Source organism: Streptomyces morookaense (genome assembly GCF_013030945.1).
In the GTDB taxonomy this organism is placed as follows: Bacteria; Actinomycetota; Actinomycetes; order Streptomycetales; family Streptomycetaceae; genus Streptomyces; species Streptomyces morookaensis.
Window position 1 is genome coordinate 1 of record NZ_JABBXF010000012.1, and the last position, 57457, is coordinate 57457.

Below are 57457 nucleotides of genomic sequence, written 5' to 3' on the forward strand. Positions count from 1 at the left end.
ACGGGGCCCGCCGTCGCGGTCAGGGCCGTCGCGGGGCGGTGCCGGGACGGGGCCGCGGAGGCGGCCAGGGCCGCGCGGCCGACCGCGCGGGCGGCCAGACAGCGGTCGCCGACGGTGGCGGCGGCCGCCTCGTCCGCCCAGCGCTCCAGTTGGAAGGCGAGCGGCGCGCGCAGTGCGCGGAGGGCCGGGTGCAGGCATCCGGCGAGCTCCGCGCAGAGCAGCAGCAGGTGGTGGCGCCCGGCGAGGTGGGCGCGTTCGTGGGCCAGCAGCACCGCGCGCTCGTCGGCGTCCAGGCTGCGCAGCATCCCCGCGGTGACGACGACCCGGCCGGGCCGCCCGGGCAGGGCGTAGGCGTCCGCTGCGTCGTCGGGCAGCACCGTCAGGTCGCCCGCGCTGGAGCGGCCCGCCGCCTCCGCCCCGGCGCGCAGCAGCTGCCGGGCGTGGCGCAGGAGGGTGCGGGCGGTGTCCGCGGTCACCGCGAGGGCGGCCGCGGTCGCGGCCAGCCCGAGCGGGACGGCGAAGGCGGGGTCGTGCGGCAGCAGGGCCACCCTGACGTGGCCGAGCGCGGCCACGAACGGCAGGTGCAGCAACGCGGCGACGGTCAGCAGGGCCAGGGCCGCGGCGCCGAACGCCCCGAGAGCGGCCGCGGAGGCGGCCAGCAGCAGGGCCGCGGCGCGCGGCGGCAGCAGCGCCGCCAGCCTGCGGGCGGCGGGCACCGCGAGGAAGGGCGCGAGCAGCGGCGCCCACACGGCCCAGATCATCCCGGCTCCCCGGAGCCCCCGGCCCGGCGCAGCAGGTCGCGCAGGAGCGCCTCGTCGTCGGTGGAGAGCCGGGAGACGAAGCGGGCCAGCACGCCGGGCCGGTCCGCTCCCTTGTCGAGTTCGCTGTGCATGCGGTGGGCGGCGAGGGCCGCGTGGTCCTCGACGGCCGGGCTGTACGCGTAGGCGCGGCCGCTGCGGATACGCCGCACGGTTCCCTTGTCGTGGAGCCGGGCCAGGATCGTCGCCACCGTCGTGCGGGCCAGCGGGCCGCCGAGCGCCTGCTGGACCTCGGGCGGGGTCAGCGGGCCGTCGGCCGCCCAGAGTGCGGAGAGCACTGCGGCCTCGAGTTCGCCCGCCGGGCGGCGTATGGACTCGGTCACGGGAACCGCTCCCTCCCTGGAATCGTCTACAGTCACGTAGACCGTCTACGGGATTGTAGACAGTCGGGGCCCGTCCGGCCCTGTCCTCGATTATGGGAGGCCTCGCGCTCGTGCCCGCACCCCCCGTGGCCACCTTGGCCGTCAATGTCCTGGATGCGTCCTCGCTGCTGGCGGCCTTCGGGGCGCTCGGCATCGCCGTGGTCCTGTTCGCGGAGACGGGTCTGCTCGTCGGCTTCTTCCTGCCCGGCGACTCGCTGCTGTTCACCGCCGGCCTGCTGTGCCGGCCGGGAATCCACTCCGGTCCGCACCTGAACCTGCTGCAAGTGCTGGCCGCGGCCGTCGTCGGGGCGCTGGCCGGCGCCCAGTGCGGTTTCGTGCTCGGCCGGCGCGGCGGCAGGGCGCTGCTCTCCCGCTCCCGCAACAAGCGTCTGCACGAGGGCGTGGAGCGGGCCGAGGAACTGCTGGGCAGGTACGGACACGCCCGCGCGATCGTGCTGGCCCGGTTCGTGCCCGTGGTGCGCACCGTACTCAATCCGCTGGCCGGGGCACTCGGCATCCCTTCCCGTACGTTTGCGGTGTGGCAGATGGCCGGCGGTGCGGTCTGGACGGTCGGACTCGTCCTGGGCGGTTACGCGCTGGGCTCGGCCATCCCGAACGTGGACCGCTACCTGCTCCCCGTCGTCGGCCTCGTGGTGCTGCTGTCACTGCTGCCGGTCGGCATCGAGCTGCTGCGCGGCCGGCGCCGGGCAGCAGCCGCGGCGGCGTCGGCCGCCCCGGGGAGCACGGACGGACAGTAACGACAGAAATGACGGGAATGACTGCAACAACCATCGGCTTGGCGGCGGGCACTGCGCCTGCCTTCGACGGCTCGGGCATCGACGGCAGCCTCTACACGGACGTCACCGAAGAGGCCCGGCACGCTCCCGCGCTCCTGAACGACGTCATCTCCGCCTGGACCTCCTACGGCCTGGCCCTGTTCGCCGTGCTGATGCTCGTGGCCTGGTGGCGCGCGCGGCGGCAGGACGCTCCGGTGATGGCCCGGGCGCTGGCGGTGCCCGTGGTGGTGGTCGCCGTGTTCGGGGTGGACATGGTGCTGAAGTCGCTGGTGCAGGAGGACCGGCCGTGCCGGTCGCTGCCGGGCAGCTTCACGCTGGAGTCCTGCCCCGCACCGGGTGACTGGTCGTTCCCCAGCAACCACTCGGTGATCGCCTTCTCCGCGGCTGCGGCCCTGTGGATGATCGACCGCAGGCTCGGCGCGGTCGGGCTGCTCGCGGCGGTGGCGATGGGCTTCTCCCGGGTGTGGGTGGGTGCCCACTACCCGCACGACGTCCTCGCCGGTGCGCTGGTCGGCATCGTGCTGGCACCGATCCTGACGCTGCTGGCGACGCGTGCCGCGCCCTGGGTCGCGCGGGCGCGCAGCGGTCCGCTGCGGCCCTTGCTGACCGCCACGGCGTGAGACGTCTCCCGGCCACGGCAGCTCCGGCTGCCGTGGCCTTCGCATGCGCGGCCCTGGGGCTGGCCGTCCTGACGGTGTGGGTGACCGCCGCGCACGGCGCCCCGCCGGCCGTGGACACCGCCTTGCACCGTGCGGCGCTCACCCACCGGAGCGGCGCCGTGAGCACCGTGGCGAAGGCCCTCACCGCGACCGGCACGGGCGTCGTGCCCTGCCTGGTGGCGGCGGTTGCCGGTGGGATCGCGTGCCGGCCGCAATCCACTGCGCGACGCCGGGTGCTCATGATGTGCGCCGCGTCGGCCGTGCTGCTGCTCGGTCAACTGGTCCGCATCGGCATGCGGGACGCGGTCTCCCGGCCTCGGCCGCCCGCCGCCGACTGGGCCGCCGAGGCCTCCGGCGCGGCCTTCCCCTCCGGTCACGCCGCGACGAGCGCGCTCGCCGCGGGGCTGCTGGCCTGGGCGGTGCTGCGGGCGCTGCCGGGGAATGCGGGCCGGGCCGGCGCCGCGTGCTGCGTGCTGTGGACGGCCGGGGTGGGGGCCACGCGCGTGTACCTGGGTGTCCACTGGCCCACCGACGTGGCCGCCGGCTGGCTGTTCGCCGGCTGCTGGCTCGTACCGGCGCTGTGGTTCCTCACGCGCACGGTCGACCGGTGACGCACCTCCCGTGCCGGTGCAGTGCGTTCAGCACTGCAGCGGATAGGGCACCCGGTCGCCGACCGGGCCGGTGTTGCGGCACAGGTGGTAGCCCTGGTCGTGCAGGTCGCCGATGATGCCGGGCAGGGCGTCGGGGAAGTTGCTGAAGAGGTGGCCGAGGATGACGCCGTTGTGCTTCTCCTCGGGGGTGGCGTTGCGCACGTTGGTCCGGATGGCGTCCACGCTCGTGAAGCTGCCGCCCGGCTTCTCCCAGTCGTGGGTGTCGATGGTCCAGTTGCAGAGCCGGTAGCCCATGTCGGCGGCGATGTCCTGCTCACGCTCCCCGGCGTCCCCGTAGGGCGGGCGGAGCATGTTGCTGGGCAGACCGCCGGCGATCTCGTCCTTCAGGGCCTGCTCCGAGAGCGAGCTCAGCTTCGCGTGCGAGAAGGAGTGGTTGGCCACCCAGTGGCCCTGCTGCCGCAGGGTGGCGACGATCTGCGGGTACTTGGCGGCGAACTGGTTGATCAGGAAGAAGGCGGCACGGATGCCCTGCGACTGCAGCTGCGCCCCGACGCGCACGGCACGGTCCGGGTCGTTGTAGGGCCAGTCGTCCAGGGTGAGCAGGATCCGGTTGGAGGTGTTGCCGCAGCGTTCGCGGTCGTAGACGACGTCCGGCTCCACGGCGTTCTGGTCCGAGCCGTTGCGGGGGGCGTCGTCGGGACCGCCCGTCCTGCGTATGCCGGCCGCCCGCTGGGCGTTGCGCCCGCTGCAGGCGGCTCCCGGGCCCTTCTTGCTGCATTCCGGCGGCGGATCGTCCAGCGAGGCGGCCGCGAACGCGGAGCAGGTGACCAGCACGGTGACGGCGGCGGCCGACTTCACCGGCGGGCGCCGGCGGCGCCGGTGCCGTCCGCTGCCTCTCCGGAGGGCTGCACGGTATCCGGACATGCGCGACTCCTCACGGGTGACGGACCGCCAGAGGCACGGTCCGCACCGCACCCGGGGCGCCGGGGCACGGACGGGGCGCCGCGCCCGGGCGGACACACCGAGCAGATTGGGTGATCTTCGCCCCCACACTTCCGTCAGCCGGGGCCCCGCGCAACCGCGGGGCCGTCCATCGCTCGGCCGCCCGGGTGGCCTGTTCGGCGTGTCGGGTGACAAGGCGACAAATCGTCAGGCAGCGGTCTCCACGGGCGCGGCGGCGGGGATGTACACGAGGCCGTGGGCCCCGGCCTCGCCCTTGCGGTCGATGTCGAGGGTGGCGAGCACGCGCAGGTCCACCAGGTCGACCACGGTCACGGTCGAGGACAGCACGGCGGAGACGTAGGCGCGGGTGCCGTCCGGGGACGAGGTGGCCGAGAGCGGGAACCGGCCGACGGGGACCTGCCCGACGGGTTCGAGGGTGCCGGGCGCGAAGACGGTGAGCACGCCGTCGGTCTGCGCCCCCAGGACGCCGCCCTTCCCCGGCGCCATGCGCAGCTCGCCCGCGAGGAGCGCGCCGGTCGCCGTGGTGTGGACGGGGAAGACGATGCCCTCGGTGGGAATGATGCGGACGACCTCGGCGGCGGCGGTGTCGACGACCCGGATGCCCGGCTGCACGGCGGGCGGGGCGCCGAAGTCTCCCTTGGGGGCGGCGACGTAGACGTGGGCACCGTCCCGGGAGACGGCCAGTCCCTCGCTTCCTGCCACGGGGATCCGGCCGGCGAAGGCGTCGCGCTCCAGGTCCACGACGGAGACGAACGGCGCCTCCTTGTTCGTCGCGTACCCCCGGCGCCCGTCCGGGGTGACCGCGAACCAGTGCGGGCCGTCGGCCATGACCGGGATCCGGCCGATCCGCTGCCGGGTGCGGGTGTCGAAGACCAGCACGCCGCCGGGGGCGTCCGCGGTCGCCTCGACGCTGACGTAGAGCCGGCAGCGGGCGCGGTCGAGGGCGAGGCCGTGCGGTGCGTGGTCGGGGGCGGTGTCCAGGACGTCCACGACCGTGCGGGTGGCGACGTCGATGACGCTGACCTGCCGGGCCCGGCCCTCATGGGCGCCGTAGTAGCCGGAGACGTACGTACTGGCGCAGTAGAGCAGGCGCCGGTCCGGGTCGAAGCACAACTCGTGGGGATTGGAGGGCACTTCGACGACGTCCAGCCGCTGATGGGTGACGGCGTCGAAGAAGGTGACGGTCGGTCCGGTCTGGCTGACGACGGCCAGCAGGTCGCGGCCGGATGCGGAAGAGATGCCGCTCTGCGGCGTGTTGGGAGTCATGGACTCATCCTGGGCCGCATCGGGGCGTGACTCCAGTGCAATATGATCAAGCGAGGATTGCGCCGCACGCAAATGACGGGAGTGGGCCGTGATATGAACCGGCGTCACATCGGGGACTCGTCGGGGAACACCCGGGTGACGACCGTGCCGTCCCGGGTCACATGGCCGTGCACCATGCCCTGACTGCTGTACGGGGCCGCCAGCACGCCGCGGGCGTCCAGGGCGATGATCCCGCCCGTGCCGCCCAGTCGGGGCAGCCGTTCCATGACGACCTCGTACGCGGCCGAGGCCACGTCCCTGCCTCCGAACTCCATCAGGTGCACCACGGTCACGGCCGCCGCGCCGCGCAGAAAACCCTCGCCCTTGCCGGTGGCGCTGACGGCGGCCGTGCCGTCGTGCGCATACGTGCCGGCTCCGATGACGGGCGAATCCCCCACGCGGCCGGCCTGCTTGCCGGTCATGCCCCCGGTCGACGTCGCCGCGGCGAGGCCCCGCGCGCCGTCGAGGGCGACGGCGCCCACGGTGCCGGTGATGCCGTGCTCCGCCGCCCCGGCCCTGGCCTTCATCAGCTCGTCCCGGCGGCGCTGCGTCCGGAAGTGGTCCTGGGGCACGGGCGCCAGGCCGTTGCGCTCGGCGAACGCGTCGGCGCCGCGCCCCGCGAGCATCACATGCCCCGTCCGCTCCATCACCAGGCGGGCCGCGGAAACGGGGTTGCGCACATGCCGCACCCCCGCGACCGCCCCGGCGGCCAGGTCGGTGCCGCGCATGACGGAGGCGTCGAGTTCGTGCGCGGCGTCCTCGGTGAACACCGACCCGCAGCCCGCGTTGAACAGTTCGTCGTCCTCCAGCACGCGCACCGCCGCCTCGACGGCGTCCACGCTGCTGCCACCGCCGCTCAGCGCCTCGTAACCGGCCTGCAGGGCAGCGGCCAGTCCGGTGCGGTAGGCCTGTTCGGTCCGGGCGTCGGTGGTCCCGCGGCGCAGGGCGGTGCCCGCGCCTCCGTGCACGGCGAGGACGACATCACGGGCGCGGGGAAGGCGAGTTGACGCAGGGCGCATGCCTCGACCCTGGACACCGCGCGCCGCGGTGTCCATACGGCATTCGCGCCATGTGCGGGATCAGCGGGTGGTGTAACCGCCGTTGACGAAGAGGGTCTGCCCGTTGAGCCACCAGCCGTCGGTGAGCAGGAACTTCACGTACGGCACGATGTCCTCGATCTTGGTCAGTTCGCCGTTCATGGACGAGGACTTGTGGAACGCGACGGAGTCGTCGGTCTCGGCAGGGTAGAAGAACGAGGTGTCCATGGGGCCCGGCGCGATGTTGTTGACCGAGATGTTGCGGCCGAACAGCTCCTTGGACAGGGCGCGTGTGAAGTGCTCGACGGGCGCCTTGCTGCCCGCGTACACGGAGTAGAGGCCGGTGTAGGCGGCGAGCAGCGAGGTGACGATGGTGATGATCTTGCCGCCGTCCTCCAGCCGCTTGGCGGCCTCCTGCATCATGAAGTACGCGGCCTTGGAGTTGACCGCGAACATCCGGTCGTACTCCTCCTCGGTGACCTGCGTCATCGGCTTCTTGACGACCATGCCGGCCGTGTTCACCATGCAGTCGACCTTGTCGAAGGCGCCGACCGCCACCTCGAAGAGCCCTTCGACCTCGGACACCTTGGTCAGATCGGCCTCGTGGACGATGGCTTCGCCGCCCGCCGCCGCGACGGCCTCGGCGGTGCGCTGCGCGCCGTCCTTGGAGGACGGGCTGTTGTAGTGGACGACCACCTTGGCGCCGTCCGCCGCGACTTCCTTCGCGATGAGGCTGCCGAGGTTCCTCGATGCGCCGCCGATCACGACGACCTTGTCCTTGAGCGTGTGCGTGGGCATGTGCTCCTCCTCGAAGAGGGTGACGACGAGGGCAGGCCCACCCTATGAGCACATATCGGGATCCGCATGTTCACATGCGCGATGTCCGCATACGCGCCGGCGGGCGGACCCCACCGCCCGCCGGCCGCCCCCACCCTCCCGGGACGCGGAACACCCCTGGGGCCGTCTGCGGCACCCCCGAGCCGCATACACCTAGCGTAGCCAACCGATTACCTTGGGTGCATTCCACCGAAAGAGTGAGTTACCGAAGCGGAATCCGGCGCCGTGGCCGGATTCCGTCCCCCGCGCCGAACCCGGCTCAACCCACGAGCAGTTGGCGGTGTCCTCCTGTACCGGCACACCCACGTGCCACCGTGATCGGAGAGGCAGGACCGCACCGATGCGCAAACAGACCGCATACAGAGCCCTGGCCGCGGCAGTGGTGTCCGCAGCGCTCACCGCCACCACCCTGACCGCGACGGCCTCGGCCGCACCGGCCGGCCCGCACGACGCCACCCAGGCCGCGATGGACGCCCAGGTCCGGGCCGGCGTACCCGGAGTCCTGGGCGGGGCCCGGGACGGCCGGGACGTCTGGCACGGCTCCTCCGGGGTCGCCGACCTCACCACGCACCGCCCGCGCCTCGCCCACGACCGGTTCCGGATCGGCAGCATCAGCAAGGCGTTCACCTCGACCGTCCTGCTGCAGCTGGAGAGCGAGGGCCGGATCGGTCTCGACGACACCGTCGAGCACTGGCTGCCGGGCGTCGTCCACGGCAACGGCCACGACGGCAGCCGGATCACCGTCCGGCAGGTCCTGAACCACACCAGCGGGATCTACAACTACACCGAGGATCCCGCCATGCTCGCCCGGCTCTCGACGGACTTCCTGCGGCACCGCTACGACACCACCACGCCACGGCAGTTGGTGGACATCGCCATGACCCACGCGCCGTATGCCCCGCCCGGCGAGACGTGGCACTACTCCAACACCAACTACATCCTGGCCGGAATGATCGTCGAAAAGGTGACCGGCCGCTCCTACGCCACCGAGATCCGCGAGCGCATCATCGGCCCCCTGCACCTGAACGCCACCACGCTCCCCGGCACCTCGCCCCGGATGCCCGGCCCGCACGGCCGGGCCTACAGCAAGCTCGAGGACACGAAGCCCGACGCGAAGATCTACGACGTGACCGAGCTGAACCCCTCCTGGGGCGGGGCCGCGGGTGAGATCATCTCCACCACCGACGACCTCAACCGCTTCTACCACGCGCTGTTCGGCGGCAGGCTGCTGCCGGAGCAGCAGCAGAAGGAGCTCATGACCACCGTGCCCACGGACGAGAAGAACACCGGGCACTACGGGCTCGGCGTCGCCTCCGTCACGCTCCCCTGCGGGAAGGACCTCTGGTTCCACGACGGCGGCATCCACGGCTCGCTCTCCGTGGCCGCCTCCACCGCGGACGGCCGGCACACCGCCGCGTTCAACTTCAACGACGACTGGACGGGTGACAGCACCGGCATGGTCCTGGCCGAGTACTGCGGCACGGCGAAGCCGGCCGACGGCGGCGCGGCGCGCAGCACCCTGACCCGGCTCGCCGCACTGCGCTGACCCGCAGCGGCGCCACGGGCCGGCGGGCATCCCCGCCCGCCGGTCCTGTCCATGTGTAATCGGATGAGCGACGGTCCAGACTCTCTGGGCAGAGTGTTGCGGAGGAGCCGGTATGCAGAGAGCACAGCGGGAGCGGGCGGAGTCGGCGGCACGGCAGGAGGCCGCCCAGCTCACCGCGCAGAACGTGCACGGCGTCGCCCTCACATGGGTCGACAACTCGGGCCTGACGCGCGTCAAGGCCGTCCCCGTCTCCCGGCTCGCGCACACCGCCCGGTGGGGCGTGGGCATGTCGCCGGTCTTCGACGTGTACCTCACCGACGACACCTCCGTCATGAGCCCCCACATCGGCGGCCCCGACGGCGACCTGCGGCTCTTCCCCGACCTGGACCGGCTCACCCTGCTGGCCGGACAGCCGGGCTGGGCCTGGGCGCCCGTCGACCGGTACGAGCAGGACGGCCGCCCGTACGCCGCCTGCCAGCGGCAGTTCGCGCGCCGGATGACCGACCGCGCGGCGGAGCGCGGGCTGCGGCTGAGCATGGGCTTCGAGACCGAGTGGGTCGTCACCCGCACCGGTGCCCCGGGCCCCGCACCCGCCTACGCGGGCACCGGGCCCGCCTACGGCATGGCGCGGATGGTGGAGCTCTCGGACTACCTGCGCGACCTGCTCGAAACCCTCGCGGCCCAGAGCGTGGACGTGCTGCAGCTCCATCCCGAGTACTCCCCCGGGCAGTTCGAGGTCTCGGTCGCCCCCGCCGACCCGGTGGGCGCGGCCGATCTCGTGGTGCTCGTCCGCGAGACGATCCGCGCGGTGTCCGCCCGGCACGGGCTGGACGCCGGGTTCGCGCCCGTGGTGGAGGTGGGCAAGGTCGGCAACGGCGCACATCTGCACCTCAGTCTCTGGGAGGACGGCCGGAACCTGTGCCGGGGCGGGGACGGCCCGTACGGCATGACGAAGGTGTGCGAGTCCTTCCTCGCCGGGGTGCTCGCCGAACTGCCCGCCCTCATGCTCCTCGGGGCGCCGTCGCCCGCCAGCCACCTGCGGCTCGAACCGTCCCGCTGGGCAGGGGCGTTCCAGTGCTGGGGACTGGAGAACCGCGAGGCCGCCCTCCGCTTCATCACCGGCGCCCCGGACCACGCCACGGGCGCCAACGCCGAGGTCAAGTGCTTCGACGCCGCCGCCAACCCGTACCTGGTGACCGGCGCCGTGACAGCCGCCGGGCTCGCCGGCATGGACGCGGCGCTGACGCTCCCGCCGCCCGTCGTGGGCGACCCCGTCACCGCCACGGGACAGTTGCGCCTGCCGGCCACACCGGACGAGGCGCTGGAGCACTTCGAACGCTCGTCACTGCTGCGCGAGACCCTGGGCGAACCGCTGTTCCAGGCCATCCTCGCCGTGCGCCGGGCGGAGGCCGAACAGTACGCCGGCGCCGCCCCGCAGGACATCGCCGACGCCGTCCTCCGGCGGTACTGAGATGACCCCACCCCGACTGTCCCTGGTGGACCAGCACTGCCACAGCGTGCTCCGCGACGACCCCACCGCGGACTCCTTCGCCGCGCACCTGACCGAGTCCGACGCGCCTCCCGCGCCCGGCACGAGCCACCTCGACACCCAGCTCGGTTTCGCGGTGCGCCGCTGGTGCCCGCCCCTGCTCGGCCTCGAACCGCACTGCCCGCCCGGCCATTACCTCGACCGCAGGCGGGAGTTGGGTGCCGACGAGGTCAACCGACGGCTGCTGGGAAGCACCGGGATCACCGACTACCTGCTGGACACCGGTCTGGACGGCGGCCTGCTGGACCTGCCCGGGTTCGCGGCCGCCTGCGGCGGCGCCGTCCATGAGATCGTCCGGCTGGAGAGGCTGGCGGAGCACGCCGCCGACACGGCCGGCAGTGCGGAGGCCCTGGCCGACGGTCTGGCCGGCGCCGTCCGGGAGGCGGCCCGTACCGCCGTCGGCTTCAAGTCCATCGCCGCGTACCGCCACGGCCTCGACCTCGACCCCGCGGCCCCGTCCCGCGCCGAGGTCCGCGCAGCGGCCGGCCGCTGGCTCGACGGCCGTCCGCCTGGCGGCCGCCTGACCGACCCCGTCCTGCTGCGGCATCTGCTGTGGTCGGCCGCGGAGACCGGACTGCCGCTCCAGCTGCACACCGGCTTCGGCGACCCCGACCTGCGGCTGCACCGCTGCGACCCGCTGCTGCTCACCGACTTCATCCGGGCCGTGCGCCCCACGGGCTGCTCCGTGGTGCTCCTGCACGGGTACCCGTACCTGCGCAGTGCCGGATACCTCGCCCACGCGTACCCGCACGTGTACGCCGACATCGGGCTGTCCCTGAGCTACACCGGGGCCCGGGCGGGCGCGGTCCTGGCCGAGGCGCTGGAGCTGACGCCCTTCGGCAAGCTGCTGTTCTCCACCGACGCCCACGGCCTGCCCGAACTGTTCGTCGTCGGCACCGAGCTCTTCCGCCGCGGGCTGACCGGCCTGCTGGCCGAGTGGACGGCCGAGGGCGCCTGGTCCGCGGCCGACGCCGAGCGGGTGGCGGCCATGGCCGGCGGCGGCAACGCCCGGCGCCTGTACGGCCTGGACGGCTGACGGACGCGTCCCGGCGTTCGGACGCACCCCGGCGTTCGGGTGAACCTTCCGCCGAACGGCCCTGCCCGGCCGCCGCCCGCCCGTAGCGTCACGGCGGACCGGGCAGCGGAGCGGCAGCCGAGGAGAGCCATGCGACGTCCCATCCGGGCCCTGGAGGCCCTGGCCCTCGCCGGGCTGCTCACCGCCGTCACCCCCGCGGGCGCCCGTGCGGCCGACGGCACGTTCGTCTACCACACCGGGCAGGGCACCGAACGGCACACCCTCGGCGACCCGGTGGACGGCCGCTGCTACCCGGTCGGCGAGGCGACCGGCGTCACCGGCAACGAGACCGGCCACGACGCCTACCTGTACGACACGGAGGGCTGCCGCGGCGCCGCCGCGTACTTCCCGTCCCGCTGGTACGGGTACGAGACCTTTCGCAGCGTCATGTTCGTGTCCCGGTGCGCGGACCGCACGCCGGTCGTGCGCGCCCGCACCGGGTTCTCCTGAAATCGCACTACCCCTTTCGCTACTCTGGTCGGCCGAGCCGCCTACGCGGAAGGGATGGACCCATGAGCACTGGCCGGCCGTGGAGCATCGAGCGCATCCGCGAGGCCCTCGGCAGCCCCGATCTCGCCCGGCGCTTCACCGACGAGATCGGCAGCGCGCCTGCGCACCGGGTGCTGGCCGTGTTCGCGAAGTGGCAGGGCATCGCCGAGCGCACCCTGGCCGCGGTCGAGCGCGGCCGGCAGGCCGCCGCGGCCGAGGCGGCGGGGCGCGAGGTGCCCGGGGAGTGGATCGACATCACCCGGAAGGTGCAGGAGGAAGCTGCGCTGAATCGCTCCCGCGGAGCGGCCTGCGGCTGACACCCTGGGACGGTGTACGCGCTCAAGTACGATGCGACGATAGCTGCCGTCTGGGACGCGCTGCCGCAGCCCGTGAGCGAGCAGCTGAACGACGGTCTCGCGGCGGCCTGCGAGGATCCGCTGACGGCAACCGTCCCGTACGGCGAGGACGACGGGATCATGCGCATGCTCGTCCTGGACGAGGTCTTCGTCGTCATCTATCTGGGGCATCAGACGAAGACGCTGCACATCTACCAGATCGATTATCTCGGCTGACCCTTCTCCAGGAAGAGCGTCAACACCTCGACGGCCCGGTCGAGTTCGTCCTCGGTGGTGTAGTAGTGCGGCGAGAACCGCACCAGCGGGTGCACGCCGCGGTCCTCCGTGTCGAACTGGGCGTGCCCGGGCACCGTGGTGCTCACGTTGATCCCGTGCCGGGTGAGGGCGGTGGCGACGTCCGCGGTGGGGATGCCGTCGACCTTGGCGGTGACGATCGCGCACCGTTCGCTGCCCAGGTCGTGCGTGGTCACGCGGGGCACGGCGGCGAGCCGGCGGCGCAGGTGTTCGCCGAGGGCGGCGGTGCGCCGGCCGATGTCGTCCAGTCCGAGCCGCAGTGCCTGGTGGACGGCGCTGCCCAGTCCGAGGACGTTGGCGCAGCTCATCTCCCAGGTGCCGAACCGCCGGGCGCCGCGGTGCCAGGTGAAGCCCCGGGCGCCGTCCCAGGCGGCGGAGCCGATCTCGGCGACGTGCGGGGCGAGGTGTTCGAGCATCTCCGTGCGCACCCACAGGAATCCGGTGCCGCGCGGGCCGCGGAGGAACTTGCGGCCGGTGGCGGCCAGCATGTCGCAGCCGATCTCGCGGACGTCGACGGGGAACTGGCCCACCGACTGCGTGGCGTCGAGCAGGAACGGCACCCCGGCCCGGCGGGTGATCTCGCCGATGGCGGCGGCCGGGTTGACCAGGCCGCCGCCGGTGGGCACATGGGTGACGCCGACGAGCTTCACCCTGTCGTCCATGAGGGCGGCCAGCGCGGCGGTGTCCAGGGCGCCGGAGGGGTCGTTGGGGACCACCACGACCTCGGCCCCGGTGTGCTGCGCGGTCCGGAGGTAGGCCAGCACGTTGCTGCCGTACTCGGCGCGGCCGGTGAGGATCCGGTCGCCGGGGCCGAAGGAGAGGGCGCAGAAGGCGGCCTGCCAGGCGTGGGTGGCGTTGTCGAAGAGCGCGACCTCATCGGGGCGCCCGCCGAGGAGGGCCGCGATGTCCTCGTACACCGCCTCGACGGCCCGCTGTTCCTGGGCGGCGGCCTGGTATCCGCCGATGCGGGCCTCGAGTTCGAGGTGGGAGACGACGGTCTCCAGCGTCGGGCGGGAGAGCAGGCCGCTGCCCGCGTTGTCGAGGTGTACGCGGTGGGCGCAGCCGGGGGTGTCACGGCGCAGGGCGGCGATGTCCATGGACCGACCATGCCGGGCGCTCCGCGGGGGCGACACATCGACGCGCCGCCGGTTGCGGCACGTGGCGCCCCGTAAGGGGCGCTGGGGGCACATCTGGGGGCACCTCTGGGGGGAGGAACTGCGCGACCAGCCACTGACGGCCCGCAGTCGACGCTCCACCCCGGGTCCGGGGCGAAGCCCCGAGGGGTGGCACTGATACCACCCCCGGAACGGATACTGGCGGGATCGATCGGGAGTCCCCCGGACGGAAGGATCGGTGTTGCAACCGAAACCGTCCCAGGAGGACCGATGTTGAAGATCCGGAAGTCTCGGCGTACCGCTGCCGTCGTGTCGGGCGTGGCCATGGCAGCCGTGACGGCCGCCGTCCTTCCGGCGTCCGCGGCACTCGCCCGCACGCCCGCCGGCCCCGACGCTCCCTCCGTGCCCTCGCGCTATGCGTCCCAGAAGCTGGACTGGCAGTCCTGCGGCCAGGGTCTGGAGTGCGCCTCGATGGCCGTCCCGCGCGACTGGCACCACCCGGACGCGGGCCCGGACATCACCGTCAAGGTCTCCCGGCACCGGGCGGACGACCCGGCCAAGCGGCGCGGCGTGCTGATGATGGCGGCCGGCGGGCCCGGCGGCACGGGTCTGATGCGGCCCGCGGGCTTCGTCAAGGGCGCGCCCGCCCTGGGCGCCGCCTACGACGTGGTGAGCTTCGACCAGCGCGGCGTCGGGGAGAGCACCAAGGCGACCTGCCAGACGGACGAGGAGTTCAAGGACTTCTTCGCCGGCGACTTCCGCGACCGGTCGCCCGAGGACATACAGCGGGTCCTGAACAACTCCCGCAAATTCGTGAACGACTGCGAGCAGCGCAGCGACGGGCTGCTGCCGTATCTGACCACCGAGCAGACGGCCCGCGACATGGACCTCTTCCGCTCCCTGCTCGGCGAAAAGAAGATCTCCTACTACGGGCCCTCCTACGCCACGATGATCGGCGCCTACTACGCGACCCTCTACCCGCAGCACGTCGAACGCGCCGTCCTGGACAGCAACATAGCCTTCCAGGGCACTTGGGAGGAGTTCGACAAGGGCCAGCCCGCGAGCTTCCAGCGCCGCTTCGAGCAGGACTTCCTGCCGTGGCTGGCCAAGTACGACGACGTGTACCACTACGGGCGGACGGCCGCCGAGGCCAAGGCGAAGTGGGAGCAGCGGCGGCAGGCGCTGCACGACCACCCCCTGACGGTGGGATCCCTGACGCTGGGCCCCAACCAGTTCGACAACGGCACGATCCAGGCGATGTACTCGGCCGACGACGGCTTCCCCGCGCTGGCCTCGTCGCTCGCCGCCCTCGACCACTGGGACACCGCGAACGCGGGCGAACAGAAGCTGGTGGCAAAGCTGTTCGGTTCGTACCTCAACCCCGGGTTCCTCGCCGAGTACTTCTCGGTGACCTGCAACGACACCCCGTGGACGAAGAACGAGCGGTACTGGGTCGACCTCAGCGCCAAGGACACGAAGAACCTGCCGCTCATGGGCGCACGTTCGCTCGCCTTCGCCTCGGTGTGCGCGTACTGGCCCACGTCGCACGCGCCCGAGGTGAAGGTCACCGGCAAGGGGCTGCCCACCACGCTGATGCTCAACTCGGTGCACGACCCGGCCACCTACTACGAGGGCGCGGTGCGGGCCCACCGCGCGCTGCGCAACTCCCGTCTGGTGACGGTCACCGGCGGCGGCGACCACGGCCAGTTCCTCGACAAGAACGCCTGTGTGGACGGCATCGTCGACGACTACCTCCTCGACGGCAAGGCCCCGGCGCACGACACCACCTGTGAGACCAAGCCGCTGCCCGTTCCCGCGGGCGCGGCGGCGAAGTAGCCGGGCCCCGGCCCGAGGAGGCGGCCCCCGCACCGTATCCGGTGCGGGGGCCGCCTCGTTGACTTGGGCAGGCGGCGGGAGGGCCGGACATGCGCATCCAGATCATCACGGCGGGCACCACGGGGTCCGTCGCTCCGTACACCGGTCTCGGCCACCGACTGGTGGCCGAGGGGCACGACGTGGAGATCGCCACGCATCCGAAGTTCGCGCCGATGGTGACGTGCTGCGGCAGGCTGCGGATGCGTCCGCTGGAGGCGGACCCGTTCGAGGAACTGATGGGTGCGCACAGCCGGTTCCGGGGCGCGCAGCGCTCGCCGGGCGCGGTGCTCCGGCTCGCCCGGGCGACCGAGCGGGCCGCGCTGGCGCTGGTCGACGGCATTCTCGCGGCGGCGAATCCGAAGGCCGACGTGTTCCTGCTGTCGACGCTGGCCGCGCCGATCGGCCGGGTGGTGGCGCAGTACCACTCGGTGCCGAGCATGGGCGTCTTCCTCCAGCCGGACGTGCCCACGTCCGCGTTCCCGCCGTGCACGGCCGCCTGGCGGCCGCCGGGGTACGGCAACAGGCTGCGCGGGCGCGCCGCCAACGCCCTGCTGGACGCCCTGTATTCCGCCGCCCACCGCAATCTGCACGCCCGGCTCGGGCTGGCGCATCGCAGCGGTCACCGGCTGCGGCAGGAGCGGGAGCGCGGCCGGTGGCCCATCTGGCACGGGTACAGCCCGTCGGTCGTCCCCCGCCCCGCGGACTGGCGGCCCGGGCTGAAGGTCGCCGGCTACTGGTGGCCGCACGAGTGCCCGGGCTGGGAACCGCCGCAGCAGGTCGCGGACTTCCTGGCGGCCGGTCCGCCCCCGGTGTTCATCGGCTTCGGCAGCATGATGCCCGGCGATCCCCGGCGGCTCGGCGCCATCGCGTCGGGGGCGCTGCGCAAGGCCGGGCTGCGGGGCATCGTGCAGTCCGGCTGGGCCGGGCTGTCGGTGCAGGGGGACGACGTCCTCACGGTCGGCGCGCTGCCGCACGGCTGGCTGATGCCGCGCACGGCCGCCGTGGTGCACCACGCGGGTGCCGGGACGACGGCGGCGGGCCTGCGGGCGGGGGTGCCGGCGGTGCCGGTGCCGGTGTTCACGGACCAGCCGTGGTGGGCCGCGCGGCTGACCAGGCTGGGCGTGAGCCCGGGGGCGCTGCCGTACGAGCAGCTGACGGCCGGCCGGCTGGCCGAGGCGCTGCGGCGGGTGACGTCCGAACCCCGGTTCGCCCGGCGGGCGGTGGAGCTGGCCGGCCGGCTGGGCCGGGAGGACGGGGCGGGGGCCGTCGCCCGGGCCGTCGCGGAGACGGCCCGGTGACGGAGCACGGGCTGTCGGGCCCACGGTCGCGCGGCAGCCGGAGTACCGCGAGACGAGGAGACCCGTGAGACCCCATGCCCAGCCGCCCGCCCTCGCCGCAACCGGTGCCGCGCGGCAGTCCGCGGTGGACATGCCGCCGCTGGACGCCTGGCTGTTCCGGCACCAGAGCAGCGGTGCGATCTGTATGACAGCCGGCCTGCTGGCCTGGTTCGAGGGGCCGCCGCCGACGCCGGCCGAGCTGCGGGACCGGGTGCGGCAACGCTGGGCGGTGCACGAACGGTTGTGCCTGACGGGCGTCGACTCCCCCGCGTGGCCGCAGTGGACGCCGGGCCCGGCGTGGGATCCCGCGCATCACGTGGCCGGCCACGACACCTCCCCCGCCGCGCTGAAGACGCTCGCGGCCCAGCTGCTCGCCCATCCCCTGGGCCCGGCCCGGCCGCCCTGGCAGCTGCATCTGCTGCCCGCCGACGGCGGGTTCGCCCTCTTCCTCCTCGCCCATCACGCCCTGCTCGACGGGGTGTCGCTGGTCACGCTGCTGCGCGCCCTGCTCGATGCCCCGGCGGCCGTGCCCCGGCCGCGCTCCGCGGACGGCGCGGCGCCCCTCCTGCCGTCCCGGCTGGACCGGCTGCGGGCGGTGGCGGACGTGCTGCCACGGGCGCGGCCCCTGCCCTTCCACGGTCCGGTGGACGCGCGGCGCGCGGTGTCGTGGAGCCGGGTGCCGGTGTCCGAACTGAGCGCCGCGCGCGATGCGCTGGGCTCCGGGCGGGCCTCGGCCAATGCGGTCTTCCTGGCCGCGGCGGCGGGTGCGCTGCGCACCGCGGGGCTGACCGGGCGGCTGTCCGGGCTGCCGGGTGTGTGTGCGATGGTGCCGGTCGACGTCCGGGACGGCTCCGGGCCGGTGGTGCTGGGCAACCACTACGCGACGGTCCGGGTGCCGCTCCCGGCGGGCGGGGACGCGCGGCGGCGGCTCGCCGCCGTGGACGGTTTCACCCGGCGCGCGGCGCTCAAGCAGCGGGCGCAGGCGCAGGCGCGGCTGGTGGCGTCCCGGCCGCGGCGGCACGGCCGCTTCGACGCCCTGCTCGGCCGTTATGCCGACTCCCCGTACTTCTCCTCGCTGTTGTGCACCAGCGCGGCCAGCTATGCGGGCCGGCTGACGCTGGGGCCCGCGCGGTTCACCGCGCTCGCGGGGCTGCCCCCGCTGAGCCCCGGTCATCCCCTGGCGGTGTCGATGCTGCTGCACGACGAGACCGCGGTCGTGACGGTCGTCACCGATCACGGTCACCGTCACCTGGCGGCGCGGCTGCCCGGTCTCATCCGGGAGGAAATCGATGCACTGCGCGGCTGAGCCGGACGTCCGTTCCCCGAAAACCCGGGCTGCGGGCGGCACATGGGCAGTAACGTCAAGCCACCGGCTCTCGTTCCCCCTGGTGAATCCCCCCACGAACGGAGACCGGCCGTGACGACGCGCACCGCACTCTTGGAAGAGGTCATCCCGCTCACCCTCCACGGTTACGCGTACAGCGGCCGCATCGTCCACCGGCCGGATGCCAGAGTGGCGCCCATCGTCCTGGTGGGCGGGGCCTTCCAGCACCAGAACGGGTGGGGCCGGGTGGAGCGGGCCTTCCTGGAGGCGGCCAGCGTGATCACCGTGGACCTGCCGGGCTGGGGCAGCGCGGACCGGCTGCCCGCGCGGTACGGGTTCGACTTCCTGGCCGAGGCGCTCGACCAGCTGCTGTCGAAGGTGGCGCCGGGCCCGGTGAACGTCCTCGGCACGTCGTACGGCAGTGCGGTGGCCCATCAGTGGGCGTGCGAACACCCGGGCCGGGCCGAGCGGGTGGCGCTCGTGGGCACCATGGCGCATCTGACGGACCATGCGCGGGCGCGGGTGTCGCACCTGCTGCGGCTGGCGGAGCACGGCAGCCGGGCGGAGTTCGTCAACAGTGTGCTGCACACGATGGTGTGCTTCTCGCCGCGTGCCACGGTGCTGCGCCGGCCCACCGTCGTCCGGTGCCTGACCCGTGCGCTGAACGAGCTCACCGCGGACGACGTCGCGAAATACCGTGACAACACGCTGCGGTTGCTGATGCACGCGGAGCTCCCCCGCGGCCGCGCGGTGCGTGCCCCGGTCCTCGTGGCGACCGGCGAGCACGATCCGCTGACCACGCCGGCGCTGAGCCGGGAGGCCGCGACCCGGTGCCCGGACGTCCGGTTCACCACGCTCAAGGACGCGGACCACCTCGTCCATCTCGAACGGCCCACGGAGATCGTGGATCTGCTGATCCGCTTCTTCTCCGGCGAGTCCCTCGCCGGGCTCGACTACTGCCACCCGGTGGAGCACCTGCGGCAGCCGTCGGGCGGGACGCTGCCCTCCCCCCGTCCCTCGCACGGCAGTTGAGCGCCCGGCCCTCCGCGAGGAGGGCCGGGCTCCGCCGGTTTCCCGTGCGCGTCAGTCCTCGTGCGCCGAGGCGGGCAGCCGGCGCAGCTTCAGTGCCGTACGGGTGCGGAAGGCGTAGTCCAGCATCCTGGCGGCATCCGGGAAGCGGCTCGTCCGGTCGTTGAGGACGACACCGACGACCTCGCGGCCGGAGCGCTTCGCCGCGAACACCAGGCAGGGGCCCGCGGAGCCGGTCGAGCCGGTCTTGACGCCGATCACCCCGTCGTAGGAGCCGAGCAGCTTGTTGGTGTTGTACCAGGTGTAGAGGCGGTTGACGTTCTTCGCCTTCTGCTCGCTGCGCATGGACCGCACGACCTCGGCGAAGGTCCGGTTGCCGAGTGCGTGCCGGGAGAGCACGGCCAGGTCGCGCGGGGAGGCGACATTGCCGCCGTGCGAGGAGTTGCCGTCGAAGGAGTCGAACCGGGTGTGGTGCAGGCCGAGTTCGCGTGCCTTCTCGTTCATCCGGGCGATGAACGACTCGGTGCGGTCCGTCTCGGTGTCGCCGGTGCCGAAGGTGTCGGCGAGGGCATAGGCGGCGTCGCAGCCGGAGGGCAGCATCAGGCCGTAGAGCAACTGCCGCACGGTGAGCTTGTCGCCGGTGCGCAGGTCGGCCGTGCTGGCCTGGGTGCGGGCCACGTAGTCGCGGTAGGACTGCTGGATGGTGACCTGCCGGTCCAGCTCCCCGGCGTGGTCGTCGAGGACCACGACCGCGGTCATGATCTTGGTGGTGCTGGCCATCGGCCGCTCGGTGTCGGCCTCCTTGCCCCACAGCTGTCCGGCCTTGCTGTCCAGCAGGTACGCGCCCTTGGCGTTGATCCCGGCCGGGCCGTCCGCGGCTCCGGCGGTCGCCGTCGGGAGGGCGACGGCGACGACCGCCGTCGACGCGGTCAGTGCCGCTCCCCAGCGGCGGACCGCACTTCCCCCACGTCGTTCCATTGAGTCTCCCGAATTCCTCGTGCATTGGCATGAGTTGAGGGACCGCATGGTTGCACCCGGTGCCGGTCGGGGAGAAATTCCGGCCACTAAAGAGTGAAAGAGGCTCATCTGAATGCGGAGAGAATACGGAGATGCCCGCACCTCGCGGTACGGGCATCTGCGGTGCTGCGCTGCGGGGTTCAGCCCTGGCAGACGCCGCGCTCGTAGTCGAAGGTGGCCGTCGCCTTGGCGTACGTCCACTCGGGGTCGAGCAGCTTGGACTGCAGCTGCTTGGCGGCGTCCTGGTTCTCGACGACGTAGCCGAAGTCCTGCAGCCACGACGGGTAGAGGTTCTTGGAGCCGATGTAGAAGGCGGAGCCGTCCACGGAGACCAGCTTGTGGTGCAGGCGATAGGGCTTGCCGTCGGCCCACTTGGGGCTGTCGGCGCTGCGGAACGTCCCGAGCTGGAGAGTGGAGCACATGGCCGCCTTGGCCTTCTCCTGGCTGCCGGTGACGAGGGCGAGGCGGTTGCGCAGGGTGTCGCTGACCTCGCTCAGTGACTTGATCTGCGAGTAGCCGCCGCTGCCGACCGCGCCGCGGTTGGCGGGGTCGCTCACGACGATGCGCACCTTCACACCGGCGGCCATCTTGGCGGCGATGGCGTCGTAGAGGCGGACGTCGTAGCGGGCGATGGGCGGGCAGGTGGCGTTGAGGTCCTGCTGGGAGATCTCGACGTGGTCGGTCGCACTGGCCACCAGGGCGCGCAGGGCGCTCTCCTCGGGGTTGACCGTGTCGTAGTCGCGGTCGGCGTTGGTGCTGTCGTGCACGCCGACGACGCACTTGGTGTCCGTGGCGGTGGGCAGGTCGGGGCTGAACGCCGAGGAGGCGTCCTTGTCCTTGATGCCGATGCCCAGGCCGCCGACGGCGATGACGGGGACGTTGCCGGCCGGCTTGGGGGCAGCGGGGTTGGCGTCCTTCTCCATGGTGGGCATGCAGTCGCCGTTGGAGCCGGTGAACCAGACGCTGGCCACGTTGCTCTTGTTCCGGCACGTCCACGTCCAGAGCGTGTCCAGGTAGCGGCCGGCCGAGGCGGCGCCGGGGCCGCTCAGGGCGAGGTCGACGTCGGACACCGGACTGGCAGTGTCGATGTAGTCGCCCTTCCACCCGTTGATGCCACCGGCGATCACCGACTCCCCGTCGGTGACGAGGAGTTTGGAGTGGTTCCAGGAGAAGCCGGTCTTCGAGGTGGTCATCGACGCGACGTTGAGCGTGAGGCTGTCGTACGCCTTGCCGAGCCGCTTCTTGAGGTCGTCCCGGTAGGACGAGGGCAGCACGTTGAGGTGGTAGACGGGGGCGGCGCCGACCATCACCCGGACCTTGGGCTTGTTCCCGGCCTCGACCGAGGCCTTCAGGCCGGCGGCTATCGCGTCCTGGAACGCGCCGTCGGGGAAGGGCGCGAGGGTGGAGATGTCCACCGTGCGCTTCGCCTTGGAGATGTTCTCCGTCATCCTGGCGAGCAGCCTCTTCGTGCCCGGCCGGTCGGCGCACGACGCATCGCCCCAGCACTCCGGGGTCTGCAGCAGCCAGCCCGCGGGGTCCCCGTCGGGGGCATCCAGCTTGTTGCCGTCGGTGCGCTCCCACACGGTGCCCTCGAGACCGGGCGAGACCTGACGCAGCGTCTGCTCGATGGAGTCGAGATGCGGCGCGGCCGAGCTGTCGGCGAACGCGGGGGCCGCGGGCAGCACGGCGAGGACGACGGCCGTGGCCGTCGCGCTGCGCGCGAGACGGCGGGAACGGCGCGGGGTGTTGCGGGCCAAGATGCTTCCTTTTTGAACGAAGTTGGCGAGAACCGGTCGCTTTGCGGCCATGTAGTGATCATCTTGCCGGAAGGAACCGTTCAGCGGCTAGTGCCTCACCATGCACCAGTTCCGGCCAGCGACATTCCGGCCGCCACCCGTACATCTCACGTATGACATGCCGCTGCCGCACCAGTCCCCAGAGGTACGGCGGACGGTCTCGGAGACGGATGACCCGCCCACACCCCTGGCCATAGCTTCGTGATCGACGGTCACGAAGAGAGGCACTGCATGTACGGCAAGGCATTCGCTCCCGAATACCGCGGCGCTCTGGGGGAGCTCTCGGTCAACTCCTCGCTGGAGGAGGTGCTGGAGAAGGCACTGGAGCAACGCGCCCGGGCCGAACAGGACGGCAGCGCCCTGGAGTCGGCGCACGCCGGGCTCGCCGTGGCCGAGGCGAGCCGGCGGCTCGGCCGGGTGGCCGAGGCCGAGGACGCCTGGCGGAAGAGCTACCGGGCGGCGCGCCGGGCCGGGGACGAGGGCGCCATGGCGTGGGCGGTGTGGAGCGGCGGCACACTGGCCCGGCAGCGGGGCGCGCTCGCCCTCGCCCGGCGCCTGCTGGCCCTGGCCGCCGAACTGGCCGAGCGCGGCGGGGACATCGTGGCCCGCGGCTACTCGCTCGCCGGGCTCGCCGAGACCGGCCGCATCCAGGGCGACTACCGGGCCGTCGGCGAACTGCACGAGAAGCTGCTCGCCGAGGCCCGGCGGCGCGGCGAGGCCCGGCACACCGTGTGGGCGCTGGAGGGCATCGCGCAGATGCACCGCAACACCGGCTCGTACGACACCGCCCTGGCCATGTTCGAGGAGGCGGCCGCGATAGCGGAGCAGTCCGACGACGCCCGCGGACACGCCTGGGCGCTGCGGGGCATAGCCGACGTGGTGTCCCTGCGCGGCGAGACGGAGCGTGCCCTGGAGCTGCTCTCCCGCGCCGAGCGCACCTGCCGGGAGATGCGGCTGGTCAGTGCACTGGCCTACAACCACAAGATGCGCGGCAACGTGCTCTTCCGGGCCGGCCGCCACGAGGAGGCGCGCGACTGCTACAGCGGCGCGCTGGAGGAGTTCCGGGCCATGGGCGAGCCCCGGGGCGAGGCGCTCGCCCGGCTCGGCCTGGTCAAGTCCCTCGCGCGGCTGGGCCGGGACGGTGCGGAGACCGCGGCCGAGCTCGACGAACTCTCGCACACGCTCGGCGGGTTCGGGCTGCAGCACGCACGCGAGATGGTCGACAAGGCGCGCGCCGAGCTGGGACTCGTGACCGCCGGTGCGGGGACGGCGGCCTGAGATGACCTCCGTCTCCACCTCCGTCCCCATATCCGTGCCCACCCTCCCGCACGCCCCTCCCCCGGCCCTGCTCCGCAGCACGGACGCGGTCGGCCCCGCCCTGCGCGCGGCCGTGGCACGGCTGCACCCCTGGCCGCAGCAGATGGCCGCCTACGCGTTCGGCTGGTGCGAGGCGGACGGCACCCCGTCCGCCGGCGGCAGCGGCGGCAAGGGCGTCCGGCAGGCTCTCGCGATGCTGGGCGCCGAGGCGGTGGGCGCGCCCGCGTCCGACGGCATCACGGCGGCGGTCGCGGTCGAGTTGGTGCATGCGTTCTCGCTGGTGCACGACGACATCATGGACGGCGACGAGCGGCGCCGGCACCGCGAGAGCGTATGGAAGGCGTTCGGCACGGGGCCCGCGGTGCTGGCCGGGGACGCGCTGTACGCCCTCGCCGTCGGGACGCTGGCCGGGGCCGGGAGCACGCACGGCGCCGCTGCGGTGCGCGAACTGTCCGGGGCGCTGGGCGAGTTGGTGCACGGCCAGGCCGACGACCTGCTCTTCGAGACCCGCCCGTGGACGGGCCCGGAGGCGGTGCGGACCGCCGAGTACCGGGACATGGCGGTGCGGAAGACCGGGTCGCTGCTGAGCTGCGCCCTGTCCCTCGGCCCCGTGCTGGCGGGGGCCGCGCCGGGCCGGACGGAGGCGCTGGCGGAGGCGGGGCGGCAGTTGGGGACCGCGTTCCAGGCCGTGGACGACCTGCTGGGCATCTGGGGCGATCCGGGGATCACCGGGAAGCCGGTGCACAGCGACCTGCTGCGGGGGAAGAAGACGCTCCCGGTGCTCACGGCACTGGCCTCCGGGACGGAGGCGGGTCACCGGCTCGCCGGGCTACTCGGCGGGGGCCCGCTCCGGGCCGCCGAAGCGGCGGGCGCGGCACGGCTGGTGGAGGAGGCCGGGGGCCGGGAGGCGGTACTGGCCGAGGCGCACCGCGCGGTCGCGGCGGCACGCCGGTGCCTGGAGAGTGCGCCGCTCGCACCGGGTGCGGTCACCGAACTCGGGGAGCTCTCCGCGTTCCTGGTGGAGCGGCGCCTCTGAAGGGTCGGGGCCTGGGTCAGGCCTTCACCACGACGCTGCTGACGACCTTGTCGTGCAGGCACTGGCGGTAGGGCTTGTCCCAGGTGCACCACAGGACGTTGAGCAGACCGCCGAAGGGCAGGAAGCCCAGCACATAGGTGATGAGCACACGCCCGAGGGCAGCACCGAAGGACAGGTTCTGGCCGTCGGAAAGGCGGGCGACGCGCACGCCGCAGATGCGCTTGCCGAAGGTGGCCCCGTACTTGGAGTTCATGTAGGGCTCGTAGAACAGGAGCGCGGCGAGCAGGCCGACGAAGAAGATGATCGCCGTGACGACGCCCACGGAGCGGTTCGACGACGCCATGGCCGCGTTGATCACCCCGAGGACGATCAGGGGCACCATGATGAAGAGCCCGTCGAGCAGACGCGCCCCCAGCCGGGCCCCCTGGTTGGCGAGGGCCTGCTCGGGCGGGCCCTGCTGGGGGTAGCCCATCGGGTAGCCGCCGCCCATCGGCGGCATGCCGGGCGGCGGGGCCTGGGGGTACTGAGGCGGCTGCGGGGGGCCGTAACCGTAGGGGTTCTGCGGAGGCTGCTGGTAATTGCTCACGTGACAGATCCAATAGGAGATCGTATCGATCCTACAAATCGGTTCTACCCGTCAATCTTGATCAACAACGACCGGAAGACCGGCTCCGCGCCCTTCTTATTCGTCCATCTCCCGCCATTCGGGGCGGAGTCCGCCGACGAGGATCGTAAGCAAATAGAGACCACCGCCCGCGAGCAGGGCCGGCCCGAGCCCGGCGGCCGCGACCGCCGCACCGGCGAGCAGCCCCCCGAACGGAATGCCGGCCCAGGCCAGTCCGCCGATCAGCGCCCTCACGCGCCCCAGCATCGGCCGCGGCACCCGCTCGTAGGAGATCGCCCCCAGAATCGGATTGAGGAACCCCGCACCGAACCCCGCCACCGCCAGGAGCGCCGCCGTCGCCCACAACGGCATTCCGGAGAAGAGGATGAGGAACATCGTCGGTCCCGAGAGCACATATCCGGCGAAGAACACCGGGCGACGCCGCAGCCGGTGGGCCACCGCGGCCGCGATCAGGCTTCCGCAGACCGCCGCGGCCCCGAACATGCTGTTGTTGAGCCCGATCGCGGCCGGGCCGTGCCCGGAATCCCGCGCCCAGACGGGCATGAGCACTTGGGAGAAAGCGGCGTTCAGCATATTGGTGCAGCCGACGACCACCGCGATGGTCAGCAGCAGGGGCTCGCCCCGCAGGAAGGCGTAACCCTGGCGCAGCTGCTGCCCGTAGCCGTCGCGCTCGTCCGCGTCCGTCACCTTGCCGCCCATGCCGCGCGGCAGCGTGCAGGCGACGATCAGCGAACCGAGCGCGAAGCAGGCCGCGTTGACGAACAGCGCGCCGAGCGGGCCGGCCAGGGCGACCAGGGCGCCGCCCACGGCCGGGCCGACGGTGGCGGCGAGCTGCTCGATGACCCCGGCGCACCCGGTGGCGCGCTCCAGCGGGATGCCGCCGCGTTCGGCCGCCTCCGGGACCATGACGTCCTTGGCCAGATCGCCGGGCCCGCGCACCGAGCCGATGAGAGCCACCAGGGCCAGCAGCACCCAGAGATGGAGCACGCCCAGGGCGTGGCAGAGCGGTACGAGCAGGGCGGCGGCAGCGCTCAGCGAGTCCGCGGCCCAGGAGACCCGGCGCGGTCCGGCACGGTCGACCAGAGGGCCGACGAGTGTCTTGACCACCACGTACGGCACCAGCTCGCAGCAGGCCACCAGGCCCGTCCGGGTCGCGCTGCCGGTGGTGACCAGGACGAACCAGGGGATGGCGATGGCCGAGACGCGCGTACCGGTGAGGGACACGGTCATGGCGGCGAGGACGCCGGCCGGCGGGCGGAGTCTGCGGAGCCGTCCCCGCGCCGCGGGTGCGGCATGTCGTTCGGCGACCGTCACGACGGGTCCTCGCCGAGTGTCTCGGGTTCGGGGAGGAAGTGCGTGACCAGCAGGACCTGTTCCGCGTCCTCCGGTGCCTCGGTGCGGTAGCGGGATATCACCTCGCGCAGTTCCGCCTTGAGGCGTTCGGTCTCCTCCGGGGTGAGGAAGAGGCGGTGGTCGCTCAGGCCGAGGGTGTGGCGCCAAGGCCGCGGCATGAACGGCATGTTGCTCAGGGCGAGTTGGGTGCGCAGGGCGTGGAGGGTGGCGATGGAGCCGAGGTAGGCGGCGGTGGCCTCGGGTTCCTGGTCCATCAGTTCCTTGTCGCTGAACCAGGTGGCCCGGTGGGCCGCCTTCCACCAGCGCTCGCGGGCGTTGCCGCGCTCCGGGTCCTCCTCCACGAAGCCGGCTGCGCCGAGCTGCCGGAGGTGGTAGCTGGTGACACCGGATCCGACGCCGAGCCGCTCCGCGAGGCGGGTGGCGGTGGAGGGGCCGTGGGTGCGGAGGAGGCTGACGAGCTGGACGCGCAGGGGGTGGGCGAGGGCGCGCAGGCCCTTGGCGTCGAGGACGGCGTCCGTTGCGGGGTCGGGGCGCAAGGAGGCGTCGTGCGGCGGGTGTTCGGTGGTCATGGCCGGGAGCCTAGATCGCGAAGAAGTCTTCGCAAAGAGATTTTCGCGAAGGACTCTCGGCAGTTGAACACGGTCCGGCCGATCAGGCGGTGTTGCGCCCGTGGCGCCGCAGGAGGATGCTCCCTGCGCGAAGGGGGTGCCCGAGGTGACGGCGGTCGAGGCACGGGGTCTGACCAAGCGGTACGGGGACGTCGTGGCGGCCGACGGGATCGACCTCGTCGTACCCGCGGGCGGGGTGCACGGTCTGCTGGGGCCCAACGGTGCGGGAAAGACCACGTTCCTGCGCATGCTCCTCGGTCTGGTCCGCCCGGACGCCGGGACGCTGCGGGTCTGCGAGGGCGTGGCCGGGTTCGTCGAGAGTCCGCGCTTCTACCCGTATCTCAGCGGCGAACGGAACCTCGCGCTCCTGGCCGACCTGGACGGCGGCGACGCGGCGGACCGGATCGACGGCGCCCTCCGGCGGGTCGGACTCGACGAGCGCCGCGGGGAGAAGGCCGGGGGCTATTCGCACGGCATGCGGCAGCGGCTGGGGATCGCCGCGGCGCTGCTGCGCGCGCCACAGCTGCTGGTGCTGGACGAGCCGGCGGACGGGCTCGACCCCGCGGGCATCCGCGCCATGCGCGCGCTCGTCGCCGAACTGGCCGACGAGGGGCGGACGGTGCTGCTCAGCAGCCATCACATGGCCGAGGCCGAGGAGTTGTGCGACACCGTGACCGTCATGCGCTCGGGCCGGGTGGTGTACTCGGGCACCGTCGAGGAGCTGCGCGGCCGGGCTCCCGACCCCGCGCACCGACTGCGCACGAGCGACGACGACGAAGCGCTCACCCTGGCCGGCGGGCTGCCCGGGGTGCGGGTCGGGCCGCACCCCGAGGGCGGGCTGACGGTGCACGCGGAGCAACCGGCCCTGGACGCCTTCGCGGTGGCGCTGGGCCGGGCCGGGGTCGCGGTGCGCGCGCTGCGGCTGGAGGCCACCCCGCTGGAGGCGCTGTTCTTCCGGCTCACCGAGGCCGTGCCCACCGAAGACGTGCCCGCGGAGGACGCATGAGGACCGTGTGTCTGTGGGAGCTGGAGAAGCTCGTCGCCCAGTGGCGGGTGCGCGCGGTGCTCGCGGTGTGCCTGCTCGCTCCGTTCGCCTTCGTGCTGGCCCTGCGGTCGCAGTCGGCGGTTCCCTCGGACACGCTGTTCGGGCGGTGGGTGCACGACTCGGGGTACGCGGTACCGCTGGTGGTGCTCGGCTTCGCCGGGCAGTGGGCGTTTCCGCTGCTGACCTGTCTGGTGGCGGGCGACATCTTCGCCTCCGAGGACCATCACGGCACGTGGCAGACGATCCTGACCCGCTCCCGGTCGCGTGCCGTGCTCTTCGGCGGCAAGGTGCTGGCGTCGGGCATCTTCGCGCTCGTCGCCGTGGCGCTGGCGGGGGCGGCCGCGCTCGCGGCCGGGGTGCTGCTCGTCGGGCACCAGCCCCTGGTCGTGCTGGACGGCTCCTCACTGGCCTCGGGCCGGGCGGCGGAACTGGCGGTGTGGGCATGGCTGACGGCGCTGCCCCCGGTGCTGGGGTTCACGGCTCTGGGGGTGCTGTTCTCGGTGGCAGCCCGGCACAGTGCCGCCGGCATCCTGGGGCCGGTGGTCGTGGGGCTGCTGATGCAGCTGTCCTCGTACGTCAACGGGGTGGACATCGTCCGGCGCGCCCTGCTGACCACGCCGTTCGACGCCTGGCACGGCCTGGCGACGGCACGTCCGTACCACGGGCCGCTGGTGGAGGGGTGTGCGGTGAGCGCCGGTTACGTCCTGGTGTGCCTGGCGGCCGCGTATGTCCTGTTCCGGCGGCGCGACTTCGGCAAGGGGTGACCGGTGGGCAGCAGACGTGCACGGACCGGTGCGGCCGCGGCCGCCGTGGCGGCCCTGGCCCTGACGGCCGCGGGCTGCGGGGGCGGGGGCATCACGGAGGCCCGGCTGGAGGCCGCCGTCGGGCCGGAGTTCCGCAACCTGTACGTGCGGCAGCAGATCGTGCTGCACGGCGAGCACAACGGGGTCACCCCCGACGCATGGGCGCACTGCACGGAGAGCGGATCGGTCAACGACTGGGCGTGCGTGGTGCGGTGGCCCTCCGGGGGCGGCATCATCCGGCCGATCAGCTATGAGGTGGAGGTGAGGTCCAACGGGTGCTTCACCGCCCAGGGGCCGGCGGGCGTGGTGGGGCAGCAGCGGGTTGCCGGTGCGGACGGGGAACGGCATACGAATCCGCTGTATGCGTTCGACGGTTGTTTCGACACCTTCCGTTGACTACCGTCAACTTGCTTGCGGCCCTACCTTTTTCGCCATGACTGAGCGCACCGCTCGTGATGCAGCACTTCGACTGCGGGCCGTTTGTGGCTGGTCGCGCAGTTCCCCGCGCCCCTTGCGGGGCGCGAGAACGAGCCGAACCAGGCATAGAGGCACCACCGTCGCCGCTCTGGCGGTCGCCACCGCCCTCGCCACCACCGCCGCCGCCACCGCCGTCGGTATCGGTGGCGGCTTCGGCAAGGACAAAGTCGGCAGCGAGACCGCCAAGGGCATCCTGCTCCCCTCCAACCAGCGCATCACCCCCTTCGGCGCACGTCATCTCATCGACGACGGGCGGCTGTTGTCGAGCACCGTCAGCCCGGACGGCTCCCGTATCGCCGCCGTCACCTGGAAGAGCTTCACCGGCTTCCTCACCGTCTTCGACGCCCGCACGGGCAAGGTGGTCCAGCGGACGGGCACCGGGCAGGGCAAGGACCAGCGGATCGGCGACGGGTCCGCCGGCACCGACGCGCCCCTCTACTCGCCCGACGGCCGCACCCTGTGGTTCCCGCAGGCCAGTGACGTGGTGCGGTTCACCGTCGGTCGCGACGGCAAGGTCTCGAAGCCGGTGGTCGTCAAGCTCACCGGCCCGCACGGCAGCGCCCTGCCGGGCGGCATGGCCCTCTCCCCCGACGGCTCCCGGCTCTACGCCGCCCTCAACGGGAGCAACACCCTGGGGGTCGTCGACACGAAGACGAACAGGCTGGTGAAGGAGATCAAGGTCGGCAACGCGCCCCGGCAGGTCGTCCTCTCCGGCGGCAAGGCCTTCGTCTCCAACGAGGGCGGACGCCCGGCCGCTCCGGGGGACTTCACCAACCTCTCCGACGGCACCCCGCTCGTCGCCGACCGCACGACGGGCGCCGCGAGCACCGGCAGCGTCTCCGTCGTCGACCTCGCCGCGGAGAAGGAGACGGCGACGGTGAAGGTGGGTCTGCAGCCCACTGCCCTGTATCTGAACGGCAGTTCGCTGCTCGTGGCCGACAGCAACGACGACTCCGTCTCGGTCGTCGACACCGTCAAGCAGCGCGTCACCCAGACGTTCAACACCAATCCGCTGCCCGGCTCCACCGTCGGCAGCCACCCCAACGGGCTGACGATGCCGGATGCGCACCACGTGCTGGTCTCCCTCGGCCGGGACAACGCGCTGGCCCAGTACCGCTGGGACGGGCCCCGCTCGCCCGTCCACTACGAGGGGCTGATCCCCACCGACTGGTACCCGGTCACCGTCCAGTACGACGAGGCCCTGCGCAAGGTCGTCGTCACCAACGCCCGGGGCATCGGCTCGCGCGGCCCCGCCTCCACTGTTCACGACGGCCCCGACACCAAGCCCGCGACCGGGCACAACACCTATGACGACACCGGCTCGCTGACCGCCTTCGCCCCGCCCACCCGGGCGCAGCTCGGCAGGCTCACGCACCAGGTGTTCGTCGACAACGACTGGGAGAAGCTGCTGGCGCGCGGCAGCGGGCCCGACCGCAAGGCCCCGCCCGTCCCGGTGCCGGCGCATCTCGGGGAGCGGTCGACGATCGACCACGTCTTCCTGATCGTCAAGGAGAACCGCACCTACGACCAGGTGCTCGGCGACATGGGCAAGGGTGACGGCGACGCCTCGCTGGCCCAGTTCGGCAGGCGCGTCACGCCCAACCACCATGCACTGGCCGAGCGGTTCGGGCTCTTCGACAACTTCTACGACGAGGGGACGCTGTCGGCCGACGGACACAACTGGCTGATGCAGGCCGACGCCAACGACTACCTGGAGAAGGAGTTCGGCGCCTTCTACCGGAGTTACCCCTCCCAGGGCGAGGATGCGCTCGCGTACCAGCGCAACGGCTTCCTGTGGGACGCCGCGCGGCGGGCGGGGCGCTCGGTGGAGAACTACGGCGAGTACGTCAACCTCCAGCTGCCGGCGACCGGTGCGGTGCCGTCGTGGTCCGACTGGTACAAGGCCTCGCGCATCCTGGAGGGCAAGGAGGGCGGGCAACTGCCGGTGCCGACCGGGAAGTACCCCAGCACGTCCGACATCCCTTCGCTGACGGCGGTCAGCCGGCCGGACTTCCCGACCTTCGACACCGACATTCCCGACCAGTACCGCGTCGACGTGTGGCTGCAGCACTTCCGCCGGGCCGAGAAAAGCGGGACGCTGCCGAACCTGACGCTGATGACGCTGCCGCAGGACCACACCGCGGGCAGCAGCGGCAAGGACCCGTACCCGACCGCCATGGTGGCCGACAACGACCTCGCGGTCGGGCGGCTCGTGGACGCGGTCTCGCACAGCCGGTTCTGGAAGTCCTCCGCGGTGTTCGTCGTCGAGGACGACTCGCAGGACGGCGTGGACCACGTCGACGGGCACCGGGCGCCGGTGTGGATCGCCAGCCCCTATGCCCGGCGCGGGGCCGTGGTGAGCACGTACTATTCGCAGCTCAACGTGGTCCGGACGATCGAACAGATCCTGGGCGTCCCGCCGATGAACCAGCTGGACCGGGCCGCCGAGCCGATGACCGATGCCTTCACCGGTCGTCCCGACACGGCCCCGTTCACCGCGCTGCCCAACGAGGTGCCGCTGGACCACGGGCTCAAGAAGGCGCAGGCGGCCCCGACGGCGGAACCGTCCGGCCTGCCGCACGGCATGGCGGCTCTCGCCCGGCAGTGGGAGCTGTGGAGCGCCCAGCAGTCCACCGGGGGCAACCGGCCGCAGCTCGACCAGGTCAACCCGGCGCAGCTGAACCGGATCGACTGGTACGAGTCCACCGGCTGGCGCCGCCCCTACCCGGGGGACGCGCGCGTCCTCGGGCCCAATGAGGTGCCGGGAAAGGACAAGCCCCCGCAGGAGCTCGACTGACGGCCGCTCTACCGTAGGCGGATGATCACTGACGCATACGCGATCGAGCCGTACCCGCTGGCCCCCGGTGTCCTGTTGCGCCCGCTCGCGGCCGAGGACGCCGGGGACCTCGCCCTGGCCTACGTCCGCAATCGCGACCACCTGTGGCCGTGGGAACCGCGCCGGGACGAGGCGTTCTTCACCGAGGAGGGCCAGGCCGCACGGCTGCGCGACCTGCTGGCGATGCGCCATGCGGGCCGGGTCTCGCCGTGGGTGGTGACCGACCGACAGGACGGCATCGTCGGCGTGGTGAACCTCAACAACATCGTCCAGGGTGCCTGGCACAGCTGCAATCTCGGCTACTGGATCGCCGCCGGCCACGCGGGCCGGGGGCTGGCGACGGCGGCGGTGACGGCGGTGTGCCGGGCGGCGGACGAGCGGCTGGGGCTGCACCGGATCGAGGCGGGCACGGTGACGGCCAATGCGGCCTCGCAGCGCGTGCTGGCCAAGTGCGGGTTCGAACTCATCGGCACCGCACGGAAGTACCTGCACATCGACGGTGAGTGGCGGGACCACGTCCTCTTCCAGCGGATCCTCAACGACCGGCGGCCGACGGCCTGAACGAGGTGCGACGGGGCCCCGGACACCGCGGCGGTGTCCGGGGCCCCGTCGCGCGATCGCCTCGGAATCTATGTCTCGCCGACGCATGGCTGTTACACAACAGTCGGAAAACCGGAGGGTGCGGATCATAGGATCGACTGCATTGTCCGTCGGGCAATTGGTACCTGATTGACGCCAATTGTCCATTTTTGTGCACTACCGCGCTGTGTTGGCGCAGGAGATGGGAGAGACACCTGTGCCGGGGGGAATAGCGCGCCGACGCGTTCTGCAGGTGGCCGGCGGAGGACTCGCCCTCGGGGCGGGCGGCGTGGGCGTCTGGCAGTGGCTGGCGCCCGGGAACGACAGGAAGCGCCGCGCCGGCGGGGTGTCGGCACAGGTCGCCAAGGCCGCGACGACGGAGTCCTTCGTGCACATCATCGCGCACGCCGACGACTCCCTGTACTTCATGAACCCCGAACTGGAGCAGGCCGTCACCAGCGGGGCGCCGACGGTGACCGTCTGCATGACGGGCGGCGAGTCCGACGGCCGCAACGCCCTGTCCCACAGCCCCGGTTACGCCCGCCTCCCGGAGAAGCGCGCCGAGTTCGTCCGCGCCCGCATCAACGGACTGCGCGAGGCCACCGCCCACATGGCCACCGGCGACTGGCTCAGCCCGTGGACCGTGGAGGCCACCACCCTGCTGCCGGGCTTCCAGGCTGAGCTGCACACCCTCAAGGCCGCACCCCAAGTCCAGCTGATCTTCCTGGAGCTGATCGAGGCGCGGTTCATCAAGGCACCGCGCAAGGACAGTCTGCGCGGACTGTGGCTGGGGGCCACCCCGAAGCTGACGACGCTCGTGCCGACCGCGAGCCCGGTCACCCGCCCCTACCTCTACACGCGTCAGCAGGTCGTCGACACGCTCACCGCCGTCTTCGAGCGCTACCAGCCCACGGTGGTGCGCACCCTGGACCCCAACCCCACCCACCGCGCGCAGCAGCCGCACGGCCTGCCGCCCGGCCTCCCGCAGGTCCTCCAGGGCATATCCCACTACGACCACCAGGACCATACGACGTCGGCCCATTTCGCCCAGGCCGCCCTGGCCCAGTACTGGGGACGCCGGCACTCCCGGCCCACGGCCGTGCAGACGTATGTGGGCTACGAGGTCTCCCTGCTGCCCGTCAACCTCGACCGGACGACGATCAGGCACAAGCTCGAGGCCCTCGACATCTACGGCTGGGCGGACGGCAAGGACTGCGGCGACCCGGCCGGCTGCGGCGACCGCAAGGTCGGCAACCGCTCGAAGGACACCCGCTGGTCGGACAACCTGCGCCACCGGGCGACCGGCACCCAGCGCTGGGTGCAGCCGCTCCCCGACGGCCGGCTCGCCGCCTTCGCCCTGCTGGACGGACGGGCGCAGTGCTGGACGGAGTCCCGGGCCGGCAGCGGCGTCTGGTCCCGGCCCGTCCCGGTCGACGGCTCGATGCTGGAGGGCCAGGTGCAGGTGCTGCGCCACTCCGACGGCACGCTGCAGCTGTTCTCGGTCCGCACGGTGCTGCCGGCGCAGGACACCCCGCACCACCGGGAGATCGTCACCGCCCGGCAGACCCGCCCGGTCCCCCGCGGCGGCACCCCGGCGTTCGGCGCGTGGGAGTCCCTCGGTTCCCCCGAGGACGACCCCGAGCGGTCGATGGAGGTCGGCTACCCCGTCGCGGTGGCGGCCAAGGACGGCACGGTCCACGTCTTCGTCAAGGACTACTCGGGCGGCATCAGCACCCGCCGGGGCGCGGGCGGCCGCGACTGGACCGACTGGGAGCAGGTCGACCAGGAGACGGACGACACCCCCGTGAAGATCGAGGACGGTCTCGACGCGGTGCTCGACGCGAAGGGCCGCGTCCATCTCGTCGCCGCCGACATCAAGACGGTTCTGCACTGGATGTCCGACGAGTCCGGGGGGCCGCTGCGGCTCGCCGGGCCCACCCGGCTGCCCGCCGCCACGGGTCCGCTGACCCTGGCCGCGCTGCCGGGCGGGGGTGTGCGGATGGTCTCGCGCGAGCCGGCCACCGCCAGGGTCACCGTCGCCGACCGCCCGGAGAACGGGAGTTGGCGGGTGACCGCGCAGTGCCGCGAGATCGGCGGCTACGGGCGGGTCGCGCTGGAGCAGGCGGGGCGCACGACCGTGCTCGCCGCCCGCGACGACAAGGGGCTGGTCCGGTTGTCGGCCGGCTCCGGTCGGCCGGGCCCCTGGCAGGACGCGGGGGTCGCCCACTTGGGGACGGTCGGGTTCACGCAGGATGCGAAGGGCCGCACCGTTGCCGTTGCCCTTGGCCCGGACGGTTCGCTCAGCAGCGTTCGCGGGCGCGCGCCCGGGGCGGTGGCGTTCGGGGACTGGGTGGACTTCAACGGGAAGACGCTGGGGGACCTTCAGACGTCGTGAACCGACAGCCCCGCGCCCCTCAGGGGCGCGGGGACCACGTCAACGCAGCGCGTCCGCCATCGCCTTGATGACCTCCCCCTGGTGCTGCGCCAGGTAGAAGTGGCCGCCCGGGAAGACCCTCAGGGAGAACGGGCCTTCGGTGTGGCGTTCCCAGGCGGCGGCCTCGTCCACCGTCACCTTCGGGTCGTCGTCGCCGACCAGGCCGAGCACGGGGCACCGCAGCGGCTCCCCCGGCTCGTAGGCGTATGTCTCGGCCGCGCGGTAGTCGGCGCGGATGGACGGGAGGATCATGCGCAGCACCTCCTCGTCGCCCAGCAGTTGGGTGTCGGTGCCGCTGAGGCTCTTGACCTCGGCGATGAGGCCGTCGTCGTCGCGCAGGTGCACCGTCTCGTGGCGGTGCGCGGAGGGGGCCCGGCGGCCGGAGGCGAAGAGGGCGGCCATGGTGATGCCCTTCTCCTGCTCGAAGCGCCGGGCGACCTCGAAGGCGAGCGAGGCGCCCATGCTGTGGCCGAACAGGGCCAGCGGCCGGTCCGCCCAGGGCAGCAGGGCCGCGTAGACCTTGTCGGCGAGGCCGGGGATGTTGTCGATCAGCGGCTCGGTGCGGCGGTCCTGGCGGCCGGGGTACTGCACGCACAGCACCTCGGCGAAGTCCGGCATCGACCGCGAGACGGGGAAGTAGAAGCTGGCGGAACCGCCCGCGTGCGGCAGGCAGACCAGCCGGACGGTGGCGTCCGGGCGCGGGTGGTACCGGCGGATCCACAGGCTGTTGTCGTCGGCGTTCACGGGAATGGTGCGTTCCTTCCGGGATGGTGCGGTGACCGGGCCGTTCTTCCCTGCCGGCCCGGTCGGTGCGTGATTACGACGCCGTGACGTCCTGCTTGATGATGCGCTCGACGTTCCGCTCGGCCAGCGCCGTGATGGTCACGAACGGGTTGACGCCGACGGAACCCGGGATCAGCGAACCGTCGGTCACGTAGAGGTTCTTGTAACCGGCGACGCGGCCGTAGTCGTCCGTCGCCTTGCCCAGGACGCAGCCGCCGAGCGGGTGGTAGCAGAAGTCGTCGGCGAAGGCCTTCAGCTGGGTGCCGAAGAGGTCGTACCGGTAGATCGTGCCGTTCGCCTTGTTGATCCGGTCGAACAGCGCCTTGGCTGCGTTGACCGCCGGGGCGTTCTGGTCACGGGTCCAGTTGAGCTTCGCGCGGTCCGACGCGGCGTCGTACACGAAGGTGCCGCGCTGGGGGTTCTTGGTGATCGCGAGGTAGAGGCTGACCCACGTCTCCAGGCCGGCCGGCATGGGGGCGATCTCCGCGAAGACCGAGGAGTCGCTGTTGTCCCACGCGTCGATACCGAGGGCGGGGATGGAGGACTGATGGGCGCCGGTGGGGTTCCACATGTGGTTGGCCCGGGCGGTCATGATGTTGCCGTTGGGGCCCCAGCCCGCGCCCACCTCGGAGTTGAGGTTCGGCAGGGTGCCGGTGTCGCGGGCGCGCACCAGCAGTTCGGTGGAGCCGAGGCTGCCCGCGCCGAGGAACAGGTAGCGGCAGGAGATCTCCTTGGTGGCCAGGAGCTTGCCGTCGGTGTCCTTCTGCTCGACGGTCAGCGCGTAACCGCCGTCCTTCGTCTGACGGATCGCCTTGACCTGGTGCAGGGTCTGGATGGTGACCTTGCCGGTGCCGAGGGCGGCGGCCAGGTAGGTCTTGTCCAGGCTCTGCTTGCCGTGGTTGTTGCCGTAGATGACCTCGGTCGCCAGGGCGGACTTGGGCACCTCGCCCGCGGCCTCGCGCTGCATGTAGCCGAAGTCGTAGACGTTGGGGACGAAGACGGTGCCGAGACCGGCCTTGCCCGCCTGCTCGCGCGAGACGCGGGCGAACTTGTACCACTCGGTGTCCTCGAACCACTTGGTGTCGATGTGGTTGACGCGGAGCATGGAGTTGGCGCGGGGGAAGTAGCGGTCGTACATCTCGGAGGAGTCGACCCGCGGGAGGATCTCCTCGAAGTACGAGCGCTTGGGCTCCACGGCCATGCCGCCGTTGACGAGCGAGCCGCCGCCGACGCCGCGGCCCACATAGACCGACATCTGGTCGTAGTTCACACGGTCCAGGACACCCGCGTAGGGGTCGATGTTCCGGTTGACGACGTCGAGCCAGAGGAAGCTGCCGAGCGGGGCCTCGGTGCGGTTCTTGAACCAGCTGGAGCGCTTGTCCGGGTTGAGCATGCCGCAGAAGATGTTGCCGTCGGGGCCGGGCTGGTTCCACAGCTGGCCCATCTCCAGCATCAGGGTCTGCACACCCGCCTCGCCCAGGCGCAGCGCGGAGACGGCCGCGCCGTAGCCGGTGCCGATGACGACGGCGGGGACGTAACCACCGTTGTCCGCCGCGGACTTGGCGGCGGCGGCCGCACGGGGGGCGGCGATGGTGGTGCCCCCGGCGAGGGCGGCGGCGCCGAAGGCGGCCATGCCGAGCATGCGGCGGCGGGACAGGTGCTGTTGTGCAGTCACGCGGGGTCTACCTGACCTTTCCGAGACGTTTCTTCAGGGGTGGGGAAGGTGGTTCGGGGGGTGACGGGGACGGTCACCAGGCGACCGGCAGCCGGTCGGCGCCGTAGACCTGCATGTCGTGGCGGAGCGGGATCTCCGCCGCGGGGCAGGCCAGACGCAGGTGCGGGAAGCGTTCGAGGAGGGCGGTGAGGGCGACACGCAGCTCGATGCGGGCCAGTTGCCGGCCGAGGCACTGGTGCATGCCGTGCCCGAAGGCGAGGTGGCCGGTGTCCTCGCGGGTGACGTCCACGGCGTCGGGCCGCTCGAAGCGTGCGGGGTCGCGGTTGGCGGCGCCGAGCGAGACCACGACGACCTCGCCCGCCTTGACGGGGGTGCCCTCGATGTCGGCGTCCTGCAGCGCGGCACGGGTGGGGCCGTGGTGGACGACGCTCAGGTGGCGCAGCAGCTCCTCGACCGCGCTCTCCGTCAGGGCGGGCTCGGTGCGCAGCGCGGCCAGCTGGTCGGGGTGTTCGAGCAGCAGGAAGGCGCCGAGGGCGATCTGGTGGGCGGTGGTCCCGTGGCCGGCGACCAGCAACAGGAAGGCGATCGAGGCGAGTTCCTCGTCGGTGAGCGCGGGGTCGGCGGCGATCAGGCCGCTGAGGAGGTCGTCGCCCGGCTCGGTGCGCTTGAGCCGCACGAGGCGCTGCAGTTGGCCGCCGAGGGAGACGAAGGCCTCGGTGACCTCCTCGGTGGACCGGCCGAAGCCGCCCCACCGGAGGGTGTCGTGCTGGAACTGCTCCCGGTCGGCGGGGGGCACGCCGAGCAGTTCGGCGATGACGAGCGAGGGGACGGGGAGGGCGAAGTGCTCGACGAGGTCGGCCGGGGAGCCCATGTGCTCCATGGCGTCGAGGTGTTCGCGGACGATCCGCTCGGTCCGCCCGGTGAGCTGCCGCATCCGGCGGGCGGTGAACTGTCCGGCGATCAGCCTGCGGCAGCGCTCGTCCTCCAGGGTCGCGGCGCGCGGCACGGCGGGGTGCTCGCGTTCTCCGCGGGCGGTGAAACGGGAATCGGATAACACCGCACGCGCGGCGGAATATCCGGTGACGAGCCAGCCGAGGCGGCCGTCGGCGAAGGCCGTGCGCGTGACGGGTGCCTTGTGCCGCAGTGCCTGCATCTCCGCCGGCGGACCGAAGTAATTCTCACGGACTGTCGAGAAGGTCACCGGCGCAGCCTGGGTCATGTATGCCCTTTCACGAGTGATCGGCCTGTTCGGCGCCGTCGAAATGACCGTATGGAGGCGATGTGAAGGCTGTCAACGAGATCGTTCCCCCGGCCGGTTAACCCTGCGGGTGCGGACAGGGGGTTCGGTTACCGGGGGTACCGGTCGGCCGGGGCTTCGGTACGGTTCGGCGCGCCCCGTAAGGGGCGGGGCCCCTACGCCGGCCCCGGCAACAGGTGGGCCAGGGCGGCCAGTTCCGCACGGCCCGTCACCCCGAGCTTTCGGTAGGCCCTGGTGAGGTGCTTCTCCACCGCCCGTGAACTGACGTCCAGCTGTTCGGCGATGTCCTTGTTGGCGGCGCCGTGGGCGGCGAGTCCGGCGACCCGGCGTTCGGTGGGGGTGAGGGCCTCGACGGCCAGCGAGGTGTGGCCGGAGGCCATGGTGTGCAGCTCGCGGCGCGCCCGTTCCACGATCCACGGCGCACCGCACGCGAGGGCCTGGTCGCGGGCCTGGCGCAGCCGTACCTCGGCCTCGGCGGGCCGTCCCGCCGCCTGCAGCCGCCGGCCGAGCAGCAGCGCGGTGCGGGCCCGTTCCATGGCGTTGACGGACCGGTCCAGGGTGGCGGCGGACTCGCGCAGCAGCTCGATGCCGCGCTCCCCCTCGGTCACCGCGCCCTTGACCCGCTGGGCGCGGCCGATGGCGACGGGGGTCCCCCAGGCCACGGCGCGCTCGTACTCCTCGTCGACGAGGTCGTGGGCGTGGTCGGGCCGGCCCAGCCGGTAGTGCAGCCCGGCGGCCCACGAACGCCAGGGGAAGACAGCCGGGTTGCACCAGTCGGCGCGCTCCGCCGCGCGGCCCCAGTCGAGGAAGTACTCCAGGGCGGTGGGCAGGTCGCCGCGGGCGGCCGCGTTGGAGCCGCGGATGAGCTGGAGCGAGGAGGGCCGGTAGCCGTGCCCGTCGCCCTCGCGGCGGTGGGAGAGCAGCCGCCGGGCGAGTTCGGCGTCCCGGGTCTGCAGGGCGACCAGGACGACGGCGGTCATGGCCTGGAGCGTGGCCCAGTCGGCGATGCCCAGGTCCAGGGCCTCCTCGGCGCGGGCGCGGGCCTCCTCCAGGCGGCCCTGGGCGAGCAGGACATGGGCGAGTTCGAGGGAGATCGTGGCGTGCGGGACGGTGGCGTTCTCCCTGCGGGCGCGTTCGCGCGCGGTCTCCAGCCAGGGGCCGACGGCCTCGACGGAGTCGGCGGCGACGAGCACGTGGGCGAGGAGCGGCAGGGCCGTGTGGACGTGGCCCGGTGCGGCGGGCTCGTACTGCAGGACGCGGTTGGCCAGTGGGGCGATCTCGGCCGCGGTCATGCGCTGTGTCAGGGTGGCGCCGTGCAGCAGCACGGTGACGAGCTCCCGTTCGGCCGCGGTGTCCAGGCGGGGCACGGGGCCGAGGCTGCGCAACCGGTCGGCGCACAGCACCAGTTCCTCCGGCCCGGCCACCGCCACGTGCCGGGCCCTGGCCTCCATCCGCAGGGCCATCTGCCGCTCGGTGCCGCGCAGGGCGGCCGGGTCGCCCAGTTCGGCGGCCAGCTTGACGACCGCGTCGACGACCGGCGCGGGGCAGCCGCCGAGCAGTGCGGGGGGTATCCGGGCGGCCGCCAGGGCGCGTTGGGCGGCGGTGGGCAGCAGCAGGAGGGCCTGGGAGAGGTGCCGCATCGCGGCCTGCGGGTCGAAGGCGCGCTCCACGGCGGCCAGTTCGACGAGCAGGGTCGCCCGGTCGGGCCCGCCGGGCGCGCTGCCCAGCAGGGCGCGGCGCAGGTAGCGGGCCGCATCCCGGGGCGCACCGCGCCGGACGGCGGCCGTGGCGGCGGCCCGGAGCACCTCGACGGCCCAGGTGTCGTGGCAGGAGGTGGCGGCGAGGAGCTGGGTGGCGGCCAGTTCGGCGGGGTGGCCGCCGCTGTGCAGGAGCAGGGCGGCGTAGACGTGGATGTCCTCCTGTTCCGCGGGGGTCATCGACTCCTCGACGGCGTCGCGCACGGCCCGGTGGGCGAAGCGCAGGCCGGGCCCGTCGGCCAGCAGGCCGAGGCGGCGCAGCCCGCGGGCGGCCTCGTCCCGGCCGGTGCCGTCGAGTCCGGCGAGGCGGCCGGCCAGCTCCGGGTCGGCGGTCTCGTCCAGGACGGCGAGGGCCTTGGCGAGTTCGCGGACGGGCGCGGGCTGGGAGCGCAGGGCGACGGCGAGCCGTTCGCGCAGGGAGGCCAGGCCGGGTTCGCGCACGGTGTGCGCGCGGGCGGCCACGGGTTCGCCGGTGCCGGCGAGGGCGGCCAGCGTGGCGGTGAGGAACATCGGGTTGCCGCCGGTGGCCTCGTGGCAGGCCGCCACGTAGGCGGGGTCGCCGACGCGTCCGAAGCGGTCGGCGACCAGGGCCGCGGTGCTCGCCGGGGACAGCGGGCCCGGGCGCAGGACGTGTGCGGCGCGGTCGGTGATGTCGTACACGCGGGGCTCGTCGGCGCCGGGGTCGCCCTCGCGCACGGTGGCGACCACGGCGACGTGCAGCGCGCCCAGCCGTTTGGCCAGCCGTCCCAGCCAGCGCAGCGAGGGCGCGTCGGCCCACTGGAGGTCGTCGACGAGCATCAGCAGCGGGGTGCGCGCGCTGCGCTCGGCGACGAGGGAGAGGAGTTCGCCGTGCAGCTCGGGACCGTTGGGGTCGCCGGGCGGGTCGGCGGGCATCCCGGGCAGCAGGGGATCCAGCAGCTGGCTCACCACACCGAGCGGGAAGTCCCGTTCGAGCAGGGCGCCGCTGGCGGTGACGACCTGTATCCCGCGCCGCTCGGCGGCCGCGGGCAGGGCGCGCAGCAGTGCGGTCTTGCCGTTGCCGATGCCGCCGGTGACGACGACGAGGGATCCGGCACCCCGCTCCGCTCCCTCCATCGCGGCGGTGATCAGGCCGAGTTCGTGCTGCCGGTCGAACAGCAGGGGGGTCATGAATGCTCCATCGGTAGGGGGTGCTCCGGACTGTCCAGCGCGGTGGCCAGCTGCGGGCGCCCCCGGATGCCCAGTTTGCGGTAGGCCTTGGTCAGGTGGAGTTCGACGGTGCGCAGGGTGACCTGCAGTTCGGCGGCGATGGCGCGGTTGGCCATGCCGTCCGCGGCGAGTGCGGCCACCCGCAGTTCGGCGTCGGTGAGCCCGTGCGGCGAGCCCGGGACGCGCGCGGCGGGCGGCTTCGCGGGGGCCGGGCGGGCGGCCGTGGCTCCGCTGCCGAGGAGGGAGTCGATGGTGCGGTGACCGGAGAAGGGCGCGGTGCCGAGGGCGACGAGTGCCTGCCGGTACTGCCAGCTGGCCGGTGCCCCGGCGTCCGGGTGCGTATGGTGCAGCCGGCCGCCGGTGAGGGTGCCGAGCAGGGACTCGGTGACGACGCCGGGGGCGCCCCAGGCGAGGGCGAGGCGGCGCTCCTCGGCGAGCAGTCCGGCGGCCACCGGGCAGTCCGGTGCCGGGCCGTGGGCCAGGGCGGCGGCCGAACGCCAGGGCAGCAGCGCCGGATTGGTGACGCGGCGGGCGAGCAGCAGCCGTCCGCACTCCAGCAGGTCGGCCAGCGCCTCCTCGCGCTGTCCGCCCGCGAGGCGCACCCGGCCGCGGGTGTAGAGCAGGTAGGCCCAGGCCAGGCCGCCCTCGGCACCGGTCGGGCGGGCCAGGGCGAGACTGCGCTCGGCCGCGGCCCGGTCGCCGCGCTCCAGGCACCGCAGGGCCATGAGGGCGACGAGTCCCGGGGTCATCAGCGGGTGCCAGCAGTGCGGGGGCATGACCTCCTGGGCCCGGGCCAGGGCGACGGTGGCCGCCTCGGGCCGTTCACGGCGCAGTTCGGTGAGACCCGCGACGAGCAGCGCGAGCCCGGCGACCGCGCGGGAGTCGGTGTGCTCGGCGTAGACCAGCACCCGGTCGAGGGCGGCGCGGGCCTCGGCGAAGTCGCCGCTCAGCACGAGCGCGTGACAGGCCGCCACCTGGAGGGTCGGCGGGACCACCTGCCGGGCCTCGGGGCCGAGGGCGGCGCGGGCCAGCTGCCGGGCGCGGGTGACGTCGCGGCCGAGCAGGGCGGTGCGCCAGGCGGCCGCGGCTGCTTCGGCGGGCTGCTCCGGCAGTTCCGGGAGCTCGTCGACGGGGGGACGGTCCAGTTCGTGGGCGGCTTCCGGCTGGCTCTGCTCGGCGAGCCAGTACAGCGCGCGCAGGGCGGCGCGGTCCGCCGAGCCCGGTTCCGTCCGGCCGATGCACTGGGCGATCAGCGGCTGCGCGGCGACGACGTCGCCGCGGGCCACGAGCAGTTCGGCGGCCCGTACCCAGAAGGGCCCGGCGCCGGCGTCGGCGGGGACGAGCAGGGCCTGGCGCAGATGCCGGTCGGCGGCCTCGGGTTCGGAGAGCAGGACGGCCGCGCTCAGTTCGGTCAGCAACCGCACGCGCAGCGGCGGGGGCATCGGTTCGCGCAGGGCGCGCTGGAGCAGCCGGGCCGCGGCGGCCCGCTTCCCGGCGAGGCGGCAGCGGGCGGCCTCCCGGCGCAGGACGTCCACCGCCCAGGCGGCGCCCAGCACCCGGGCGCCGAGCAGCATGCGCGCCACGCCGCTGTCGGGGACGGCCCACCGGTGTGCCCAGTCGGCGGCGCGGGCGTGCAGTTCCTCGCGCCGCTCGGTGCTGAGCCGGGCCAGCACGGCCTCGGCCGCCTTGGGTTCGCGGAAGGCGGGCCGGGGGCCGGGGGTGAGCAGGCCGGTGCCGGACAGCAGGGTGAGCGCGCGGGCGGCGCCGGTGGTGCGGGGCTCGGCGAGGGAGGCGATCATGCCGGTGCTGCAGTCCTCCCCGGCCGCGGCGACGACGCGCAGGACGTCCAGGAGTTCCTCGGGGAGCATGGCGAGGGTGCGCAGGGTGCGTTCGCGGACGGCCTCGGCGGCGCTGTCGGTCAGGTGGGGCAGGTGGTCGACCCACGGGCGCCAGCCGTGCCGGCCGAACCGGCGGACGACCGAGCGCAGCACGGCGGGGTTGCCCTCGACGGCCTGGGCCGCCGCCTCCCGGAAGCCGGGGTCGACCGCCGTGCCCCAGGCCCGGGCCAGGATCTCGCCGACGGCGTCCTGGGCGAGCGGGCCGAGGTCGAGGGTGTGCCGGGCGACGGCGTGTCCGTCGGTCAGCGGGCAGGGTTCGATGCGGTCGTCCGGGCCGGGGGGCAGGGCGTCGCTGCGGGCGGTGAGCAGCATCAGGGAGGTGCCGGCGAGCCGGCGGGCCAGGGCCTGGAGCGCGCGCAGCGAGGGGGTGTCGGCCCACTGGACGTCGTCGACGACGACGAGCAGGGGCTGTTCGCGGGCGGCGGCGAGCAACGCCCGGCACAGGTCGGCCGGTTGCCGGCCGGTGCCGAGGGCGGCGTGCAGCTGTTCGGCGACGCCGTGGGGCAGGTCCGTCTCCTCGCGGCAGGCCTGGGCCGCGACGGTGCGCACGCCGGCCCGCTCGGCGAGGGCGGCCGCGCGGTCCAGCAGGGCGCTGCGGCCGATGCCCGGCGGGCCGTGCACGCCGACGAGCGCGGGCCGGCCCCGGCGCAGGGCCGACAGCAGGGAGTTCAGCAGGTCTTCTTCGTCCCGGCGTCCGGGAAGCGGTGACATTCCGTCCGGGACGTTGCCCGGTGGTGCCGTTGTCGTGCGTCTCATGTCCCCCCGTCGGGTCAGTGGCCCGGCAGGGCCGGGCCGGGGCCCATGCCCAGGCCGCCGGGCAGGTCGGCGCGGCCGCGGACCGCCAGCTTGCGGTAGACGTTGGTGAGGTGCATCTCCACGGTGCGGGTGGTGATGAACAGCGCCTCGGCGATCTTCTTGTTGCTGACCCCGCCCTGGGCGAGGGCGGCGACGCGGCGCTCGCTCTCGGTGAGGGAGTCGAGCGGGCTGGTGGCGAGCTGCGGCATCCGGCCGCCCGCGGTGACGAGCAGTTCGCGGGCAAGCGCGGCGAGGACGTGGTAGCCGCAGCGGGTGGCCAGCTCGATGGCCCGGCGCAGGTGGCTGCGGGCCCCGCGGGCGTCGTCGCGGCCCAGCAGTTCGCGGCCCAGCAGGTATTCGGCCTTGGCGAGTTCGAGGCGGGCCGGGGAGGCGGCGAGGGCGTCGACGCCCTCGGCGAGCAGCTGCAGCCGGGGCCGGCCGCGGGCCGCGGTGGCGGTGGCGAGCAGGCCGAGGCCGACGGCGCGCGGGGTGCCCCAGCGCCGGGCGCGGACCTGGGCCTCCTCGGCGATGGCGGCGGCCTCCGCGGTGCGGCCGAGCCGGACGAGGGTGTCGGCGGCGGGCAGCCACCAGGGGGCGAGCACGGGGTTGGCCACCCCGGCCTCGTCCAGGCTGCGTCCGCAGCGCTGCCAGGTGTCCAGGGCGCCTTCCAGGTCGCCGAGTTCGCGCTGCACCCGGCCACGCGCGTAGAGGTACTGGTGCCACTCCCAGATGCGCCCTTCCAGGTCGCCGCCTGCGTCCGCGATCCGGTCGAGGACGGTGCGGGCCTCCTCGGCCTCGCCCTGGGAGAGCAGGGCGTTGCCCAGGGCGATGTGGGCCATGGGCACGGCGCCGGTCATCCCGGTCTGTTCGGCGAGGGCGACGGCGGCCCGGGCGTCGTGCAGCGCGCCGGTGACGTCGCCGGTGCCGTGCAGGGTGAGGGAGCGGCCGGCCAGGGCGGCGACCTGCATCCACGGGGCGTAGCACAGCTGGCCGTTGGACAGCGAGCGTTCCAGGCCGGCCTGGGCCTCGTCGACGGCGTCGGCGAGGGAGAGGACGACGGAGGAGGCCAGCACCCACCATCCGGCGGGGGCCGCCTCCTCGACCCGCAGGGCGCGCCGGGCGAGGGCGGCCGCCTGGTCGGCGGGGCGGCCCTCCAGCGCGGCGAACGTGCTCAGGGCGGACAGCAGTTGGCGTTCGGCGGGGCTGTCGCCCTGCGGTACCGGCCAAGTGGCGGCCCGTTCGCGGGCCACGGACATCGCGGTCCGGTCGTTGGCGGCGGTCACCAGGAGGGCGGAGGCGACGGTGGTGTGCAGCTCGCGGTCGGCGGGGGCGGGGTCGGTGCCGAGCTCGCCGGTGAGGCCGTCGAGGACGTGGCCGAGGGCGCGGACGGCGTCGGGGGCGCAGCGGGTGCCGAGGGCCGCCATGCCGTACTCCACGGCGATGGGCGCCTGTTCGCGGGGTCCGGCGGCGGTGGTGAGGGCCCGGCGCAGGTGCCACAGGGCGGTGGCGGGGGCCGTCGGGACGGAGGCCCGGGCCAGTTCGACGTGGACGTCCTTGCGTTCGGCGGCCGTCAGCCGGGACTCCAGGGCGCGGCGCAGGCAGCGGACGGCGGCCCGGGTCGCGGCCCGGCTGGGGGACTCGGCGATGGCGTCGCGGAGCACGGCGAGCATCCAGGGCTCGTCGAGCCGGTCCAGGAGCACGAGTTGGCCGGCGACCTCGGTGGCGGGCCGGCCGGCGTCGCTGAGGACGCGGGCGGCGCGTATGCGCAGCTGCTGGAGCGTGGGGGCGGCGATGCCGCCGAGGACGGCCTCGCGGACGGCGTCGCGCATCTCGGCGGGGGCACCGGGGAGGACGGCCTCGGCGCGGCGCAGGTCGCCGAGGGCGGACTCGACGCGGGTGCCGGTCACACCGCAGAGCGCGCCGAGCAGGTCGGCCTCGCCGCGGCCGAGGACGGCCAGGGCGATGGCCACCCGGCGTACGTGGCGCGGCTGTCCGGCCAGGAAGTCCGGGATCATCGAGGCGAGGATCCCCTCGTACACCGCTCCGAGGCGGCGCAGTCCGGCGGCGTCGGGGCGGACTCCGGCGCCGCGCAGTGCGGCGAGCAGCCGGCCGAGGACGAGCGGGTTGCCGCCGCTGACCTCTGTGCAGCGCCGGACGAAGTGGTCGTCGACGGGGCCGCCGAGGGTGCGGTCGATCATGCGGGCCGTCTCGGACGGGTCCAGCGGCCCGAGTTCGAGCAGTGCGCAGCGGTCGTGGGCGAGGAGTTCGGCGAGGACGGGTGTGCCGGGGCCCTCGCACTCGGTGCGCTGGGAGAGCAGGACGAACAGGGGGCGGGCGGCGGCCCGGCGCAGGACGAAGTCGAGGCAGCGCAGGGAGGTTTCGTCGCACCACTGGGCGTCGTCGACGACGAGGGCCAGCGGGCCGGTGGACAGCAGGCCGAGGAGATGCCGGTGGAGGCGGAGCCGGTCGGCGTGCGCGTCGGCGGGGACGGGGGCGGGGTCGGAGAGGGAGGCGGAGTGCGGGGCGAGAAGCACATCGACGGCGCGGCGGGGTGCCGTGCCGTCGTTGTCGCCGGGGCGTCCGCCGAAGCGCCGTACGGTTACTCCTTCGGCCGGAAGGTGTTCGGCGACGGCGGACAGCAGGCTGGTTCTGCCCATCCCGGCCGGGCCCCGGACGAGGACGGCGCGGGCGGCGCCCGCGCGGGTCCGGGCGGCCTGCCGCAGCAGGGTGTTCAGTTCGGTGGAGCGGCCTGGGGGGATCCGGGGCGGGACCCGTTGCGTCCCGATTGCTGTCTCGAAGGTGACCGCCACAGTGTTTCCTCTTTCATGAAGCCACACGCGACCTCTGGCGCCTGGTCGTACGGGAAGATGCCGGATTGTCCGGTGACGTTCCGCAAGTGGGGCGCGAAAGAGCCGACTTGCACGACCAAGATCGGAAAACGACGGTAACAGGGGAACTCGTGGTCACCCACCACGTTTGAGCCAGAATAAAGACGGCGGACGGCCGGAGTCGGCCATCCTGCTTCCCTCCGGGGCCGGTATGTGCCCCCATGGCCGGGTGTCCATACGCGACCATGACGTGACGGATTGAGCCCGAAAATGCTCGTGCCCGGCGGACCCGATATCCGATGGACATATGACTCGGGTACGCTGCGTCGTTCTGTCCGTCCGGCCGGGCACGACCCCGCCGCCGAAAGCGCCGTCACCGAAACACCGGAGCGACCCGTGCAGCTTCACCTGGACCCCGCCGCCGCCCTCCGCCCGGAGCCCTCCCCCGCCGCCACACCCTGGCCCGACGCCGTGGCCGAGCCGGCCGAAGGGGCCCTGGATCTCTGGCTGCTGCACACCCCGGACGCCTGGCTGCGCTCCGCCGATCCCGACCGCTCCCCGCTGGACGCGGGCGAACGCGAGCGGGCCGAGGCCTTCGTGCACGACCTCGACCGCGCCAAGTACGTGGCCGCGCACCTCATGCTGCGCCGGGTGCTGGGTGCCTATCTCGGAGTCGCCCCCGGCGAGGTCGAGTTCACCCGCGAACCCTGCCCGTGCTGCGGCAAGCCGCACGGGCGGCCCGCCGTGACGGCCGCCGGGGCACCGCACTTCTCGATGTCCCACGGCGGCAACCTCGTGCTCGTCGGCGTGGCCGCCGCTCCGGTGGGCGTCGACACCGAGCAGCTCGCCGCCGCGCACACCGTCGAGCAGGTCTCCCAGGCGCTCCATCCCGCCGAGCACCGCGAGGTCATGGCCGCGCCCGCAGTGCGCCGCCCGGCGGTCTTCACCCGGCTGTGGGTGCGCAAGGAGGCCTACCTCAAGGGCCTGGGCACCGGCCTCGGCCGCTCCCCCGACCTCGACTACCTGGGCAACGGCGGCCCCGGCACGCCGGCTTGGCCCGCGGGCTGGACCATCGTCGACGTACCGGTCGGCACGGGCCACGCGGCCGCCGCCGTGCGCGGCCCGCTCACCAGCCGCTACGAGGTGAAGCGGCTGAACCCCGAAGGACTGTGCGTCACTTCTTGACGGCCCACTGCCCGGGCTGCGACGCGAGCCCCGAGTTCATCGCGAACTGCACGGTCTTCACGGTGTCGTTCTCGGGCACCGTGAAGACGATCCAGCCGGTCGCCTTCTGCCCCGCCGCCAGCTTCAGGTCCGCGCCCAGGGACGCCCCTTCGGCGACACTGGCGAGCGTGCTGGCGTTGGTCTTCTGCCCCTGGGCGTCGATGACGCTCGCGCTGTTCTGGGGGCTGTCGGCATAGGGTGCCGTGCCGGTGTTGACGATCTCGAACTCGGCGGCGACGTACTTCTTGCCCGGCTTCGGCGGGGTGTACTTGTTGTCGCTCTTGGCCGGGTCCGCCCAGTTCTTGAGGGTCACATCGAGCTGTTCGCCCGACTTGTTCCCCTTGACGGTGACCTTGCCGCCGACGGCCCCGGACTTCCCGTCGCCCTGACCCTGCGCAGGAGCCGAAGGCGCCTGCGCGGCGGGGCCCTTGCCGGTGGCGGCCGGGTCGGCGGGCTTGGTGTTGTCGTTGCAGGCGGTGGCCGTGGCGGCGACCGCCAGGACGACGGCAACGGCTGCGAGAGGACGGCGCATATTCATTTCCCCCGTGGGTGGTTCGTGATGACCGGCTCATTCTTACGTCACTTTCCAGCCAAGATCATCAGAACCGGCCCCCTGTCGCCGTCCTGTGACATGCACGCGATAAATCCATCGCGCCGGACACGCTCCGGTGACCGCGTCAGCCCTCAGCCGGCATGCGTGAGCTGCACCAGCGTGATGGTGTCGGCGCCGATGAGGATGACGCCCGCCACCCGGCCGCGGGCGATGATCCGCATGATGCCGTCGTCGACGCCGTACGGCGCGGAGTGGGCGACGGGGTCGATCAGGGCGTCGAGGAGACACACGGCGAGGTCGCGGCGCGGCTCGTCGGGCAGGCCCTTGTAGGAGTGGTGGAGCGTCGGGTCCATGCGGAGCCGGTAGGTCACGCGGCACCCCGGTCGTTGCGGTCGGCGGCGGAGTGCAGCTCGTCGGGCGTGACGTCGATGAGGCCCGCCGTGTAGGCGGCCGGCGGCCGGCCGTGTTCGTGGACGAGCTCCCGCAGATGCTCCAGCCGGGGCCGTTCCGCCTCGAAGGCCTCGACGAAGGCGACCCACCGGTCCAGGACGGCGCCGATCTCGCGCACGTCGGTGAAGGACACCTCGCGCATGAAGGTGGCCCTCAACTCGGGGTGCGGCAGGGCGTGGCCGATCCTGTCGATCGTCCACGGCTGGCCGGTGCTCATCGGTCCTCCAGGCGTCGGCGCGGTTCGTGGATCACACCGTAGCGGACGGTGCACCGGGCACACGGCACGGCCGCCGCGCCCATGTGGGGGTGGGGCGCAGCGGCCGGCCGGGGTACTGCTCCGGGGGCTACTTGGTGACGCGCAGCAGCTTGTTGGGCGTGCCCTGGCCCGGGTTGGAGATCTTGTCCGGGGTGGCGGCCGCGACCAGTGCCGACTGGACCTGCGCCGGGGTGGCGTCCTTGTGCTCGGCGAGGTAGACCGCGGCGGCGCCCGTCACGTGCGGGGTGGCCATGGACGTACCGGAGATGGTCTTGGTGCCGGTGTCGCTGTCGTTCCAGTCGGAGGTGATGTCCGTGCCGGGGGCGTACAGCTTGACGACGCTGCCGAAGTTGGAGAAGTCCGACTGCTGGTCGTCCTTGGTGCTGGAGGCGACCGTGATGGCCTCCTTCACACGGGCGGGAGAGCTGTTGCCCGCGTCGGTCGACTCGTTGCCCGCCGCCACGGCGAAGGTGACGCCCGAGGCGATGGCCTTGGAGACGGCCGCGTCGAGTGCCTCGTCGGCACCGCCGCCGAGGCTCATGTTGGCCACCGAGGGGCCCTTGTGGTTCTTGGTGACCCAGTCGATGCCGGCGACGACCTGCTCCGTGGAGCCGGAGCCCTGGGCGTCCAGCACCCGGACCGCCACGATCTTCGCCTTCTTGGCCACGCCGTGCTCGGTGCCGGCGATGGTGCCCGCGACGTGCGTGCCGTGGCCGTTGCCGTCGTCCGCGTTGTCGTTGTTGTCGATGGCGTTGAAGCCGTAGGAGGCGCGTCCGCCGAAGTCCTTGTGGCTGATGCGCACACCGGTGTCGATGACATAGGCGGTGACGCCCTCGCCCGCGCTGTCCGGGTAGGTGTACTTGCCGTCGCCCTGGGTCTCGGTCTGGTCGATCCGGTCCAGACCCCAGGACGGCGGCTTCTCCTGCGTGGTGTTGATGGTGAAGCGGTGGTTCTGGACCACCTTCGCGACCGCCGGGTCGGCGGCGAGCCGCTTGGCGGCGGTCCGGTCCAGGCCGCTGGCGGAGAAGCCGTGGATCGCGGAGCTGTAGGTGCGGTTGACCTTGGCTCCGTACCGCTCGGCGAGGTTCTTGCTCTCCTTGCCGGTGGCCTGGGCGGCAGCCATGCCCTTGCCGTCCTTCAGCATGACGATGTAGCTGCCGTCGATGGCGCCCTTGGCCTCCGTCCCGTAGACGGTGCCTTCCTTGGGCGTCGATGCACCGGCGGGCAGGACCAGCAGCGTGGCTCCTGCCGTTGCGGCCGCCGCGGTGGCTATCGCCAGGACGAGACGCCGCTTCCCGGTGCGTTTGTGGGTTGCCATAACGAGGGTTCCTCCTCGTGGAGTTGTGTGGGGGATTGCGCGGTGCACGCGCAACAACACCCGGAACAGCGGATGATCCGCGTCCGGGTGCCCACGACCCTGTCAGGCTTGACACGCTCAGATCAAACCTTCACGGGGAGGTGTGAGATAGGCAACGTCGTTGCGTAACTACAAACCCCTTTGAAAGACGGCAATTTGGAAAGGTCTTGCGTTCAACTGCCATGAACGCAAAGCACTTTAACGGATGGGCACCCCGGAAACCGCCCGGGCGATGACGAGTCGCTGGATCTCGCTCGTGCCCTCAAATACCGTGTAAATGGCGGCATCCCGGTGCATGCGCTCCACGGGGTATTCGCGGGTGTAGCCGTTGCCGCCCAGGATCTGCATCGCCTGCGCCGTGACGGACTTCGCCGTCTCCCCCGCGAACAGCTTGGACATCGAACCCTCGGCCGCCGTGAAGGGTTTGCCCGCGGCCGCCATCCAGGACGCGCGCCAGACGAGCAGCCGCGCCGCGTCGATCCGCGTGCGCATGTCGGCGAGCTGGAAGGCGACGCCCTGGTTGTCGATGATCGGGCGGCCGAACTGCACCCGCGTCTGCGCGTAGTCCAGGGCCACTTCGTACGCGGCCCGGGCGGTGCCGACCGCCTGCGCGCCCACGGCGGGGCGGGAGGCCTCGAACGTGGCCATGGCGGCGTTCTTGACACGCTCGCCCCCGCCGCCCGCGGCGGCGCGCTCACGGGCGCGCGCCAGGCGCTCGTCCAGCTTCTCCTTGCCGCCGAGCAGACAGCTGCCGGGCACCCGCACGTCCCGCAGGACCACCTCGGCCGTGTGGGAGGCGCGGATGCCGTGCTTCTTGAACTTCTGCCCCTGGGAGAGCCCGGCCGTGCCCGGCGGCACGATGAAGGAGGCGTGGCCGCGCGGGCCGAGTCCGGGGTCGACGACGGCGACGACCACGTGCACGTTGGCGATGCCGCCGTTCGTGGCCCAGGTCTTGGTGCCGTTGATCACCCACTCGTCCTTCGCCGCGTCGTACACCGCGCGGGTGCGCATCGCCGCGACGTCCGAGCCGGCGTCGGGCTCGGACGAACAGAAGGCGGCCACCTTCACATCGTCGGCGTCGCCGTACATCTGCGGGATCCAGGTGCCGATCTGCTCGTCGGTGCCGTTGGCGAGGACACCGACCGCCGCCAGGGCGGTGCCGGCGATCGCCAGGCCCAGGCCGGCGTCGCCCCAGAAGAGTTCCTCCAGGGCCATGGGGATGCCGAGACCCGTCGGGTCGAAGAACTGCTGGGCGTAGAAGTCGAGCGAGTAGAGACCGATCTTGGCCGCCTCCTGCACGACGGGCCAGGGGAACTCCTCGCGCTCGTCCCACTCGGCCGCGGCCGGCCGCATCACATCGGCGGCGAAGCCGTGGATCCAGTCCCGGACGGCTTTCTGATCCTCGTTCAGCTCCAGGGCGAACTCGGCCATGTCCCCTCCCAGCCATCGTTACCATCGGTAACGCGAGTATGTTACCCGTCGGTAGGAGGCGTCAAGAGGCCATCGTCTCCGCCCGCCCCTCGAATCCGTTGCGTGGAGCGGGTGTTACGTTGCGCAGGCGTCATGCACCACGGGTCGTGACGCCATGAACCACAGGGGCGGGGAGGCACGTCATATGGAGACCAGCCAGCGGGAAGACCAGCAGCGGGCGGCGGAACAGCGGCGCAAGGAGCTGCTGGAGGCCGCGGACCGGGTGGTGCTGAGGGACGGGCCGGGGGCGTCGATGAACGCCATCGCGGCCGAGGCGGGGATCACCAAGCCGATCCTCTACCGGCACTTCGGCGACAAGGGCGGGCTCTACCGGGCGCTCGCCGCGCGGCACACCGAGGCACTGCTGGACGGGCTGCGCGCCGCACTCGACGCGCCCGTCGGCCGGCGCGAGCGGGTCGAGTCGACGCTCGACACCTATCTCGCGGCCATCGAGGCACGGCCCCAGGTGTACCGCTTCCTGATGCATCCCGCGGAGGAGGAGCCGCCCTCGGAGCAGGGCTTCGACGTGGGCAAGCACTCCGCGCCGCTGCTCCGGCGGCTGGGCGAGGAACTGGCCGAGGTGATAGCGGAACGGGTCGACCTCGGCCCGGACGGCGGAGAGCTGGCGCGGGCCTGGGGCCACGGGATCGTGGGCATGATGCACGCCGCCGGCGACTGGTGGCTCCGTGAGCGGCCGTTCCCCCGCGGGAGGCTGGTGCGGCACCTGGCCGATCTGCTGTGGGGCCGCCTTGCCGTTGCCGGCGACCTGGCCGGGGGGCCGGGGTTCTGAACGGGGGCCTCGCCCCGTGACGCGCCCCGTAGGGGCGCGGGGAACTGCGCGACAAGTCACGACGCTCCCGCAGTCGAGGTACCCGGGCTGGGCCCCGGACCCCTGGGGTGGTGCGTCATCTGCGGGTCGGCGGGGGCTGATCGCGCAGTTCCCCGCGCCCCTACGGGGCGCCGGTGCGCAGCATCTCCGTACGCCCCGCCCACGGCGCCCTGCGCGCAGCGCGAAGGACGCGCCACCGGCGCATACCGGCGAGCCGGTCCACGTACAGCCCACCCTCCAGGTGGTCGCACTCGTGCTGCAGGCACCGCGCGAAGAACCCGGTGCCGCGCACCCGCACGGGGTCACCGTCCACGGTGACCCCCTCCACGACGGCCTCGTCGAACCGCTCGGTCCCCGCCTCCAGCCCCGGCAGGGAAAGGCAGCCCTCGGGCCCGCGCACCGTGATGCCCCCGGTCTCGACCAGCCGCGGGTTCACGATGTGGCCGACGTGGCGCACGTCCTCGTCGTCGGGGCAGTCGTAGACGAAGACCCGCAGCCCGACCCCGATCTGGTTGGCGGCGAGCCCCACCCCGTTCGCCGCGTACATCGTGGCGAACATGTCCTCGACAAGCCGGCCCAGGTCCGGGCCGAATGCGGTGACCTCGGCGCAGGAGGCGGCCAGCCCTCGGTCCCCGAGGAGCCTCATGGGTCTGACTTGTCCGGAACTGCCGGGTATCGAGCCTCTGCGCATGGGCTCAAGAGTACGTTCCTGCAGGCGGCCGGTTCGGGGCCCGGCCGGGATCTCGATAGGCTGATCCCGACCGAGGCCTCCTGGCCGGCGATTCGGCACGGGGGGAGCGTTCCACCGGCGGACCAGGATCGGGCCCGGCGCGGATGCAAGGAGGATCTAGGACGATGGCAGGCAACACGGGGCCGATGTCGCCGCGGGCCAAGCTGGCCGTGACGGCGGGCAAGGCTGCTGCGGCGGTGTCTCGGGCCGCGGGGCGCGGCAGCGGATCGGTGATCGGCGGCAAGGTCGCGCTCAAGCTCGACCCCGACCTGCTGGCCCGGCTGGCGACCCACCTGGACGTGGTCCTGGTGTCCGCCACCAACGGCAAGACCACCACGACCCGGCTGATCGCCGAGGCGCTGCGGGCCAGCGGACCGGTGGTGTCCAACGCCCTGGGCGCCAACATGCCCGCGGGCATCACCTCCGCCCTGGCCGGCGGCTCGGACGCGCGCTACGGCGTGATCGAGGTGGACGAGAAGTACCTGGCGGGCGTCGCGCGCGATGTGAACCCCAAGGCCATAGCGCTGCTGAACCTCTCGCGCGACCAGCTCGACCGCGCCGCGGAGACCCGCATGCTGGCCGAGAAGTGGCGCGAGGGCCTGACCGGCACCAAGGCCGTGATCATCGCCAACGCCGACGACCCGCTGATCGTGTGGGCCGCCTCCTCCTCGCCGAACGTGGTGTGGGTCGCGGTGGGCCAGGAGTGGAAGGACGACGCCTGGTCCTGCCCGTCGTGCGGCGGCGTGATGCAGCGTCCCGGCGACGACTGGTTCTGCGGCGAGTGCGGCTTCCGCCGGCCCACCCCGAGCTGGGCGCTGTCCGGCGACTACGTGCTCGACCCGCACGGCTCGGCGTGGCCGATCCATCTGCAGCTGCCGGGCCGGGCCAACAAGGCCAACGCCACCACCTCCGCCGCCGTGGCCGCCACCTTCGGGGTGCCGCCGCAGGTCGCGCTGGAGCGGATGTACCAGGTGCAGGCGGTGGCCGGCCGGTACGACACGGTGAACTTCCTGGGCCGCGACGTCCGGCTGCTGCTGGCGAAGAACCCGGCCGGCTGGCTGGAGACCTTCTCCCTGATCGACGGCCCCCCGGCCCCGGTGATCCTCTCGGTGAACGCCCGCGGCGCGGACGGCACCGACACCTCCTGGCTGTGGGACGTCGACTACACCCGGCTCGCCGGGCACCCGATCTTCGTCATCGGCGACCGCAAGCTCGACCTGGCGGTGCGCCTGGAGGTCGCGGGCGTGGACTTCCGGGTCTGCGAGACCGTGGACGAGGCCGTGCAGTCGGCGCCGCCCGGCCGGATCGAGCTGATCGCCAACTACACGGCGTTCCAGGACGTCCGCCGCCGCGTCGGCAACTGAAGACCCACCACGGAAGGATTGTGAGCATGAGCCAGAACAGTCTGCGCGTGGTCTGGGTCTACCCCGACCTGCTCAGCACCTACGGCGACCAGGGCAACACCCTGGTCCTGGAGCGGCGGGCGCAGCAGCGCCGGCTGGACGTCCAGCGCCTGGACGTCCGTTCCGACCAGCAGATCCCCACCTCGGGCGACATCTACCTGATCGGCGGCGGCGAGGACCGCCCGCAGCGGCTGGCCGCCGAGCGGCTGCGCCGCGACGGCGGCCTCAACCGGGCCGTGGCCAACGGCGCGATCGTCTTCTCGGTCTGCGCCGGCTACCAGATCCTGGGCCACGAGTTCGTCAACGACCTGGGCCGGCGCGAGCAGGGCCTGGGCCTGCTGGACGTGATCAGCACCCGCGGCGAGGGCGAGCGCTGCGTCGGCGACGTGCTCGCCGACATCGACCCGCAGCTCAACCTGCCGCCGCTGACCGGGTTCGAGAACCACCAGGGCGTCACCCACCTGGGCCCGACGGCCCGCCCGTTCGCCCGGGTCCGCTTCGGCAAGGGCAACGGCACGGGCGACGGCACCGAGGGCGCGTTCAACGACACGGTCTTCGGCACCTACATGCACGGCCCCGTCATGGCCCGCAACCCGCACATCGCGGACCTGCTGATCAAGCTGGCGCTGGACGTCAACGCCCTGCCCCCGGTGGACGACCGCTGGTACGAGGCACTCCGCAACGAGCGCATCGCGGCGGCGACACAGCCCGCATGACGGACGGTCGCGGTCCCCGCCGCCCACTCTGAACTAGGGTGGCGGGGATTCCAGCCGGACGACGGGGTCCGGTCTCCGGCCCTGTTGTGAAGGTTCCCTGTCATGCGCATCGGTGTACTCACCTCCGGCGGCGACTGCCCCGGACTCAACGCCGTCATCAGGTCCGTCGTGCACCGTGCGGTCGTCGACCACGGTGACGAGGTCGTCGGCTTCCGCGACGGCTGGCGGGGCCTGCTCGAAGGGGATCACCGGCCGCTCGGCCTGGAGGACGTGGCCGGCATCCTGGCCACCGGCGGCACGATCCTGGGCTCCTCGCGCGTGCAGCCCGCCCAGCTGCGGGACGGCGTCGAGCGAGCCAAGGAGCACGTCGCCGCCCTCGGCATCGACGCCGTGATCCCGATCGGCGGCGAGGGCACCCTCAAGGCGGCCCGGCTGCTGTCGGACGCGGGGCTGCCCGTCGTCGGCGTCCCCAAGACGATAGACAACGACATCACCTCCACCGATGTGACCTTCGGCTTCGACACCGCGGTCGGCGTGGCCACCGACGCCCTGGACCGGCTCAAGACCACCGCCGAGTCGCACCAACGGGTCCTCATCGTCGAGGTGATGGGCCGTCACACGGGCTGGATCGCCCTCAACTCCGGTATGGCCGCGGGCGCCCACGCCATCGTCGTGCCCGAGCGGCCCTTCGACATCGAGGAACTGGCCGAGGTGGTCGGCAAGCGCTTCGCCGACGGCAAGCGCTTCGCGATCGTCGTGGTGGCCGAGGGCGCGAAGCCGCGCGAGGGCACGATGGCGTTCGAGACGGGCGGTACGGACGTCTACGGGCACGAGCGGTTCGCCGGTGTGGCACGGCAGTTGGCCGGCGAGCTGGAGCGGCGGCTCGGCAAGGAGGCCCGTCCGGTCATCCTCGGGCACGTGCAGCGCGGCGGCACGCCCAGCGCCTACGACAGGGTGCTGGCCACGCGCTTCGGCTGGCACGC

50 protein-coding genes (1 of these 50 cut by a window edge) are annotated in these 57457 nt (G+C 72.9%); 26 read left to right on the forward strand and 24 right to left on the reverse strand.

Going from position 1 to position 57457, the window contains the following annotated elements:
• On the reverse strand, window positions 1-761 hold a 761-nt coding region (locus HG542_RS06770; RefSeq protein WP_171079155.1), incomplete at its 3' end, for a M56 family metallopeptidase.
• Window positions 758-1141, reverse strand: coding sequence for a BlaI/MecI/CopY family transcriptional regulator (locus HG542_RS06775; RefSeq protein ID WP_171079156.1), 384 nt, complete (start codon window positions 1139-1141; stop codon window positions 758-760). The genes HG542_RS06770 and HG542_RS06775, both read right to left, overlap by 4 nt.
• A 92-nt stretch (window positions 1142-1233) precedes the next feature.
• Between HG542_RS06775 and HG542_RS06780 the strand changes: the two genes are divergently transcribed.
• Genes HG542_RS06780 through HG542_RS35925 form a run of 3 tightly spaced genes read left to right on the forward strand, consistent with a single transcriptional unit; the run spans window position 1234 to window position 3247 of the window.
• On the forward strand, window positions 1234-1938 hold the full coding sequence (locus HG542_RS06780; RefSeq protein ID WP_171079157.1) for a DedA family protein: 705 nt from the start codon (window positions 1234-1236) through the stop codon (window positions 1936-1938).
• A gap of 17 nt (window positions 1939-1955) precedes the next feature.
• Window positions 1956-2597 carry a phosphatase PAP2 family protein gene (locus tag HG542_RS06785; protein WP_171079158.1) on the forward strand — a complete coding sequence of 214 codons (642 nt, stop codon included), beginning with the start codon at window positions 1956-1958 and terminating at the stop codon, window positions 2595-2597.
• A complete protein-coding gene (locus HG542_RS35925) occupies window positions 2594-3247 on the forward strand; it encodes a phosphatase PAP2 family protein (protein ID WP_171079159.1) in 654 nt (217 codons plus the stop codon). The genes HG542_RS06785 and HG542_RS35925 overlap by 4 nt, the downstream gene beginning before the upstream one ends.
• A gap of 27 nt (window positions 3248-3274) precedes the next feature.
• On the opposite strand, the gene HG542_RS06795 is transcribed toward HG542_RS35925, so the two are convergent.
• The 4 genes from HG542_RS06795 to HG542_RS06810 all read right to left on the reverse strand — a co-directional run bounded on the left by HG542_RS06795 (window position 3275) and on the right by HG542_RS06810 (window position 7350).
• The gene (locus HG542_RS06795) at window positions 3275-4171 is read right to left on the reverse strand and encodes a polysaccharide deacetylase family protein (RefSeq protein WP_171079160.1); all 897 of its coding nucleotides are present in this window, start codon (window positions 4169-4171) and stop codon (window positions 3275-3277) included.
• A 225-nt stretch (window positions 4172-4396) separates the two neighbouring features.
• The gene (locus tag HG542_RS06800; protein WP_171079161.1) at window positions 4397-5476 is read right to left on the reverse strand and encodes a YncE family protein; all 1080 of its coding nucleotides are present in this window, start codon (window positions 5474-5476) and stop codon (window positions 4397-4399) included.
• A gap of 104 nt (window positions 5477-5580) precedes the next feature.
• Window positions 5581-6534: an isoaspartyl peptidase/L-asparaginase family protein gene (locus HG542_RS06805; protein ID WP_171079162.1), complete on the reverse strand. Its 954-nt coding sequence runs from the start codon at window positions 6532-6534 to the stop codon at window positions 5581-5583.
• Window positions 6535-6594: 60 nt separating this feature from the next.
• Window positions 6595-7350, reverse strand: a complete 756-nt coding sequence (locus HG542_RS06810; protein WP_171079163.1) for an SDR family oxidoreductase — start codon at window positions 7348-7350, stop codon at window positions 6595-6597.
• Window positions 7351-7729: 379 nt separating this feature from the next.
• Here HG542_RS06810 and HG542_RS06815 point away from each other — a divergent pair, with 379 nt between their 5' ends.
• From HG542_RS06815 to HG542_RS06840, 6 genes are all read left to right on the forward strand, one after another.
• Window positions 7730-8935 (forward strand): serine hydrolase domain-containing protein, encoded by a 1206-nt coding sequence (locus tag HG542_RS06815; protein WP_171079164.1) that lies wholly within the window; start codon window positions 7730-7732, stop codon window positions 8933-8935.
• Window positions 8936-9047: 112 nt separating this feature from the next.
• Entirely contained in the window at window positions 9048-10406 is a 1359-nt protein-coding gene (locus tag HG542_RS06820) for a type I glutamate--ammonia ligase (protein WP_171079165.1), read from the forward strand.
• A 1-nt stretch (window position 10407) separates the two neighbouring features.
• On the forward strand, window positions 10408-11520 hold the full coding sequence (locus tag HG542_RS06825; protein WP_171079166.1) for an amidohydrolase family protein: 1113 nt from the start codon (window positions 10408-10410) through the stop codon (window positions 11518-11520).
• A 129-nt stretch (window positions 11521-11649) separates the two neighbouring features.
• Window positions 11650-12009 (forward strand): hypothetical protein, encoded by a 360-nt coding sequence (locus tag HG542_RS06830; RefSeq protein ID WP_171079167.1) that lies wholly within the window; start codon window positions 11650-11652, stop codon window positions 12007-12009.
• 62 nt (window positions 12010-12071) lie between these two features.
• Window positions 12072-12365, forward strand: a complete 294-nt coding sequence (locus HG542_RS06835) for a hypothetical protein (protein ID WP_171079168.1) — start codon at window positions 12072-12074, stop codon at window positions 12363-12365.
• Between the two features lie 12 nt (window positions 12366-12377).
• Window positions 12378-12620 (forward strand): hypothetical protein, encoded by a 243-nt coding sequence (locus HG542_RS06840; protein WP_171079169.1) that lies wholly within the window; start codon window positions 12378-12380, stop codon window positions 12618-12620.
• On the opposite strand, the gene HG542_RS06845 is transcribed toward HG542_RS06840, so the two are convergent.
• Entirely contained in the window at window positions 12608-13795 is a 1188-nt protein-coding gene (locus HG542_RS06845; protein ID WP_171079170.1) for an aminotransferase class V-fold PLP-dependent enzyme, read from the reverse strand. The two genes, HG542_RS06840 and HG542_RS06845, sit on opposite strands and share 13 nt — an antisense overlap.
• Before the next feature lie 288 nt (window positions 13796-14083).
• Between HG542_RS06845 and HG542_RS06850 the strand changes: the two genes are divergently transcribed.
• From HG542_RS06850 to HG542_RS06865, 4 genes are all read left to right on the forward strand, one after another.
• Window positions 14084-15649, forward strand: coding sequence for an alpha/beta hydrolase (locus tag HG542_RS06850; protein WP_171079171.1), 1566 nt, complete (start codon window positions 14084-14086; stop codon window positions 15647-15649).
• Window positions 15650-15738: 89 nt separating this feature from the next.
• Complete coding sequence (locus HG542_RS06855) at window positions 15739-16986, forward strand: glycosyltransferase (protein WP_171079172.1); 1248 nt, start codon at window positions 15739-15741, stop codon at window positions 16984-16986.
• 64 nt (window positions 16987-17050) lie between these two features.
• Window positions 17051-18331, forward strand: a complete 1281-nt coding sequence (locus tag HG542_RS06860) for a wax ester/triacylglycerol synthase domain-containing protein (RefSeq protein WP_171079173.1) — start codon at window positions 17051-17053, stop codon at window positions 18329-18331.
• A 111-nt stretch (window positions 18332-18442) separates the two neighbouring features.
• Window positions 18443-19381, forward strand: a complete 939-nt coding sequence (locus HG542_RS06865; protein WP_218039008.1) for an alpha/beta fold hydrolase — start codon at window positions 18443-18445, stop codon at window positions 19379-19381.
• Window positions 19382-19432: 51 nt separating this feature from the next.
• Here the strand turns inward: HG542_RS06865 and HG542_RS06870 are convergent, their stop codons facing one another.
• Window positions 19433-20356, reverse strand: a complete 924-nt coding sequence (locus tag HG542_RS06870; protein WP_171079175.1) for a D-alanyl-D-alanine carboxypeptidase family protein — start codon at window positions 20354-20356, stop codon at window positions 19433-19435.
• A 179-nt stretch (window positions 20357-20535) separates the two neighbouring features.
• A complete protein-coding gene (locus HG542_RS06875) occupies window positions 20536-22152 on the reverse strand; it encodes a phospholipase D-like domain-containing protein (protein ID WP_229922591.1) in 1617 nt (538 codons plus the stop codon).
• A gap of 270 nt (window positions 22153-22422) precedes the next feature.
• Here HG542_RS06875 and HG542_RS06880 point away from each other — a divergent pair, with 270 nt between their 5' ends.
• The gene (locus HG542_RS06880) at window positions 22423-23469 is read left to right on the forward strand and encodes a tetratricopeptide repeat protein (RefSeq protein WP_171079177.1); all 1047 of its coding nucleotides are present in this window, start codon (window positions 22423-22425) and stop codon (window positions 23467-23469) included.
• A gap of 1 nt (window position 23470) precedes the next feature.
• On the forward strand, window positions 23471-24544 hold the full coding sequence (locus HG542_RS06885; protein WP_171079178.1) for a polyprenyl synthetase family protein: 1074 nt from the start codon (window positions 23471-23473) through the stop codon (window positions 24542-24544).
• Window positions 24545-24560: 16 nt separating this feature from the next.
• Here the strand turns inward: HG542_RS06885 and HG542_RS34795 are convergent, their stop codons facing one another.
• The 3 genes from HG542_RS34795 to HG542_RS06900 form a co-directional block, all read right to left on the reverse strand.
• The gene (locus HG542_RS34795) at window positions 24561-25130 is read right to left on the reverse strand and encodes an RDD family protein (protein ID WP_171079179.1); all 570 of its coding nucleotides are present in this window, start codon (window positions 25128-25130) and stop codon (window positions 24561-24563) included.
• Between the two features lie 96 nt (window positions 25131-25226).
• Window positions 25227-26483: an MFS transporter gene (locus HG542_RS06895; protein WP_229922592.1), complete on the reverse strand. Its 1257-nt coding sequence runs from the start codon at window positions 26481-26483 to the stop codon at window positions 25227-25229.
• Window positions 26480-27091 carry a winged helix-turn-helix domain-containing protein gene (locus tag HG542_RS06900; protein ID WP_171079180.1) on the reverse strand — a complete coding sequence of 204 codons (612 nt, stop codon included), beginning with the start codon at window positions 27089-27091 and terminating at the stop codon, window positions 26480-26482. Before HG542_RS06900 ends, HG542_RS06895 begins: the two co-directional genes overlap by 4 nt.
• Before the next feature lie 145 nt (window positions 27092-27236).
• On the opposite strand from HG542_RS06900, the gene HG542_RS06905 reads away from it, so the two are divergent.
• From HG542_RS06905 to HG542_RS06930, 6 genes are all read left to right on the forward strand, one after another.
• The gene (locus tag HG542_RS06905) at window positions 27237-28136 is read left to right on the forward strand and encodes an ABC transporter ATP-binding protein (RefSeq protein WP_308438051.1); all 900 of its coding nucleotides are present in this window, start codon (window positions 27237-27239) and stop codon (window positions 28134-28136) included.
• The gene (locus tag HG542_RS06910; RefSeq protein ID WP_171079181.1) at window positions 28133-28939 is read left to right on the forward strand and encodes a DUF2705 family protein; all 807 of its coding nucleotides are present in this window, start codon (window positions 28133-28135) and stop codon (window positions 28937-28939) included. The genes HG542_RS06905 and HG542_RS06910 overlap by 4 nt, the downstream gene beginning before the upstream one ends.
• A gap of 3 nt (window positions 28940-28942) precedes the next feature.
• Window positions 28943-29374, forward strand: coding sequence for a hypothetical protein (locus HG542_RS06915; protein ID WP_171079182.1), 432 nt, complete (start codon window positions 28943-28945; stop codon window positions 29372-29374).
• A gap of 37 nt (window positions 29375-29411) precedes the next feature.
• Window positions 29412-32252, forward strand: a complete 2841-nt coding sequence (locus HG542_RS06920) for a bifunctional YncE family protein/alkaline phosphatase family protein (protein WP_171079183.1) — start codon at window positions 29412-29414, stop codon at window positions 32250-32252.
• Between the two features lie 21 nt (window positions 32253-32273).
• Window positions 32274-32852 carry a GNAT family N-acetyltransferase gene (locus HG542_RS06925; RefSeq protein WP_171079184.1) on the forward strand — a complete coding sequence of 193 codons (579 nt, stop codon included), beginning with the start codon at window positions 32274-32276 and terminating at the stop codon, window positions 32850-32852.
• Between the two features lie 271 nt (window positions 32853-33123).
• The gene (locus tag HG542_RS06930) at window positions 33124-35265 is read left to right on the forward strand and encodes a PIG-L family deacetylase (RefSeq protein WP_229922593.1); all 2142 of its coding nucleotides are present in this window, start codon (window positions 33124-33126) and stop codon (window positions 35263-35265) included.
• Between the two features lie 39 nt (window positions 35266-35304).
• Here the strand turns inward: HG542_RS06930 and HG542_RS06935 are convergent, their stop codons facing one another.
• The 6 genes from HG542_RS06935 to HG542_RS35640 all read right to left on the reverse strand — a co-directional run bounded on the left by HG542_RS06935 (window position 35305) and on the right by HG542_RS35640 (window position 47468).
• Window positions 35305-36054 carry a thioesterase II family protein gene (locus tag HG542_RS06935; RefSeq protein ID WP_171079338.1) on the reverse strand — a complete coding sequence of 250 codons (750 nt, stop codon included), beginning with the start codon at window positions 36052-36054 and terminating at the stop codon, window positions 35305-35307.
• 67 nt (window positions 36055-36121) lie between these two features.
• Window positions 36122-37729, reverse strand: coding sequence for a GMC oxidoreductase (locus HG542_RS06940; protein ID WP_171079339.1), 1608 nt, complete (start codon window positions 37727-37729; stop codon window positions 36122-36124).
• A 106-nt stretch (window positions 37730-37835) separates the two neighbouring features.
• Entirely contained in the window at window positions 37836-38963 is a 1128-nt protein-coding gene (locus tag HG542_RS06945; RefSeq protein ID WP_229922595.1) for a cytochrome P450, read from the reverse strand.
• A gap of 212 nt (window positions 38964-39175) precedes the next feature.
• Window positions 39176-41926, reverse strand: coding sequence for an ATP-binding protein (locus HG542_RS06950; RefSeq protein WP_171079186.1), 2751 nt, complete (start codon window positions 41924-41926; stop codon window positions 39176-39178).
• Window positions 41923-44619 (reverse strand): AAA family ATPase, encoded by a 2697-nt coding sequence (locus HG542_RS06955; protein WP_171079187.1) that lies wholly within the window; start codon window positions 44617-44619, stop codon window positions 41923-41925. Before HG542_RS06955 ends, HG542_RS06950 begins: the two co-directional genes overlap by 4 nt.
• 14 nt (window positions 44620-44633) lie before the next feature.
• The gene (locus HG542_RS35640) at window positions 44634-47468 is read right to left on the reverse strand and encodes a helix-turn-helix transcriptional regulator (RefSeq protein WP_171079188.1); all 2835 of its coding nucleotides are present in this window, start codon (window positions 47466-47468) and stop codon (window positions 44634-44636) included.
• A gap of 414 nt (window positions 47469-47882) precedes the next feature.
• Here HG542_RS35640 and HG542_RS06965 point away from each other — a divergent pair, with 414 nt between their 5' ends.
• A complete protein-coding gene (locus HG542_RS06965) occupies window positions 47883-48671 on the forward strand; it encodes a 4'-phosphopantetheinyl transferase family protein (protein WP_229922596.1) in 789 nt (262 codons plus the stop codon).
• Here HG542_RS06965 and HG542_RS06970 read toward each other — a convergent pair.
• The 5 genes from HG542_RS06970 to HG542_RS06990 form a co-directional block, all read right to left on the reverse strand.
• Window positions 48661-49242 (reverse strand): DUF4352 domain-containing protein, encoded by a 582-nt coding sequence (locus HG542_RS06970; protein WP_171079190.1) that lies wholly within the window; start codon window positions 49240-49242, stop codon window positions 48661-48663. The two genes, HG542_RS06965 and HG542_RS06970, sit on opposite strands and share 11 nt — an antisense overlap.
• Before the next feature lie 152 nt (window positions 49243-49394).
• Window positions 49395-49634 carry a hypothetical protein gene (locus HG542_RS06975; protein WP_171079191.1) on the reverse strand — a complete coding sequence of 80 codons (240 nt, stop codon included), beginning with the start codon at window positions 49632-49634 and terminating at the stop codon, window positions 49395-49397.
• Window positions 49631-49930, reverse strand: a complete 300-nt coding sequence (locus HG542_RS06980; RefSeq protein ID WP_171079192.1) for a hypothetical protein — start codon at window positions 49928-49930, stop codon at window positions 49631-49633. Before HG542_RS06980 ends, HG542_RS06975 begins: the two co-directional genes overlap by 4 nt.
• A gap of 127 nt (window positions 49931-50057) precedes the next feature.
• A complete protein-coding gene (locus HG542_RS06985) occupies window positions 50058-51287 on the reverse strand; it encodes a S8 family peptidase (RefSeq protein ID WP_171079193.1) in 1230 nt (409 codons plus the stop codon).
• Window positions 51288-51524: 237 nt separating this feature from the next.
• A complete protein-coding gene (locus tag HG542_RS06990; protein WP_171079194.1) occupies window positions 51525-52757 on the reverse strand; it encodes an acyl-CoA dehydrogenase family protein in 1233 nt (410 codons plus the stop codon).
• 184 nt (window positions 52758-52941) lie between these two features.
• Between HG542_RS06990 and HG542_RS06995 the strand changes: the two genes are divergently transcribed.
• Window positions 52942-53586 (forward strand): TetR/AcrR family transcriptional regulator, encoded by a 645-nt coding sequence (locus HG542_RS06995; protein ID WP_171079195.1) that lies wholly within the window; start codon window positions 52942-52944, stop codon window positions 53584-53586.
• A 160-nt stretch (window positions 53587-53746) separates the two neighbouring features.
• On the opposite strand, the gene def is transcribed toward HG542_RS06995, so the two are convergent.
• Window positions 53747-54316, reverse strand: coding sequence for a peptide deformylase (gene def, locus HG542_RS07000; RefSeq protein WP_171079196.1), 570 nt, complete (start codon window positions 54314-54316; stop codon window positions 53747-53749).
• Between the two features lie 164 nt (window positions 54317-54480).
• On the opposite strand from def, the gene HG542_RS07005 reads away from it, so the two are divergent.
• The 3 genes from HG542_RS07005 to HG542_RS07015 form a co-directional block, all read left to right on the forward strand.
• Window positions 54481-55719 (forward strand): MurT ligase domain-containing protein, encoded by a 1239-nt coding sequence (locus tag HG542_RS07005; protein ID WP_171079197.1) that lies wholly within the window; start codon window positions 54481-54483, stop codon window positions 55717-55719.
• Window positions 55720-55745: 26 nt separating this feature from the next.
• Window positions 55746-56474 (forward strand): type 1 glutamine amidotransferase, encoded by a 729-nt coding sequence (locus tag HG542_RS07010; RefSeq protein ID WP_171079198.1) that lies wholly within the window; start codon window positions 55746-55748, stop codon window positions 56472-56474.
• Between the two features lie 102 nt (window positions 56475-56576).
• Window positions 56577-57457: the 5' portion of a 6-phosphofructokinase gene (locus HG542_RS07015; RefSeq protein ID WP_171079199.1), read on the forward strand. Its footprint extends 145 nt past the window's final position; the window shows 881 of its 1026 coding nt (coding positions 1-881); it begins with the start codon at window positions 56577-56579; the stop codon falls past the right edge of the window.

Coding starts and splice junctions, on each gene's coding strand:
- HG542_RS06780 (WP_171079157.1), top strand. CDS start 1,234: ATGGGAGGCCTCGCGCTCGTGCCCGCACCCCCCGTGGCCACCTTGGCC.
- HG542_RS06785 (WP_171079158.1), top strand. CDS start 1,956: ATGACTGCAACAACCATCGGCTTGGCGGCGGGCACTGCGCCTGCCTTC.
- HG542_RS06795 (WP_171079160.1), bottom strand. CDS start 4,171: ATGTCCGGATACCGTGCAGCCCTCCGGAGAGGCAGCGGACGGCACCGG.
- HG542_RS06800 (WP_171079161.1), bottom strand. CDS start 5,476: ATGACTCCCAACACGCCGCAGAGCGGCATCTCTTCCGCATCCGGCCGC.
- HG542_RS06805 (WP_171079162.1), bottom strand. CDS start 6,534: ATGCGCCCTGCGTCAACTCGCCTTCCCCGCGCCCGTGATGTCGTCCTC.
- HG542_RS06810 (WP_171079163.1), bottom strand. CDS start 7,350: ATGCCCACGCACACGCTCAAGGACAAGGTCGTCGTGATCGGCGGCGCA.
- HG542_RS06815 (WP_171079164.1), top strand. CDS start 7,730: ATGCGCAAACAGACCGCATACAGAGCCCTGGCCGCGGCAGTGGTGTCC.
- HG542_RS06820 (WP_171079165.1), top strand. CDS start 9,048: ATGCAGAGAGCACAGCGGGAGCGGGCGGAGTCGGCGGCACGGCAGGAG.
- HG542_RS06825 (WP_171079166.1), top strand. CDS start 10,408: ATGACCCCACCCCGACTGTCCCTGGTGGACCAGCACTGCCACAGCGTG.
- HG542_RS06830 (WP_171079167.1), top strand. CDS start 11,650: ATGCGACGTCCCATCCGGGCCCTGGAGGCCCTGGCCCTCGCCGGGCTG.
- HG542_RS06835 (WP_171079168.1), top strand. CDS start 12,072: ATGAGCACTGGCCGGCCGTGGAGCATCGAGCGCATCCGCGAGGCCCTC.
- HG542_RS06845 (WP_171079170.1), bottom strand. CDS start 13,795: ATGGACATCGCCGCCCTGCGCCGTGACACCCCCGGCTGCGCCCACCGC.
- HG542_RS06850 (WP_171079171.1), top strand. CDS start 14,084: ATGTTGAAGATCCGGAAGTCTCGGCGTACCGCTGCCGTCGTGTCGGGC.
- HG542_RS06855 (WP_171079172.1), top strand. CDS start 15,739: ATGCGCATCCAGATCATCACGGCGGGCACCACGGGGTCCGTCGCTCCG.
- HG542_RS06870 (WP_171079175.1), bottom strand. CDS start 20,356: ATGGAACGACGTGGGGGAAGTGCGGTCCGCCGCTGGGGAGCGGCACTG.
- HG542_RS06880 (WP_171079177.1), top strand. CDS start 22,423: ATGTACGGCAAGGCATTCGCTCCCGAATACCGCGGCGCTCTGGGGGAG.
- HG542_RS06885 (WP_171079178.1), top strand. CDS start 23,471: ATGACCTCCGTCTCCACCTCCGTCCCCATATCCGTGCCCACCCTCCCG.
- HG542_RS06900 (WP_171079180.1), bottom strand. CDS start 27,091: ATGACCACCGAACACCCGCCGCACGACGCCTCCTTGCGCCCCGACCCC.
- HG542_RS06910 (WP_171079181.1), top strand. CDS start 28,133: ATGAGGACCGTGTGTCTGTGGGAGCTGGAGAAGCTCGTCGCCCAGTGG.
- HG542_RS06920 (WP_171079183.1), top strand. CDS start 29,412: ATGACTGAGCGCACCGCTCGTGATGCAGCACTTCGACTGCGGGCCGTT.
- HG542_RS06925 (WP_171079184.1), top strand. CDS start 32,274: ATGATCACTGACGCATACGCGATCGAGCCGTACCCGCTGGCCCCCGGT.
- HG542_RS06940 (WP_171079339.1), bottom strand. CDS start 37,729: ATGCTCGGCATGGCCGCCTTCGGCGCCGCCGCCCTCGCCGGGGGCACC.
- HG542_RS06950 (WP_171079186.1), bottom strand. CDS start 41,926: ATGACCCCCCTGCTGTTCGACCGGCAGCACGAACTCGGCCTGATCACC.
- HG542_RS06955 (WP_171079187.1), bottom strand. CDS start 44,619: ATGAGACGCACGACAACGGCACCACCGGGCAACGTCCCGGACGGAATG.
- HG542_RS06970 (WP_171079190.1), bottom strand. CDS start 49,242: ATGCGCCGTCCTCTCGCAGCCGTTGCCGTCGTCCTGGCGGTCGCCGCC.
- HG542_RS06980 (WP_171079192.1), bottom strand. CDS start 49,930: ATGAGCACCGGCCAGCCGTGGACGATCGACAGGATCGGCCACGCCCTG.
- HG542_RS06985 (WP_171079193.1), bottom strand. CDS start 51,287: ATGGCAACCCACAAACGCACCGGGAAGCGGCGTCTCGTCCTGGCGATA.
- HG542_RS06990 (WP_171079194.1), bottom strand. CDS start 52,757: ATGGCCGAGTTCGCCCTGGAGCTGAACGAGGATCAGAAAGCCGTCCGG.
- HG542_RS06995 (WP_171079195.1), top strand. CDS start 52,942: ATGGAGACCAGCCAGCGGGAAGACCAGCAGCGGGCGGCGGAACAGCGG.
- def (WP_171079196.1), bottom strand. CDS start 54,316: ATGCGCAGAGGCTCGATACCCGGCAGTTCCGGACAAGTCAGACCCATG.
- HG542_RS07005 (WP_171079197.1), top strand. CDS start 54,481: ATGGCAGGCAACACGGGGCCGATGTCGCCGCGGGCCAAGCTGGCCGTG.
- HG542_RS07010 (WP_171079198.1), top strand. CDS start 55,746: ATGAGCCAGAACAGTCTGCGCGTGGTCTGGGTCTACCCCGACCTGCTC.